The organism is Brucella sp. BE17, from assembly GCF_039545455.1.
Lineage (GTDB): Bacteria > Pseudomonadota > Alphaproteobacteria > Rhizobiales > Rhizobiaceae > Brucella.
In genome coordinates this window covers 1,356,042-1,413,712 of record NZ_CP154468.1, presented here as the reverse complement: position 1 = coordinate 1,413,712, position 57,671 = coordinate 1,356,042, and the positions used below count along the sequence as shown (strand labels likewise).

Here is a 57,671-nt window from a genome sequence, read left to right as displayed (position 1 = left end):
GCCGTATTGCCTCCCTGACCCGGCTTAGAGCTGTTGCATAATCACCGCGTCCATAAGCGGCATAGGCTTCGTTTGCCAGATTATAGGCCGGACCGGTCAAGGGAATCTCTGCCCCTGAATCAGATTGTTTTGAGGGTTGCGGCAGTGTTGAGGAATTGGGTCGGTCGCTGGGCCCTTCCTCAATCACTGGTGCCACTGGTGGCGTTTTCAACGAATCTGGTGTTGCAGCTGTTCCCTGGCCGCGTGAAAGCGCAGGGGAAGGCTCCTGCGCAAGGGCAGGCACGACATATACTGTTGATGTCGATAGCATAATTAAAAGGAGTGCTACATATTTCATGAAATTACATCGCTGAATTTGGCTTCAAAACAGGTTTGAACAACCGCAGCAACGCTTACCCCCTCACAAACACACAATTTCATAGGCGCACTCATCGAGACAATCGTAATCTCAATCCAACGCCATGAACTATGCTAGCTTATACAACTAATATTAGAATGTTGATTTTGTACGCTCTCTTACGTGGTTGTTTCTTAGCCAGAAGGCGTGAGATATGTCAATGCTATTTGATGCAGGTTGATTAGGGTCAGGACCTATTAAATAACTTGCACCTCTGCGGAGGCTTTGATTCATTTGGATCGAAAGGAGTTCCGCGATGAGTGAGTTACTGTTGTTTTCAGAGGTGCAGATGCGCGGCATCGAACCGTATTTTCCGCTGTCGCACGGCATTCCGCGCGTTGATGACCGTCTAATTTTGAGTGGCATCATCTTTGTTTTGCGCAATGGGCTGCGTTGGCGTGACGCACCGAGAGAATACGGTCCACACAAGACGATCTATAACCGTTTCATCCGGTGGAGTAGGCTGGGCGTGTTCAACCGCATTCTTGCCGAACTGACCGCCAAACGCGGTAAGCTCGAACAACTGATGATCGACGCCACCCACTTGAAAGCCCACCGTACCGCAGCCAGTCTGCTAAAAAAGGGGATGTTCCCAGACGTATTGGGCGGACCAAAGGCGGGCTGAACTCTAAGCTGCATGCCGTCTGCGATGATCACGGTCGACCACTCATCCTGCTTCTGAGCGAAGGGCAGATGAGCGATTATAAAGGAGCGGCAAAGATGCTTCCCGCGTTTCCCAAGGCCAAATCCTTGTTGGCTGACAAGGGGTATGACGCCGACTGGTTTCGAGACGCCTTGGCAGCCCGTAAGATTACCGCGTGCATTCCATCTCGGGCAAACCGCAAACTCGCCATCCCGTATGACCCGGTGCTCTATAAAAAGCGCCACAAAATCGAAAACATGTTCGGCAAGCTTAAGGACTGGAGGAGAATTCATACACGATACGACCCATGCGCCCACGCATTCTTCTCAAGCATATGCTTCGCTGCAGCCGTGATCTTCTGGCTTGGATTTAACGAGTCCTGACCCTAGTTTCCACCTGTCTAAAGTCACCTTCGAATTATGTTTTCTGGTGCTTCTCGAATTCTGCTGGGGAAGTATCCCGTCGATGGGCTTCCCCTTCAAAATTGTAGAACTTCTGTTAGATGGAACTGGCAGGAGACTTAGAATTGAAGAAGAGAGAATTTACAGAAGATTTTAAACGGGAAGCTGTTGTTAGTGACGTTGCCCGCAAGTTTTATTCAGTTTTGAGTTTGCTCCAGCGGTTTTGGGTTGCTGTATTTGGGGCGGTAGCGGCGGGTTGGGGGGCGGAGTCGTTCCGGCTGCGCAGCACCGCATCACGTCGCGGGTTGATTGTCTGAGCGAACTCGGCAGGCGTCATCCAGCCGAGTCCAGAGTGTGGTCGATGATCGTTGTAATCGCTGCGCCAGTTTAAAAGCGCTGATCGTGCATGGGTCAGTGACGAGAATAGCGTTTCATTCAGGAGCTCGTCTCGTAGCCGTCCATTGAAGCTTTCGATGAAGGCGTTCTGGATCGGTTTGCCAGGCGCTATATAGTGCCATTCCACTTTGGTCCGATCCGCCCAATGCAGGATTGCGTTACTGGTGAACTCACTGCCGTTGTCACTGACGATCATCTTCGGCTTGCCACGTCTTTCGATGATCCGGTCCAACTCACGGGCAACCCGCAAGCCGGAAAGGGACGTATCGGCGACAAGAGTCAGGCATTCTCTTGTGCAATCATCGACGACCGTAAGCACCCGGAACCTGCGGCTATCGGTGAGCTGATCTGACACGAAGTCCAGCGACCAGTGAACATTGGCAGCCGTCGGGATCAACATCGGCGCTCGGGTGCCTATCGCCCGCTTACGCCCGCCACGCTTGCGTACCGTCAGCTTCTCCTCCCGATAGAGCCGGAAGAGCCGCTTGTGGTTCACAAGGTGACCCTCACGCCTGAGCAGCACATGAAGACGTCTATATCCAAAGCGGCGACGTTCATGCGCCAGCTCCTTCATCCGCTCGCGAAGGTCATGGTCATCGCTGCGCCTGGTTTCGTAACGGATCGTCATACGGCAAAAGCCCATGGCTTTACACGCCCGCCGTTCGCTCATCTGGTGGTAATCCATCACATGAGCGACAGCTTTACGCCTTGCTGCGGGCGTCACCACTTCTTTCCCAAAAGGTCTTTCAAAGCGGCGTTGTCGAGCATCGCATCGGCCAGGAGCCGTTTCAGCTTCGTGTTTTCGTCTTCCAGCGTCTTCAACCGCTTTGCCTCGGACACGTCCATGCCGCCGAACTTGGCTTTCCATTTATAGATACTGGCATCGCTGACGCCGTGCTTGCGACAAAGCTCCGCGACAGGCGTGCCCGTCTCGTGCTTCTTCAGAATGCCGATGATCTGTTCGTCTGTAAAACGGTTGCGCTTCATTCTCTGGGCCTCTCAATGAGCCAGAGCTTACTTCAAAATGAATTATTTCAACGGGGCAAGGTCACTTGAATATATCAGAATACCAGCGGCTCATGTTCCCAAACTGGACCTCAGCCTGAACCGTAATGTTCGGAAAAGTTTTTCTGAAGTCTGCTGCGAGTCGCGAGTTCTGAATCGCTGTAGCTAGCCACCTGAATCTAAAGTTCGGCTCATTGTTTTCTGGCACAAGCGCTTGACCGACGCGAGGATTTGATCGGCAGATTTAACCCATTTATAGGGTGCAGGGCTTTTGTTATGAGCTTTGATAAAGGTGTTAATGTCGGCTTCTAGTTCTGCGGTTGAGCGGTGTGCACCACGCTGTAGCTGCTTTCGCGCCGCTTCTGCCAACCAACGTTCGACCTGATTAATCCAGGATGCCGGCGTCGGTGTAAAGTGAACATACCAGTGAGGTCGCCGGGCGAGCCATGCTGTGATCTTAGGTGTCTTGTGGGTTGCATAGTTATCCATCACCAGATGCACGTCTTGCCCGTCAGGCATTTCGGCGTCAATCCGTTTCAGAAAGTCCAGAAATTCAGCGGCTCGGTGACGCTTGTAGCAACGACCGATCACCGCGCCAGTGGCAACGTCGAGCGCGGCAAACAGAGAAGTTGTGCCATTGCGCACATAAGTATGCGTCCGCCGTTCAGGAATACCCGGTGCCATTGGCAGAACTGGCTGCTCACGATCTAATGCCTGGATTTTCGACTTCTCATCTACGCAGAGAACAATCGCCCGATCTGGTGGCGACATATAAAGCCCAAGAATATCCTGGACCTTGTCAACAAATAGCGGATCTGTAGACAGTTTGAATGTCTCAGATCGATGTGGTTGCAAGCCAAAGGCTCGCCAGATCCGCCGGATAGTCGTGTGCGAAAGCCCGCTATCGGCCGCCATCGAACGGATGGACCAGTGCGTGGCATCTCTGGGTATAGTGTTCAACGTGCGTTCAACAACCTGAGCAACCTGCGCGTCGGAAACCGTTCGCGGTCGACCTGCACGATACTCATCTGTCAGACCTTCAATGCCATCCTGAGCAAACCGGCGGCGCCACTTACCAACTGTATGTTCGTGAACACCCAGGCGTTCAGCAACGTCCTTGCTGTGCAGACCCTGAGCGCATAGTAAAATCATCTGGCAACGATCTGACAAGGAACGTGGCGCTTTATGTTTACGCACCCGTGATTCAAGAAAGTTTTTATCCGCCTCGCTCAGAATGACGAGGTCTGCGGGCCGACCAATCATGACAAAGCTCCTGTTTCCCTGAAAGAAGCTAAACAATATGAGGCTTACTTTAGTTCCGCAAGACTAGAGGGTAGATTCATAACGATCTGATCCAGATTCTTGCTGCAGCCAATTTGACGGCGGCGAGAAAGTTCCCGGCTCTTTGTCGTAACGAGTTGCGATGCCTCAGAACTGTTTGAGTTTGCTGAAGGAACGCTCGACGAGATTGCGCTGCCGGTAAACTCATTGGCTAAAAGGGAAGCTTCCCTTGCGATTATTCTTGGCCGGAATATTGGCCCATGCCTGCCTTTGCTTTGCAAATGCCCTGATAGCGTTGGTATCGTAGGCCTTGCACGCCAGCAGGATCGCACCCTTGGATATTGTCTGTAACAATGGTTCCGCCATGAGGCCATGATGGGCTTGCCCGGCGGTGAGTGCGAGACGGATCGGTCGGCCATCGGCATCGACAACGGCGTGGATTTTGGTGGTTAAGCCGCCACGGAAACGTCCCATGCAGCCATCGTCTTGATCCCCCTTTTTCCCGTCGCCGCATGTTGGTGAACACGGACACAGGAGTTGTCGATCATGACGATATCGCTAACGAAAGCTTTGGAAATCTCGTCCAGAACACGATCCCTGACACCTGCTTGGCGCCATCGCACGAACCGGTTGTAGCATGTGGTATAAGGACCATATCGATCCGGAAGGTCTGCCCAGGGGGAGCCTGTCCGAAACCGCCACAAGATGCCATTGACTACCCGCCGGTCGTCAACACGGGCACGCCGTGCGGCTTATTCGGCAACAACGGTTGAATAACACTCCACTCGAAATCGGTGAGATCAAACCGGCGACGGGTCATGAGAAGCCTCCAAATCAAGGCTTCAGTGAATCAAAATCAAACCCATTTGCAAAACCCGTTTATGAGTGCAGGACCTAATTTGGAAACACGCCGTTCAAACAATCGCAGGAATCGGAGGTTGCGCGCGCGCCGCAAACAAAAATACCTGCACTTGCATCAAAGGATTCTTAACGAAGGACTTTGTGCGCTCTGACACTCCGCTGTTCGCTCCAAAAGCGCGTCCAGAAGTGGCTTCTCCTTCAAGAAGTCTCGGTTCTTCTTGCCGGAAGCAAAGGTAAGCATGGCCGCAAGGTTGCCGCGCGGGATCTTATGGCTGCTTGTGCAGGAGCTGTTGATGATATGGTTCGAGCAGGCAACGCAATCAGCGCCTCGCCGTTCAGCTGGAGCTTCTTGTGATGTGCGCGCACCGTCTTCGTGACGTTCGAAACCCTCTCGGCAACCGCGCGTTGCCGCCCGGGGACGACCTAATAACCACATTGAACCTCCGCCGACATGACGCAAGATAACAATCGATTTAATCAACATCAAAACGCTATGTCAGAGCGTCAGCTTGCTTGCTTGAATTCAACTACCATGCCGATATCATTCCAAGGAAAAGCCAAGGTCCTCGGGCTCGGGCAGGTTGTGGGTTCTGCAGAATGCCGTTAGTGTATCGAACAACAGGCACGCGATCGTCGTGGGGCCGACGCCCCCAGGTGCGCGCGTGATCGCCCCTGCCACAAGAGAGGCAGACGTGAAATCTACATCCCCGACAAGACGCTTTTTTCCGTCGCGCTCAACCCGGTTGATGCCAACATAGTTCACGGTTACTCCGGGCTTTAACCAGTCGCCGGGAACCATTTCAGCCCGCCCGACGGCCATTACCAGAATGTCCGCACGTGTGCAGTGTTCCGAAAGATTGTCCGTGTAGCGATGGGCGATCGTGACTGTACAATCGTCTGCAAGTAGAAGCTGCGCCATGGGCTTCCATACAATATTGGAGCGGCGGACAACGAGTGCATTCTTACCCTTGAGCGAGCCGAAGCGGTCGCGCAGCAACATAATGCAACCGAGCGGGGTACAGGTTAGCATTGCCTTTTGCCCTGTTCCCAACATGTCCACATTCAAGATGTGAAAACCTCGACATCCTTTGCCGGGTCGATTGCATTGATCACCATTTCAGCATTCATGTGGCGGGGTAGCGGTAGTTGCACGAGAATGCCGTGAACAGTTTCATCCGAATTGAGACTTGCGATTAACTAAAGAAGCTCATCCCCGCCAGTGTCGGCTGCAAGCTTATGCCTGAACTTATACTATGCTGACTTCGACCGTTTGTTTGACCTTGTTGCGAACATAAACCTCAGAAGCCTGGTCTTCGCCGACCAGAATCGTCGCAAGGCCGGGAACGATGCCATACGAGGCGTTGATATCGGCGACTTTTTGTCGGACGAAATCTCGCAAGCGTTGGGCAAATGCCTTTCCGTCGATAATGGTCGCCACGATCAAAGCACCTTGGAGAGGAATTCTTTGGTCCGGACATCACTGGCGCGTGAGAAAAACTCCGACGGCGGCGCGTGCTCGACGATTACGCCCCTGTCGGTGAAGTAGACGTGATCCGCAGCCTCGCGTGCAAAGCCCATTTCATGCGTCACCAGAATACAGGTCATGCCATCTTCGGCAACCTTGCGAACAGCCGAAAGAACCTCCTTGACCATTTCCGGGTCAAGCGCCGCAGTGACCTCATCGAAAAGGATGACCTCCGGTTCCATGCAAAGTGCGCGCGCTATTGCCACACGTTGCTGTTGTCCGCCGGACAGTTCGCCCGGATAGGCGTCGGCCTTATCGGGCAAACGCATGTCGGCCAGCAGTTTGCGAGCGCGTTCCTCCACCCGCGGTCGCGGTTGTTTCAGGACCTGAATGGGCGCCATTGCCACGTTTTCCAGAACTGTCTTGTGCGGAAAGAGATTGTATTGTTGGAAGACCATTCCAACGCGGTGGCGAAGCTTGACCTGATCCAGTTTCGGATCACTGACACTGATTTCACCGACCTGGATGGTGCCCTTGTTAATCGGTGTGAGGCCGTTGATCGTTCGAAGAATGGTTGATTTTCCCGAACCCGAAGGTCCGATAATCGCCACCACTTCGCCCTTGCGAATGTCCATGTCGATGCCTTTGAGAACCTCGAAGGTTCCAAAGGACTTACGCACGCCACGCAGGCTGATGAGCGGTTTTGAGTCTGGAGAGATAGTCATGTCAGCACCTCATTTCGTGCGGAAGCGGCGTTCGAGCACCAACGACAGTCGATTGATCGGCCAGGTGTAGAGAAAGAACATCGTCAAAAGGGCGAGGTACATCGGGATGAGTACGCGAGAATCGCTTTGCGCTTGCACGGCGGCCTGCGTTCTCCCCAACGCTTCCTCGACGCCAACGATCATGGAGAGAGGAGTGGCCGTCAGCAGCAGTGCATAAAGGTTCATCCACGGCGGTATCATCCGTGTGATGCACTGGGGCAGGATGATGCGGAACAGGGTCGCGCGCCGGCTGTAGCCAAGCGCTTCTGCCGCTTCCCATTGCCCTCGTGGAACTGAGTTGATGGAACCGCGAACGATTTCCGAAAAGTTCGCCGCAACAGGAAAGGAAAATCCGATTGTCGCCCGCAACCAGCTCGGCAACTGGATAGTCCCCCCTCCAATATTGATCTGATAGGGCATCAGGAAAATGCAATAGAAGAGCAGGACAAGCCAGGGGGCGTTTCGAAATAGTTGTGTCGCTAATCTGGAGGGGCCGCCGATAAACATGGCAGGCGAAAGCTGTCCAAGTCCGAGAAACGTTCCGAAGAATGTACCGATCGAGACGGCCAGGATGCTCATCAAAATATTCAGACCGAAGCCTCTCAAGACGAAGGGCATCCAATCGAAAATTTGCGAAAGGAGTTGAAGCAGATTCATTGTCCGTCTCCCAAACCAAAACCCGGCAGACGCATAGCCGCTTCTACTCTGTTGATGATAAAGACGACCGCACCCGTGAGCAGGAGATAGATCACAAGCATGACATTCATCATTTCGATGGTGTTCAGGGAATCAGACCAGATCTGGTTTGAGACATAGAGCAGTTCCGCAACACCGACCGCATAGGCAATGGTGGTTGCTTTCGTGAGATCCACAAGGTTGTTAGCAAGCGACGCGAAGGAAAAGCGAAGAGCAAGAGGCGCTGTGACAGAGAAGAATGCCTGTCTCCGGCTATAACCAAGCGCGAGTGCTGCTTCTTCGTAGGATTTATGAACCGCACCCACGCCAGCGCGGAAAGTCTCTACATTGAATGCTCCGGAATAGAGCGAAAGCGATATGATCGCCCAACTGAAGCTGCCGATCAGTGGCTCTGGCAAACCAATTTCATTGCGACCGACTGGCATAATGCTCCCGATTGCAAAATAGAAAAAGTACATCTGTACGATGAGCGGTGTGTTGCGAAACAAAGCGACGTAACCACGGATGACCGCGGCTCCCGTTCCTCTGCTTAACGTCAGAATAGCCGCACCCGCTGCCCCAATAATGATGGAGAAAAATGCGCTGACCAGAATAAGTAAAAGTGTATTACCGAGACCTGTCACGAAACGATTGAAATCGAACGCATCGTAGAAAATGGTGAGATTGATCCCCGAGGCGGCTAGCTCGCGGAAGAAGGTCTGGATATCCGAAATCATAACCGATCCCCTTATTTGTCCGGCACATTGGTGCGCCGGACAGATGAACCTTCAAGGATCAGTTGATATGGTCTTTCAGAGCTTCATGCATCTTGACGAGAAATGCCGAATTCTTGATGCCGTTGTCGGCTTCCAGCTTCAGCAGCGTTCCATCACGATGCATTTCCGCAATCATGCCAGCAATAAAATAGCCAAAGGGCGCGGACCGGTCCGCCTGTCTCACAGCCATGCCCCAGGGTGTGTCGGCCTGGCTCGGCAGCGGCATCTGGTAGTCGGCCCATTTCGGGTTTGAAAGCCGAACATTGATCTGGTTATCATCTTCCAGAAGGCCGATGCAGCGCCCTTGCGTCATTGCAGATTCGGTCTCAGCTGTGCCGGCAAACGCGATGACATTAACGCCGAACTCTTCCTGCGCGGGCTTGTTATACCATGCGCCCTGCACTGCGCAGACGTTCTGGCCCTTGATCTGCTCCCATTCGGTGACTTTCACCGATTTCGGCAAAAACACTGTGTAGCCGGACGAGTAGTAGTTGGGGTGAACGAACGAGACGATCTTGCGGCGTTCGGTGGTGTCCGAGGCAGAAGCAATCATCAGGTCGATCTGACCCTGTGCAAGGAACTCAAAACGATTTGCGGAGGTCACCTTGACGAACTCGGCCTTCACACCAAGCGCGTCGGCAATCTTTTTGCCGATATCGACTTCCATGCCTTTGAAGCTGCCGTCGGAGGCGCGGTAAGACCACGGAACGTAATCGTCCTTCGTGCCGATCTTGAGAACGCCTGCAGCCTTAACGCGGCACAATGTATCGTTGCCGCATTCCACTGTTTGGGCGGACGCGGCGGTTCCGGCGATTGCGACGCCGATAGCAAGTGCAAATGCTTTCCAGTTCATCATTTTAGTTCCCCTGATGGTAACTTTGTTATGTTTGACACGTCTGACCCACGGCCGCTTCCTGTGCCCTTGCGAGAGAGAAGGACGGTGTCGGACAACTCTCACGAATATCTCTCATTGCTTCAATCGGAATCAGAAAGTAGTAATGGAATTACTGATAAAGATTAATTTAGATGAAAAACCATGCCATTTCCCGACCTGCACGCTCTCGAAATCGCCGCAACAGTCATTGAAGAAGGTAGCATGAGTGCTGCAGCCGCGCAGCTCGGGATGACGCAGTCGGCTGTGTCACAGGCCATGAAGCGTGCCGAGGCTCAGGTTGAAGTGACGTTGGTTCACAGGGACCGGAGACCACTTGTTCCCACCGAGGCTGGCCGGGTGCTCGTCGCCCACATCCGCGAGATCGCAATACGTGCCGAACGGGCTATCGAAGAGGTTCGAGCAACCGCACGGCGGCCAGAGCGACAGGATCTGCGGCTCGGCATGGTCGATACATTTGCGTCGGCTGTTGGTCCGGTTTTGATACGCGACCTGATGGAGGGGGCGATTGCGCTCAGGGTAACAGCCTTCTCTGGGCTTGTCCAAGCCCATGCGGACGCCCTCATGCGCCATGAGATCGATGCGGCAATAACATCGGATCCGATGGAAGAGCTCGATGATATGATGCGGTTTCCGCTGTTCCGTGAGCCATTTGTTCTCGTCGCACCGGTTGCATGGGGCGACACCTTGCAAGGAAAGGCGCTGCGGGAAATCCTCTTCGAGCACCGGCTTATTCGCTACAGTGCGCGCTCACACATGGGCATGCAAGTGGAGCGGCATCTGCGGCGGCTTCGAATAGAACACGCGCACGTTCTCTCCTTTGACACATCCGATTCGCTGCTTGCCATGGTTGCTGGTGGCGTTGGCGTTGCAATAACGACGCCGCTCTGCCTGGTGCAGGGCGCTATTCATCTGCCAGCACTTTCAGTTCTGCCTCTGCCGAGTCCCGGTTTTTCCCGCGAGCTGACCCTCATCACCCGGCGTGGTGAACTTGATACTTTGGGACCAAGAATTGGACAAGCCGCTCAGGATATGCTGCAAAATCATACTCTGCCGCAGATCGTCGGACAAATTCCCTGGCTTGAACATAGTGCACCGGACATGATCCTGCGACCGGCTCCATCCGACGGCAATCACAGTGACTGAAAGACCGCCTCAATATCCTTTTGACTATCCCCGCGTGCCAGGCACAAGGCGAGCAGGATCCTTGCCTTTTGAGGATTAAGGTCCTTTCCAGCAATGATACCAAGCGACCTATGATGTGCGCTGTTGACCACCTGTCCCGCGCCAGTCCTGGCCGATTGCACCACGGCGATACCTGAGGAAATCGCCTCGCCGAGCACGCGTGTTTCTTCAGGAGTGCCCATCCCTGGCCCAAATCCTGCGGATACGATACCTTTGGCACCGGCGGCGAGGAACGAGGTAATAGCGCACCCATCTGCCCCAACATAACTGTAGGCGATATCGACTCTAGGCATTTGGCGTAACAGGTTTCGTTCGAACCTGTTTGCGAACGGCGAAGCGGTGGGACCTGAAAAGCGAACATCAGGACCATCGACATATCCCAAGGGACCAAACCAGGGAGATTGAAAGGCATTTAATCGCAACGTGTGGGATTTGGTTACGCTTCGAGCGGAATGAATTTCGTCGTTGATCACGACAAAAACACCCGGAGCGTTCACGTGAGCGGCAACGCGAACTGCTGCCGCCAGATTGGCATTCGCATCCGAAGAGATGCCCGTCAGAGGGCGCATGGAACCGGTGACGACCACCGGAATTTGAATGTCCAAGACAAGCGATAGCAGCCAGGCCGTTTCCTCAAGGCTCGCAGTTCCATGCCCGATCACGATCCCTTTCAAGTCGGGATCACCGGCAAGATCATGGCAAAGGTCAGCAAGATCAGCCCAGTCACTGAACGTGATCGCAGTGCTGTCGATCCGACGAAAATTAACAGGCAGAATATCGGCAAGATGCCCCTGTAGCCCAAGGCGTTCTATCAGGGCATCGGCATCGATACGCTCTTGCGTAGCGTTGTAATCGAGAAGGTCGAACTGGTCAGTTCCGATCGAAGCGATCGTTCCACCTGTTCCCACAAAAGCAATTTTTGAAAGCATCTCGTTCTCCGCAGTGTTGATCGCTGGCATAGCGATCACCAACGGCAGCAGGCAACGACCAAACCAACACTATAAGCAGAAATAATGATATTCAGTGAGTTAAATTAAATCACGCTTATTGAGTTCAAATCCCCGCGCCGCTTTGTCATGCTCTGGTTATCAATAAACCGAGTTTGAGAAATCTCATGCCAAACACCAGAACAGATACGGACAGTCTCGGCCCGCGGGAACTCCCGGCAGGGGTGCTTTACGGTGTCGCCACGCTTCGCGCTAACGAGAATTTCGATATCTCCTTCCACAAGCTCGGTGACGCACCGGAACTTTTGAAGGCGCTGGCACGCATCAAGCGTGCTGCTGCAGCTGCCAATCGTGATATCGGCGTTCTCCCCGCAGATATCGCAAACGCCATCATTGCTGCCTCGATCGAAATTGAAAACGGCAACCACACGGACCAATTCATCGTGGATCTGCTCGAAGGTTCCGGCGGAACATCGATCAACATGAACGTCAACGAGGTGATCGCTAATCGCGCCCTTGAGTTGATTGGAGAGCAACCCGGAAACTATAGCCGAATCCATCCAAACGACCATGTCAACACTGGCCAGTCAACCAACGACGTGTTGCCAGCAGCGGTTAAACTTGCGGTCTACGACAAATCGCAGACACTGATTGATGCGCTGGAGCATCTCGCCATCTCGCTTGAAGATCGCGCGACCGCTTTTCAGGACGTTTTGCGGATCGGTCGCACATGCATGCAGGCTGCGCAGCCGATGCGTCTCGGTCAGGCCTTCGGTGGTTATGCCGGAGCACTCCGCCGGCTAATCGAAAAACTGATGTCTGCGCGTGACGAGATGCTCGTCTTGCCCCTCGGTGGGACTGCAATTGGAACAGGCCTTGGATCTGCCCCCGGTTACAGAGGTGCCGTTTATCAACACCTGAAAAAGATTGTCGGCGCGGATGTTCGACCCGGCAAAGACATGTTCGACGCCATGCAAAACGCTGACGCATTCGCGCGGGTGTCGTCCGAAATTCGCATTTGTGCGGAAGTTATCGGCAAGATTTCGTCCGACTTTATTATCCTTTCCTCCGGTCCGAACAGCGGAGTTGGCGAACTCCGGCTGCCGTCAGTTCAGCCCGGCTCGTCCATCATGCCGGGCAAGGTCAATCCCGTCCTGCCGATGATGATGCAGCAAGTAGCCTTTGCTGTCGTGGGAAACGATGCTGCCGTTTCCCTTGCCGCGTTGCAGGGTCAACTTGAAATCAATCATTTCGAACCCGTCATCGCCTCACGTCTGTTCGATTCGATCGAGCTTCTCGCTAAATCGACACGCATTTTTGCAGACAAGTGCATTTCCGGCATCGAGGCCGATCGCGAGCAGTCATTAAAAAACCTGATGCAGTCCTCGGCGCTTGCCACCGTCTTCGTTCCCAAGCTCGGATATACGGAAGTATCCAAACTCGTACAGGTGTCCGTCGCAGAGCGGCGCCCATTCATCGAATTAGCCATAGAACGCGGTCTCCTGACGCACGATGAAGTGCTGAAGGTGGTCCGCGAAAGTACCGATTACCGCGAGGAGATCGCATGAGCCATTATTCCGCCCTTTCCATTTTGCGCCAGGGTCTCACCGGTAACCGTCACTGGACCCGTGCATGGCGCGACCCGGCGCCGAAGCCATCCTATGATGTGGTCATCGTTGGTGGCGGCGGACATGGCTTGGCGACAGCCTATTACCTTGCCAAAGAACACGGCGTTCGCAACATTGCCGTTCTCGAAAAAGGCTGGCTCGGTGGTGGAAACACAGGCCGCAACACGACGATAGTGCGCTCCAACTACATGATGCCCGGCAACACGATGTTCTATGAGCGGTCCATGCAGCTCTGGGAAAACCTTAGCCAGGATTTGAACTTCAACGTGATGATCTCGCAGCGTGGTCAGTATAATCTCTGCCATTCACCCGCTCAGATGGATGCCGCCCGCCGCCGCGGCAACATCATGCGTGCCAATGGCATCGACGCGGAACTTTTCGACCGCGCCGAGGTGATGCGCCGCATTCCTTATCTCGATTATTCACCCCACGCGCGGTTCCCAATTCACGGTGCGATCTATCAATCGCGGGCGGGTACGGCGCGACACGATGCGGTGGCCTGGGGTTACGCACGCGGTGCCGACAGACATGGTGTCGACATCATCCAGCAATGCGAAGTAACGGGTTATATCTGGGACAAGGACAGGATCGTCGGCGTCGAGACGACGCGCGGGCCGATAAGGGCCAAGAAGGTGGCGCTGGCGGTTGCCGGTCATACCGGTCATCTCGCCGCTAAAGCCGGGCTTCGCCTGCCGATTGAAACCCATGCCCTGCAGGCCTTCGTGACGGAACCGCTCAAGCCGCTCGTTGACAGCGTCATCTCGTTCGGTGCGGCGCATTTCTATATCAGCCAATCCGACAAAGGCGGCCTGGTGCTTGGCGGCGACCTCGATGGCTTCAACTCCTATGCGCAGCGCGGCGGTTTGCCAATCGTCGAGCATACGTTGCAAAGCGCCAAGGCGCTGATGCCGTCGCTTTCGCGGCTGCGGCTGTTGCGCCACTGGGCCGGCGTCATGGACATGTCGATGGATGGCTCGCCCATCATCAGCAAGATGCCTGTCGAAGGGCTCTGGCTGAACGGCGGCTGGTGCTACGGCGGTTTCAAGGCAACTCCCGCCTCTGGCTACTGCTTCGCCTGGACGATCGCCAAGGGCGAACCGCATCCCGACAACGCCGAGTTCACGCTTGAACGCTTCGAGCGCGGCTATCAGATCGATGAAAAGGGCGTAGGCCCGCAACCGAACGCCCATTGAGGTTCCATCATGTTGAGAATTCTTTGCCCGGTTTGCGGGTTGCGAGACGAAACCGAATTCACTTATGGCGCGGACGCCAGCGTGCGTCGCCCGGCCATGGACGAAAGCGATCCGAAGGCCTGGATCGACTACGTATTCATGCGTGACAATCCGCGCGGCCCCCACAAGGAGTACTGGCATCACGTCACCGGATGCCGGCAGTGGATCGTAGTCGAGCGCGATACGCTGACCCATGAAATATCTGGAACCCGGCTCGCTCGTGAGGTGGCAGCATGACGGCACGCAGACTTTCAACGGGTGGACGTATTGATCGTACCCGTACTATTCGAATTCTGTTCGATGGCCGGTCCTTCCCGGCCTATCCCGGCGACACGTTGGCTTCTGCTCTGCTTGCCGGTGGGCAACAAATCTTTGCGCGCAGCTTCAAATATCACCGCCCACGCGGATTGATGACGGCAGGTGTCGAGGAGCCAAACGCTCTTGTCCATCTGCGCGACGGTGCACGGCACGAACCGAATGCCCAGACGACGATGGTGGAGGCTTTCGATGGCCTGACATCGACATCGCAGAACGCCTGGCCGAGTCTCGATTTCGACATCAGTTCCGTGAATGGCGCACTTTCGCGTTTCTTCGGCGCAGGCTTTTATTACAAGACGTTTATCGGGCCCTTCAAGGGAACGGGTTTCTGGATGGCCTGCGAAAAGATCATCCGCAAGGCAGCCGGCATGGGCCGGGCGACGACGCTTGATGATCCCGATCATTACGAGAAGATCAACGCGTTTTGCGACGTGCTGATCGTCGGCGCAGGTCCGGCGGGCATTGCGGCGGCACTTGCCGCTGGCCGCAAGGGTGAAAATGTCATTCTGGTCGAGCAGGATCATGCACTCGGCGGTGCTCTCCTCGGCGAACAGCTCGGGGCATCGTCCGATGACTGGCTTTCGCAGGCTGAAGCCGAGTTGCGCGTCCTTTCAAACGTCCGGATTCTCAGCCGCACCACAGCCTTCGGCGCTTATGACAGTGAAGTCTTTGGTCTGGTCGAGCGTTTTCAGGATCATCTCAAGGTGCCGGAGGCTGGCAAGCCGCGCCAACGTTATTGGCTGGTGCGCACAAAACGCGCCATTCTGGCAACGGGCGCGATCGAGCGGCCGATGGTGTTCGCCGGAAACGACAAGCCCGGTGTTATGCTTGCCTCGGCGGTGCGCAAATACCTCAACCGTTATGCCGTTCTGGCCGGTGACAATGTTGTGGTGGCAACCAACAACGATAGCGCCTACACGGCTGCGCTCGATCTGGCAAAAGCTGGCGCAAAGGTCACACTCTGCGATTTACGCTTGAACGTACCGGCCACGCTCTCCAACGAGGTCCGCAAGGCTGGTATCGAACTGAAGCTCGGCTATGCGGTGCTGAAGGCCGAGGGTGGCAAGGCCGTGAACGCGGCGCAAGTCGTTGCTGTCGATACGAATGGCCGGGCAACGGCGAAGGCAATGCGGATCGCCTGCGATCTCATCGCTGTGTCTGGTGGCTGGGCCCCGGCACTTCACCTCTGGAGCCAGCGCTTCGGCAAGCCGCAGTATCACGCCAATCTGGATGCCTTCCTGCCACCTGCGGAAAAGGGGGCGCTCGTATGTGTCGGCTCGTTGATCGGTGCTGCCTCGCTTCAGGACATTGTAACGCAAGGACATACCGTCGGCGGTGGTATCGGCGAGATACCGTCGCTTGTCGATCATGATGATTTCTGGGGGCGTGACCTCAAGCCTGTGACTGTCATCACCAAGGCGGATGGCAGCACTCCCGGCAAAGCTTTCGTCGACTTCCAGCATGACGTGAAACTCGCTGATATCGATCAGGCGCATTTGGAAGGCTATATCTCCGTTGAACACCTGAAACGCTATACCACCTCTGGTATGGCGGCGGATCAGGGAAAAACATCGAACCTCAACGCTCTTGCCCGTATGGCAAGTTTGCGCGGCATGGACATTCCGTCCGTCGGTACCACCACATTCCGACCTCCCTACACACCGGTGACGATTGGTGCCATTGTCGGCCATGAACATGGGCTCGATTTCCGTCCAACCCGTTTGTCCACCATTCACGACTGGCACACGGAAAACGGTGCGGAAATGATTGAGGCCGGTGCCTGGCTCAGACCTTGGTATTATCCAGTAAAAGGCGAGAGCTTGCGCGACGCCTATATCCGCGAGGCAGCCCATGTGCGCGAGCATGTCGGCATTGTCGATGTCTCGACGCTCGGCAAAATCGCCGTGCAGGGTCCGGATTCTGCCGAGTTCCTCAACCGCGTTTACGCCAACGGCTTCAAGACCTTGCCGGTCGGCCGGCTTCGCTATGGCGTGATGTTGCGCGAAGACGGTTTCGTTCTCGATGATGGCGCGACCGCGCGCCTGGGTGAAAATGATTACTTCATGTCGACGACCACAGCGAACGCCGCCAAGGTGTTGGCGCAGGCGGAACTGCTGCTCCAGACGGCCTGGCGCGATCTGAAGGTTCATGTCACGACGATCACCGACCAATGGGCGGCCATCGCTATAGCTGGCCCGAAATCCCGTAGCGTGTTGACGGACCTGACCGGATCCGACCTCAGCAAGGAAGCTTTGCCCAACAACCACTTTGTCCATATCACGATTGCCAACGTGCCGTGCCGCCTGCATCGCATGAGCTATTCGGGTGAACTCGCCTATGAAATCTACATTCCTGCGAAATCGGGCCGCAAGGTCTGGGAAGCACTGGTAAAGGCAGGGGCACCTTACAAGCTCAAGCCTTACGGCACGGAATCCATGGGCGCTTTGCGCATCGAGAAGGGCCACGTCGCCGGGGCGGAAATCGAGGGTCGCACGACCATGAAGGATCTCGGTCTGGAAGGCTTTGCGTCTAGCAAAAAGCCGTTCATCGGTTCAGTGCTCCGCAAGCGTCGTGTGCTGGAAGATCCGGCGCGCCCATCGCTCGTTGGTCTGGAAATCGTCGGCGAGGTTGGTGCGAAGGCCGGATCACTGCTGTTTTCTCAAAACGCACCCACAACGGGGCATGGTGAAGGCTGGGTTTCATCGACGACCTACTCGCCAGCACTTAAGAAAAACATCGCGCTCGCACTCCTGTCGCGAGGATCCGAGCGTATCGGCGAGGCAATCCAGGTGGTCGATTTCGTCGGAAACCAGACATTGCAGGCCAATGTCGTCTCGCATCATTTCTTCGATCCGGAAGGGCATCGCCAGAATGGCTAATAAACATATTTTGCCGCTGAGTGGCACAACCAGTGATGGCCTGGTGGTTTGCATCAACGAAGTCGAGTCTGGTTTCCTGACCCAGCTTGCCGGCTGGGGCAGCTTCCGCGAAGCGGCGGACGAGGCGCTTCGTGCTCGGGAGATCGCCTTTTCGGACGATTATCAAACACCAGCACGCAGCGGGAATACAACCGTTTGGTGGGTTGCTCCTGATCGTGTTCTCATCCGCTCGGAAAAGCCGCTTGGCATTGAAAGCTCGAGCGATCTCGTTGCTCTTAACCTTTCTGACGCCCGCATTGCCGTGACAGTTGAGGGATTGGGTGCTGCTGGGCTTTTGAGCCGCGTCGTCGCATTGGATTTTACGGAATGTGCGTTCCCCGTCGGAAGCTTCGTACAGACGAGCCTTCACCACGTCGGTGTCCTGATTGACCGGCACGGAAGCGACCGGTTTACAATCTTCATTCCCACGACATGGGCAAAATCGCTGATCGGTCTACTGGCCGATCATCTCTCGAATGCAGCCTAACTGGTTATCGAACTGTCAACTTTCCATTGGAGTACACCCGTGAATAATTTCGTCCTTACGGTTCAGTGTCAGTCCCGCCGCGGCATCGTCGCTGCCATCGCGGGCTTTCTCTCCGAGAGAGGTTGCAATATTACCGATTCCGCGCAATTTGATGATCCGCAGACTGAAAAGTTCTTCATGCGCGTCACTTTCCGTTCAGAGACCGGTGCCGATCTGACGAATTTGCAGGAAAGCTTCGAAACGGTGGCTGAGGGCTTGGGAATGGAATTTGCGTTCCACGATGCGGCCCACCGCACGAAAGTACTGCTCATGGTCTCCAACTTCGGTCATTGTCTGAACGATTTGCTTTATCGCTGGAAAATTGGCGCGTTGCCGATCGATATCGTCGGCGTAGTGTCAAACCACATGACCTACCAAAAACTGATCGTGAACCATGACATCCCTTTTCACCACATCAAGGTAACCAAAGAGAATAAGCCGGAAGCCGAGGCCCGGCTACTGACGGTCGCAGAGGAATCAGGTGCTGAGCTCGTTGTTCTGGCCCGCTACATGCAGATTCTGTCGGACCAGTTGTGCAAGAAAATGGCAGGACGCGTTATCAACATCCACCATTCCTTCCTGCCCTCTTTCAAAGGGGCCAACCCTTACAAACAGGCATTCGAGCGCGGCGTGAAGCTTATCGGTGCCACAGCGCACTATGTGACGGCGGACCTCGACGAAGGGCCAATTATCGAACAGGATACGGTCCGGATCACCCACGCGCAATCGCCCGATGATTATGTGAGCCTCGGGCGCGACGTTGAAGCACAAGTTCTCGCAAGAGCCATCCATGCCCATATTCACCAGCGCGTTTTCGTAAATGGAAACAAGACTGTCGTGTTCCCCGCCAGCCCAGGGTCTTACGCTTCGGAGAAAATGGGTTAAAATCGGAGCGCATCCTAAACATGACTTTCCAGCTCGGCAAAGGCTGCGTATCTCATGGGCTGGGAGCTTTACTGTGCAGCCGCATCATGGGCTGGCCCGTTATGATCTGTATTTTAAAGGCCCAGCACGAGATCATTTCGGCAAAAGCTAAGAAAGCAACACACGCAGACAAAGCGAAGAATGACCCGCTGGTCTCGACCATCAAAGCCTCTCTTAAGGGCCACTTATCGACGAGCTTGCTGGTTGAGATCAAGCCGTAACTTCAATGCAGGGGCAGTCCTTGCGTACCAAATCGCTGTTGATGATCTGCTGCAGGTGCCAGCCTGAGGATATACACGGTATTGGCCGAACTGCTTCCCCGATGGTCTGCGATATAGTCGACCTTTCCGGGTTTAAACTGCGCGGTGTCTCTTTCGGAGGACTGCGCGCGGGCGCTCGAAGCTATCGAGAATAGCGAGCAGATTAAGGTCGAACCGTTTCTGCCGTCTCCTATATTTTTTGGCTTCGACGTTCGTTTCAAAAAACCTGTCACGAACATGCACCTTGTACCGAACAGTTTTCAGATAGGTGAAGGGCTGTACCCTTCTGCGTCCTTCCAGCTTGTGGAGGTACGGAAGTAAAGGATAAGCAAATGGAAATAAAAGCCGGGTGCGACAGTACCCATCAATTTTGATGAACTGAATACCCCCTTAATCTCGGCAGTCGTTCGGTTCGACCAACAACAATCTGTAATTTTTTCGCTTTCTGCTGGCGTTGCTGAATTAGAGCGGCGCTGCGGTAGGTTGAAATAGCTGTTTCCCTATAACAAGCACACATGTGCGTTCCGCAGCTTTGTATCATCCGGCTGGGCAGGCTCGATAAATGTCACCTTGGCGCTCGGTAACCACATATGGTTGGGCTCCACGATAACATGACGACCTCTCGCTCGATCATGAAAGCTTATCTTTGAGTCTTTGAAGTTGCTCATTTAAACTTCCCGTTGTTAACCGGGGCACAGGAGGCCAGATCAGCAACCTTGGCGACCCAGCTTAAAGTAGGGGCTTTTTCTAATTATTTGGAAAATAGCGACAAATAGACATTTGTGCGAAATATTAGAAGGGGATAATAAAGCAAGTTACAGCGTTCGCTATAAAAGAATTTCATGTCTCGTAAGGTCGCAATTATGAAATTGCCATCAAAAAACGTCTTAAAAAGAACGATCACCGTAACTCTTATAGCGGCTGCTATTTCTATCTCTGTTTCAACAGGAATACGTTATCTGATCGGTGCGCAAGCTGATACAGTTACAATTATTGTCCGCATTATTTTGCCATTTGTTATCGCTATTCCACTCGCATTGGTCTGGTTTACTCGAATGGAGAAACTTGACACCGCTTATAGAAAATTAGTGCGCCATGCCAATGAACTTGCAAGGACAGCGAGCGTTGATCCTTTGACAGGTGTCCTAAACCGACGCAGTTTCATCGAGCAATTTAATGGAGCGATGCTGATCAACGTGAGGGGATGGTTTCTCATCGCGGATATTGACTATCTCAAGAAAATTAATGACCGATATGGTCACCTTACTGGTGACGACGCGGTGATTTCGGTCGCCAGTGCTTTACAAAATGAATTACCCGAAGACAGTCTTATTGCGCGAATTGGTGGAGACGAGTTTTGTGCCTTTGTTCCCAAAGGTGCGTCAAAGAACCTAGATCCGCTTGTGCAGCGGCTCAACATAGTCGCTGGCACTATCTTTTCCTCAAAAAGGAAGGATGTGCCTCACAAGCTTACAATGTCCGCTGGCTATACAATTTGTCGCCCGAAGCAGACCTTTGAAGAGCTGATGGCTGTTACAGACGAAAATCTTTATCGCAAAAAACGCGAAAGATTACCCCTCGTAGCTTGATGCGCTTGGTAAAATAAGGAGTACTAATTCATAACACGTTTCGGCGGACATCAGAAAGCCGATTAATTGAGGAACATCCTTAGCCAGTATCGCAGGGCCACTGTTCGCTGCGTAAGGGGGAGCTGGAGCCTTGGCGATTGAGCTGAGTTCTGACGCAAATCCGAAAATCGCCATCACTGCACGCTTAATTCCAAGTTCATCCTTCTAATAACTTTCCCAACTCGTCTACAGCAATGATCAAATCCTTTCCAAATAGCTTACCGCTCCGCCTATTCGAAGAACGTGGTCAGGTCACCGTGTAGCGTGGTGTAAATCTCGTCCCGTCCGGCCTCGGTGTCTGTGCGATCTTCTCGATCCTGTGCTCAAGTTCTGAGACGCATCCTGACTTTTTGCCCAACGCGGTTACGTGCTTCGGTGATGAGGTGCGCAACTCGCAAGCGAAATGGAAACGGCTTTACGTTTGAAATCGTCAATATGTGAGCAATAATAGTCTATTGAAGGAAGTGGAATCAAACTGTGATATGCCCCGTTCCTCGCGCAACAACCCTGGAGAGATGCATGGCCACCGGGCTTGAATAGCCTCAGTCAGAAAAGTAATGCAGAAAACTGATCCGTGGGTGTGAAGAATCGATCAGCTAAAATATTGAAAATAAACAGAAAAGAAGATGGCTGGGGAACCTGGATTCGAACCAAGACTAGCGGAGTCAGAGTCCGCTGTTCTACCCTTAAACTATTCCCCAGCAGAGGTTGCAAATGGTTCATATAAGAAGGATTTGCAAGACGGCAACTGTTTAAAGTTGCTCGCGTCGGCATCCATCTAGCGAACTCGAACCCTGAACGCAACCCCCCTTGGCAAGAAAAAATTATGGCGATCTTGATCATCTGCCATTCCATGATCAAGGATTGCAAGACGAGCCAGCAATGACCTAAAAAAAGCCCGGCCAGCGCAGACGCGGGCCGGGCAAGGGGCAGGCTGACCGAGAGGGGGCTCGGCATGAAGGTGGCGGCTGCCAGGTGTTGCTTTGATGGCCGGATCAGATGTCTGAAATGGCTCGTCCTAGAGGCATAAAACGTCAGCAGATGAGCCGGATGCTTGCGTCCGCCTTTGCGCACCGGCAAGCTTGCGCAAAAGCTGTGTCTGGTTTTCCGCGCCGCGATGATGGCGTGCCGTAAGAAGATGGCCGCGATGCAATCCCAGATCACTCAGCAGATAATCATCAAGCGCATCAAGACGCTCAATATGGCGGCGGTTGAGAAAGCGGTACCAGCAATTTATAGCCACATCAAAAGCCTCTCTTCCCAACCGCGACACCACCGATGGCTTGGAAAAGGTTGTTGGCGATGGAATGGTCAATGTCTCATCGATCACTGTCATACCGCTGCCCTTTCATAAGCGGGATAAAGCATTATTGTCGCAATCCTTATCCGGCAGACCGATTGATTATTCCAACGAATGTTTTTAATATAACCGTTCAATAATAATGATGGATATCGTCCATGAGCGCGCCTCTTGATCTTGACCAGCTACAGACCCTTATTGCGATAGCGGACAGGGGCAGTTTTACCCGGGCCGCAGATATGGTCTTCAAGACACAATCGGCGGTTTCCATGCAGATGCGTAGGCTCGAAGAACGCATTGGCAAGCCGCTGTTCGAACGCGACGGGCGGCTGAATCGCTTGACAGAGGATGGTGAGCGGTTGCTGCTCTATGCGCGGCGGATGCTGCAGCTGAACGGCGAAACCATCGCCGCATTTGATGATACGCAGCTCGAAGGGCACGTGCGTATCGGTACGCCCGATGATTATGCGGATCGTTTTCTGCCTGAAATCATGGCGCGTTTTGCGCGATCCAATCCGCGCGTGGAATTGTCTGTTGTTTGTGAGCCGACAGTCAATCTGGACGAGATGATCCGCCGAGGCACACTCGATATCGCGCTGGTCACCCAGTGTGACGAGAAACGCCGTTCCGAGGTGGTGCGCACCGAACCGCTGTTATGGGTCAGTTCAACCAATCATGGTGTACATGAGGAAGCGATGCTGCCTTTGGCCGTAGGGCGTCCCACCTGTATCTGGCGCCATGCTGCAATCGATGTGCTGGAAGGTGCGAAGCGCGACTATCGCATCATCATCACGAGCTGGTCGGCGACCGTCTTGGCAGCGGCTGTTCTTTCAGGACTTGCCGTTTCAGTTCTGCCCGAATGCGCCCTGCGGCCCGGTATGCGGATTTTGGGTCAATCGGAAGGCTTTGGTACGCTGCCGCAATTCGGTATCGGCATCATGCGCGGACATGCCAAGCAGAATGCGATTGTGGACGCATTGGCGCAGCATATCGTTGAAAGCCTCGATAATATGTCCACGCCGCAGCAGGCAGGCTTGACGGGTACTGTGTCTTCAGGGGAAATGTCTTCGTTTTCCTCTGTCCGTACAAGGCGGGTCCGCACCAACGAATTGCTGCCCGGATGGTAATGAAAAGCCTTATTTTTTTGATCGTCTTCTTGACCAGCCATCACGGCTGATGACCTATGATGGGATGAGCATGGGTTCCGATTCGAGACTTACCGGCGATTCCAATGTCGCCGAATATAGCGTTTCTGAGATTTCCGGCGCCCTGAAGCGTACGGTTGAGGATACGTTTGGTCATGTGCGGGTGCGTGGCGAGATTTCAGGCTATCGGGGCCCGCATTCTTCCGGTCACGCCTATTTTGCACTCAAAGATGACCGTGCACGACTTGAGGCGGTGATCTGGCGCGGCACGATGAGCCGGTTGCGCTTTCGTCCCGAGGAGGGCATGGAGGTGATTGCCACCGGCAAGCTCACCACCTATCCCGGGTCGTCCAAATATCAGATCGTCATTGAGCAGATGGAACCGGCCGGTGCGGGTGCGCTGATGGCGCTTCTGGAAGAGCGAAAGCGTCGCCTTGCAGCGGAAGGTCTGTTCGATCCGGCTGCAAAACAGCTTATACCTTTCATGCCCAAGGTGATCGGCGTGGTGACATCGCCGACGGGCGCTGTGATCCGCGATATCATCCATCGTATTGCCGATCGCTATCCGCTGCATGTCGTTGTCTGGCCGGTGCGCGTGCAGGGAGAAACCAGCGGCGCGGAAGTGGCTAATGCAGTCGATGGTTTCAATGCCCTTGCCGATGATGGTCCGATCCCCAAGCCGGATGTGCTGATCGTAGCACGCGGCGGCGGTAGTCTTGAGGACCTGTGGGGTTTTAATGACGAGATCGTGGTTCGGTCCGTCGCGGCTTCTCATATTCCGGTGATTTCGGCGGTCGGTCATGAAACGGACTGGACACTGATCGATCTTGCCGCCGATATTCGTGCACCCACGCCTACGGGAGCGGCCGAAATGGCGGTTCCGGTCAAGGGCGATCTTGTGGCGACGCTCGCAGGGCAGTCGGCAAGGCTTTCGGGTGCCATGTCGCGATTTATTGATCTCAAGCGGCAGTCGTACCGATCGGCAAGCCGTGCGCTGCCCTCCGTCGATCAACTACTGGCGTTGCCGCGCCGCCGTTTCGATGAGGCGGCATCGCGGCTTTCGCGTGGACTGTTGGTCAATACGCAGAAAAAGCGGGTGCATTTTGAAGGACATGCACGGCAATTGTCGCCGCGACTTTTGCAACGGCGCTTTGCCGAGTTTGAACGTAGCACCACGGTGCTGGGTGAGCGTCTTCCGCGTGCGCTTGCAGCATATTTGAAGGAGCGCCGTGCAGCGCTTGTCCATCGTGCGCTTCGGCTAACGCCTGAGCCATTATTGGCGCGCCGTAAGTTGGGCGCCAGATCGATTGTCGATCTTGACCGTAGACGTGATCAGGCGGTACGGCTCCTGATCGAACGCGCCCGACAGCGTGGGGTCGAACTGGAGCGGCTCATGCGCACGATGTCACATGAAAGCGTGCTGGAGCGCGGTTTTGCCATCGTCTTCGATGCGACAGGAAATCCGGTCAAGCAGGCAGCAGGAGTTGCTTTGGGTGACGCGCTCTCGCTGCGTTTCCGCGATGGTGATGTCAGTGTGGTGGCAAGCGAGGGTGTTAAAAGTGCTTCGCATAAAAAAGTGGCTCATCCCGGAAAAGGCGAAAAGGGTCCGGGGCAAGGCTCGCTATTTGAATGAGAAAGGCGCATTAAAGCGCCTTTCTTGTTTCGTACAACTTCAATAGGCATATTCAAGGAAGATAGGTTCGACTGAGCCGGCCCAGATGCTGTTATAGGCTTTGAGCATGCGTTCGGCATCGGTTATGCCAGCTGCAACGATTTCCTCGAGCGGAGCGAGGAAATGGGTTTCGTCAAACCCATCGCCACTGAGCTTGTTGCGGTTTTTGAGGCCGAGCCGGGAAATGTGCAGCGTCTCCCGGGCGATGTGTTCCAGAGGCTTGCCGCGGAAGAACGCTGCAAGCGCCTTGGCCGGGACTTCATTGCGCAGGGCCAAGACCTCTTCATAGGTCCAGTCCCTGGTGAGATGCTCAGCTGCATCGAGCGCCTCTTCATCATAGAGCAGTCCGACCCAGTAAGCGGGTAGGGCGCAGATGCGCCGCCACGGTCCGCCATCAGCTCCGCGCATTTCCAGAAACCGCTTCAGCCGCACTTCGGGAAAAAGTGTGGACAAATGATTGGTCCAATCACCCATATTGGGCACCGGATCGTTGACTTCGCCCTTCAGTGCACCATTCATGAACTGGCGGAAGGTGACATGGGTGCAGTCGTGATAGCGGCCATCGCGCAGGATGAAATACATCGGAACATCAAGCGCCCATTCGACATAGTCGGCAAAGCCAAAATTTTCCGCGAACACAAAAGGCAAAACGCCTGAACGCTGGTTATCGGTGTCGCGCCATATATTCGAGCGCCATGACAAAAGACCGTTCGGCTTGCCTTCTGTGAAAGGGGAGCTTGCGAAAAGTGCGGTTGCCACCGATTGCAGCTTCATGGAAACCTGCATCTTGCGGCGCATGTCGCGTTCGGAACTGAAATCGAGATTAACTTGTATGGTCGACGTGCGGTACATCATATCCAGACCCTCATGCCCGACCTTGGGCATGTAGTCGGTCATGATCTTGTAGCGTGATTTTGGCATGACCGGCGTTTCCCCCAACGTCCATTTTGGACTGCCGCCAAGTCCGAGAAATCGGATGCCGAGCGGTTCGGCGATCTCGCGCACTTGTGCTAGATGCGCGTTCATTTCGCGGCAGGTCTGGTGGATGGTCGACAAGGGAGCGCCCGAAAGTTCGAATTGCCCGCCGGGTTCAAGTGAAATTGCGCCTTGTCCGGTCGGTTCCACCAGCCCGATGATGTTGCCTTCATCGATGATTGGCTCCCAGCCGAGCCTGGCCTGCATGCCTTCGAGGATCGCCTTTATGCCGCGTGTTCCTTCATAGGGAACCTGGCTGTTGTTGGCTGAATAGAACGGGAATTTTTCATGTTCCGTGCCAATGCGCCAGTCGTCTTGCGGTTTGCAGCCGCCAGCCAGATAGGCTGCGAGTTCCTCGGTGCCTGTGAGTGCCGTTTCGTCAGTGGTATCGCGCGCCATGCAGTCTATCCCTAGAGCAGTTTTTATTTGCCAGAGTGATTGGACAAGTTCGTCAAATCAAGCAAGTCAATTTCTTTGAAAGTGAGATTGAAGACACATCATGGCACATTTCTCCAGTCGCCAAGAATGGCCTGCACAAGTGTCATGGCGGCAACGGCGGCGGTATCGGCGCGCAGAATGCGGGGGCCGAGCGGGATCGCGGTCACAAAGGGCAGGTTGCGCAAGGTTTGTCGCTCGCTTTCCGAAAACCCGCCCTCAGGCCCGATCAGCAGCGCCAGAGGCCCCGGCTTGATTGATTGCAGAATGATCAGCGGGTCGTCTGATTCATGGCCTTCGTCGCAGAAGATGAGATTGCGCGAGAGGTCCCATTGTTCAATGAAGCGATCAAAGCGCACGACTTCGCGGCACTCCGGGATCGAGAGAACCCCGCATTGTTCCGCGGCCTCGATGGCATTGGCCCTGATCTTGTCGCCGCCCAGTTTCGCGACCTGCGTATGCTGCGTGATGACAGGTTGTAAAACGCCCGCCCCCATTTCAGTGGCTTTTTGCACCATGTAGTCGAGACGCCCCTGTTTGAGCGGAGCAAAACAGTAGATGAGGTCACACGCTTGCGGTTGCGGGCGTGTTTGCTCGAGCGGTTCAAGAAAAACCCGTTTTTTGCCTTCGGGTTTGAGGCGCGCTTTCCATTCGCCATCGCTTCCGTTGAAGACGAGGATTTCGGCTCCCCCCTTCATGCGCAGAACATGGGTCAGATAATGCGCGCCCTGTGCAGGAACCTCGAGCGATATTCCAGCCCGAAGCTCGTCTTCAACGAAAAGTCTCTGCATTTTGTAATTCGCGCGCATTGCGCATCGATGGCAGAGGGCAGGGCCTGCGGTCAAGCGCTTTGTGTGTCAGGGCGGTGCCTTAGCATTTACACAAACAGGTGATGGCAAAATTTCCCGGTTGACGATAGATAGATTGTATCCATATAGATATGATCCTATCTAATTATTTGGAGCTGAACATGATGAAGCCAGCATGGGCCGAATTCGCTCCACTTCTTGCGCGTGCCGCCCGAGGGTGGCGCAAAGCCTTCGATGCGGCGATGGCAGAGCATGGTCTTTCGGATGCAAAAGCCATTCCGCTGATCACATTGCTGCGCCATGGTGACCGCATTCCACAGGGCGTACTTGCCGAAAGGGTGGGTATCGAGGGCGCAACTATTGTTCGCGTCGTGGATGATCTGGAGGCAGACGGATTTATCCGTCGCGTTCCCGATGAGGCCGACCGTCGCGTCAAGCTCATCGCACTGACGCAAGCAGGCCAGGCAGCCGCGGTTGAGGTGGAAAAATCTTCCGCCAGGCTCCGCGCGCAGTTTCTGGGCGATTTTGATCCTGTCGAGGTCGATGTCGCCATGAAGATCCTGCAAAAACTGAACGAAAAATTTCACGGTTGAACATTGCTCTTTCCGGCCGGTTTAAATGATATCAAATATCGCTGAAACAATGCCAAAGTTCTGGGATGTGGTTTTCTCTCTGAAAACCTTTGCCGCAGCCATGCTGGCATTGTGGATTGCCTTGATCGGCGATCTGCCCAATCCCTACTGGTCGGTTGCGGCAGTCTATATTGTCGCCCATCCCCTTTCCGGTGCCACGACATCCAAAGGGTTTTACCGGTTGATCGGGACGGCGATTGGCGGCGCGGTGACAATCCTGTTCGTGCCGCATCTCGTCAATTCGCCGGAAATTCTCACCCTTGCCATTGGCCTTTGGATGGGTGTGTGTCTGGCTATCAGCCTTCTCGACGGCACACCGCGCAGCTATCTGTTCATGCTGGCGGGCTATACCGTTTCTCTTGCCAGTTTCGCAGTCGTTTCAGCACCTCACACCACTTTCGATTATGCACTGGGTCGCGTCGAGGAAATCGCTGTCGGCATTATCTGTGCGGCGGTGATCAATCGCATCGTATTTCCGCGCCATAGTGGCCCCGTTCTGGTCGATCGTATTGACAAATGGCTGCACGATGGCGCGCGACTTGCCGTTGCGACCCTACGCGGCAAAGGGGCGAGCGATGTATGCATAGAGGATCGCCACCGCCTTGCAGCAGAGACGTTGGAACTGCGCAACCTCACCACCCATGTCGCCTATGACACGTCATCCTTCCGCGATGTTGGAGCGCTTCTTTATGCCCTGCAGCAACGCATGGTGGCGTTGCTGCCAATTGTATCGAGCCTGCACGACGTGCTGGTCGTCATGCAAGAAGAAGATGGCAAGACATCGCATCCATCGGTACAGAAGCTTCTGGACGCGACTTGCAACTGGTTGGAAAGTGGCGAAAACCTCTCGGAAACACAGCGTGCCGGACTCTTGCGCCTCATCGATGAAATCGAGGCGCACGGTAGCCAGGCGCAGACATGGTCGCAGCTCCTGCCCTTCAACCTAACTGCACGCATTCGCGATCTGGTGCAGATATGGAGCGATTGTATAACGCTGCGTCAGGATATCGCCTCGGGTGCGCAACGCAGCCATGCATTACGCTGGCGTCGTTACGATGCGCATATAGCCGGGCGACCCGCGCACCGCGATTACGGTATGGCCTTTCTGTCCGGTCTTTCGGCGTTTCTGGCGACCTGTATTGCGACCGCTTTCTGGATTGCCACGGGCTGGGCACAGGGAAGTGCTGCCGCCATGATGGCCGGCATCTTCTGTTGCATCTTCGCGACCATGGACGATCCTGTGCCCGTGATGCGCAAATTTGGCTGGCTCATGCTGACTGTCATCGCTGCCGCCTTTATCTTCGAATTCGCGCTGCTGCCTATGGTCGATGGTTTTGTGCCGCTGGCGCTGGTGCTGGGCCTTTTTCTGGTGCCCGCCGGTGTGTTTCTGACCATACCGTCGCAATTCCTGCTTGGTATGGTGTTGTGCATCAATCTGCCCAATATGCTGATGTTGCAAAGCCATGCGACCGCCGATCTGGTCAACTTTGCGAATATGAACCTTGCCACGGTCATCGGTATCGTCATGGCGGCTGTTGTGACATCCATCGTGCGTTCGGTGGGTGCGCAATGGAGTGCACGCCGACTGATCCACGCTGGCTGGCGCGATATCGTGCTCGCCACCAAGCGCGGTTCTGGACGCCACCGTCGCCAACGTATGAACCATCTGCTTTTGCGCATGATCGATCGCATCGGCATGATGACACCGCGTTTGGCGGCCATTCCTGCTGCGGAACTGGCCGAGGTCGATCTGCTGCGTGATCTGCGCAACGGCATGAATATCATCGACCTGCAACAATACCGCAACCGGCTTGCGATCGTGCCGCGTGACGCTGTAGATGCTGTACTGGACGGGGTCGGCGCACATTATCGTGCCCGCTCGGGACACGTCAAACACAGGGCTGCAAAGGGAAAGATTGACGGAAAATTACTCAGTGCAATCGACCGGGCGATTGAAACCATCATCGAGAACGGGTCGCCTGCCGCTTCACGGCGTCCGCGCCTTGCGCTGGTGGCGTTACGCTTCAACCTGTTTCCCCAAGCGCCGCCGTTTGACATGTCGCAGCCAGAGCCTCAGCGCCAGCCCAAAGTCATTGCAACAACCGCAAGCCGCTTGAAAGTCTGCCCCTCATGAGACCTGAACTCGACATTTACGGCATCTACGTCCCGACGTTGGCTCTGCTAGCGCTTTGCGCCTATTTCGCCAATGTGATGATGCAGCGGCTTTTGGGGCGCGCGCGCTTCTATCGTCTGGTGTGGCATCGCCCCTTGTTCGATACCGCCATGTATTTCTGCATTTTCGGCGCTGCCGCGACTTTTCTCTATGGAATTTATTAATGAAAAAACTCTTCGCACATTCGGGCCGGGTTTTCCTGACCTTGGTCATGGTCACGATGGCGGGTTTGCTCGGCTGGCATTTATGGGATTATTACATGAACGCGCCGTGGACCCGCGACGGCAAGATCCGCGCTGATGTCGTGCGCATCGCGCCTGACGTCTCCGGCCTCGTGAGCGCGGTGCTCGTCCATGACAATCAGGCAGTGAAAAAAGGCGATGTTATCTTTCGCATCGACCCCGCGCGCTATCAGCTTGCGCTGCAAACAGCGGAAGCGAAAATCGATAGCAGCCAAGCGGCGCTTGATATGGCTAACCGTGATCTGAAGCGCTACCGCCGGCTCAATGATGCCACCGTGACGAGACAAAAGCTCGAACAGGTGGAAACCACAGCGCAGCAGGCGGAAGCTGAGTGGCGTCAGGCCAAACTCGACCGTGATCTGGCGGCGCTCAACATGGAACGCGCATCAGTGACGGCACCGGTCAACGGCGTGATCACCAATTTTTCGCTGCAACCAGGCGACTATGTCACGGCAGGTGCCGCGGTTACTGCGCTGGTTGATACCGATTCATTTTATGTCGCTGGATATTTCGAGGAAAACAAACTGGAGCGCATTCACATCGGCGATCCGGTCGTCGTGGATGTGATGGGCAGCGCTTTGCAGATGAAGGGTGAAGTGGAGGGTATAGCAGGTGGTATCGAAGACCGTGAGCGCGCCGATACGTCCAATCTGCTTGCCAATGTTTCGCCCACCTTCAACTGGGTGCGGCTGGCGCAGCGCGTGCCGGTACGGGTGAAGCTGGCGGAAATCCCTGCCGATGTGCATCTCGTGGCGGGACGCACGGTGAGCGTTTCGGTTGTTGAATATATTAAGAAAAAATGAAGGAAAAGCCTGCCAGACTCATATGCGTTGCCGCTTTGCCACAGAGCTGCTGCAATGGGGACTTTTTTTCAAAAAACGCATGTTTTGGGTCGCCCGTTCAGTTGCCGGTAACTTTCAGGGCGTGTAACTGAACGCCGTCTGCGGTCGATGAATCGCAGTGACGCCATTCATCAGGCACCCGTCAAAAAGAGTTTTTTGAATATGACCGCCAAGCATGCTGCCCTTCTTACCGTCCTGATGATTTCGGCCATCGCCTTCATGGCAATCGGTATTTTTACGGTTGATGCGGGAAGTGCTTTTATCTCTTCCGACGGCTACGGTATTTCCAGCGCGCATTAAACGCTGCTCTATATCGCTTCGATAAAACGCTCTTGCGCATCGTTGATCATGTTGGCTGAAAGCCCCTGTTCTTCCAAGCGTAAGTGTCGGGATTGACCCAGCCGGGCTGGGTATCCATTGCGCGCTGCGGGGTCTGTCCGGGTGATGATCTTGTTAAGCAGTTCGGTCATGGCAGACGCAGGGCACGGATTGAGATACAGTCGCCGCCGCCGGTATGTCCAGACGCACAGCCGGGTTCGCCAAAAAGCATGGGCGGAGCTCCTAAAATCGACTGGCCAACTGGTTTCGTATTCCGTTGCACTTAGCGCTTTGTGTTGCGACAGGGTAAAGTAGATCAGGCCAATGACAAAGTCACAAAGCAGTTCGTGCGCGAAATAGACAAGGTTCGCTGACCAAAAGTGGGCGACCAAGGTGTCTTAAATTCCCTATATGCCGTTCTCTGACGCGATATTATGCTGCAATCGCGAAGAATTGCGTCATAAATGGTGAACTCGCGAAATTTATCATCGGTTCATCCGGTGGCTTGATATCCTAAACAAAAAATCGAAAATCGGGATCAACTACTAGTGCCAAATTCAATCAGAGACCTCGCCTTCGCCGATAATTTCATAACCGCAAAGCTTGTCGAAGAGGTCGTGGACTTCGACGTGGATGATGCGGTTGTGATCAATCTGGGTCCTTCCCCCATGGTGACCGGCATAGATCATCCCGGGATTGTACCAGCATGGAAGTCGACTTGGCTCAAAGGAGGCCGCATAAAGTCAGCCGAGCGGGCTGCCCTCATTAAGGTTGTTAAACCGACCAACTTGGGTGGCGCTCAGTTTCGTGGTTGGGACTGGCTTGGCAACCGTATACGAAGCTTCCCAAGAGATACGCCCCTCTTCATTTCAGCTCAGGACGAAATCGGTAAGGTCCGGGTCGATCCGCGCGTATTCACCAACGAAACGACCATTTCCACAGCGGAGCAGGACTTCACGCTCAAGCTCAATCTGTGGTGGTCGCCCGGCGATACGGACTGCTTCATCCACAATGAGCATCCATTCCTTGAAGTGCACACGCAGATCCATGGTTCAGGTCGCATGCAGAAGTTCGCAGAGCGCGATGAAACGACCTTGTACGAAGACGTTTTGATGCCGATCGGTTACTCACACGACCCATTCTGCCGCGTGAGCGGGCCGAACCAGTGGAGCTATCCTTGGCACCGCTACTATGCGGATACTGATTCAGTCTGGCTCGCCATCGAACTCCACCCGTAGTGCGGCGTAAATTCCATTAGGACATCTGGATCATATCTGAGCCATCACCCAGATATTGCAGGGCCTCGCGAGGTATCGCGGGGTCGTTCTTATCCATCACTGTGATCCCTTTGAGTTGCTCCCTTGTCAGCAATCCGGGGCCACGATAGTGAAGAGCGACTTTGGTCGAGTAAGGCTGACGAAATACGGTTGCAGCGATACCACTTGAGATGCCAAACATAAACTTCTTGGAGTTGCGTTTTACCTGAGCGTAAACGCCGAATGTTAATTCATTCGCTTGAATACCTTCAAAATCCGCCGTGAAAAGTCTGTCGGCAATCGGAAAGCAAAAGCCGTGATATTTGAAGACATATTCCATCTTTTTGGGATCATCAAAACTCGGAAATCGCTCAACATAATAGTGCTGGAGGAACTGATTAGACCGATAAATGCAAAAAGCGGACTTGAGAACGAAGCCCTTATAGATCGAAGAAAACTGATACCGATCATAGACACCAACGAGATCGCTGTCCGGCGCAGAATTCTCGACAAGCATGTTGGATACAAATCGTGAGAACTCTGGCAGTTGTCTGGCTGCCGACATTGCGTGGAAAAAGTTTCCGTCCACGAGGGTCTTGAACTCTTCCGGCTCCGAGAAAAGGATCGGAACACTCAGCCCGAAGAAATTGGCAATGATACGCATATTTGCGGCGGACGGCACATGCACACCGGATAGATACTTGTTGAATTGCTGCCGATTCACTTTGATCTTCCGGCACACCGCCGCCACGGACCCTTGCTGGTCACAAAGTGTTCTCAAGTTCGCGGCGAACGACGCAGTATCCTCAGTGAGATAATTCATTGACAAGCCAATCTGCTACTTGAAGCACTATGGCGCTACCTTTACGCCATCCTGCTGCAGCCTTCAAGGCTCTGCGAAGTTGATGAGAGTATCTTCAGTTTATATCCTGCCCAAAAATGAAGGAATTCGCCGTTGACAGGTAAACGCCAAGTCGGTTGGGCCATAATGGGTACCGAAACCATCGCCACCGAGCACATGGTTTCCGCCATCAGGCATATCGATCACGAGCCTCGTTGGGTGGTGAGTCGCAACCTTCAATACGCCCAGTCTTTCGCTGAGGATCTTGGTGTCCTTCACGCGAGTAATGATCTCACCGGCGTGTGGGCAGATCCAGATATTCGCTTCGTTTATGTCAGCGCTACCCGCGAGAGGCGTCCCCATTACATTAAATCTGCCGCAAAGGCAGGCAAACATATTCTCTGCGACGGACCTATATGCGATGACCGAGAACAGGCCGAACAACTTGTAAAGCTTTGCAATGACATGGGGGTCACGTTGGCTGTCCACCATGTTGCACGGGCCTCGAACGTCCTTCAAACGCTGAAGCGGCTCATTCGTGAAGGCGAAATTGGACAGTTGCAGACCATCTCGATCATAAGAGGTGGTCCTTTTATTCCGCCGCCCAATCGGCATGACTATATAACACACGCCGAAGGCGATATTTTCTTCGATGCCGCATTAGAAAGTATCGATCTCTCCCGCTTTCTCTCTGGCGCAGAAGCCACCAATGCAGTGGCTATTGTGAAGAAGAGCGAACACCTTCCTCTGCATTTAGCATTCGCATTGCAGATGAATGACGGGTCGATCGCTCAGATACATGAGAGTTTCTCGATTTCGGAGATTGAGAGCACCGTGCTAGTGGCCGGTAGCAAAGGTTCCTTGACAGCAACCGGCACACTCAGTGGCCGTGGGGCCGGTACGTTGACGCGCCGTGTAACTGGTCGGAACGAACTTATACCAATTCGCGAGCGCGATGTTCACATCGCTGCGATCCAGGACTTTGTTTCAGGTGTGCAGGGAAAGCCAAACTGGCTTTCAACCGGCGAAGACGGCATCGCCAACCTTCAGGCCGTCGAAGCAATTGTTAAGTCTGTGAATAGGGGCGTTCTCGTTGAAATCGCGCAGGCCTAGTTTGGTGGGTTTGAAGTTTCCATCATTTACATGACATTCCCGTCTAGGAACTTCAAAACTTTAAGCCACACTAGATAACGAGCATCAAAATTGGAAAAGGAAACTAGCGGCAATGAGTAACGCACAGAGGATCATCCTGCATTCGCTCGTATCGAAATACGGTACATTGGCGATGGATCTTGAGATCGCTCGCCGCACAGGGTTTGATGGTGTAGAAGCCTCCTCCAACAAGATCGAGGCATGCCTCGCTGCTGGGTTTTCCGAAAACAAGATTCGTGAAATGGTTGGTCACCTCGACATTCCCGGGGTCGGCTTTCTAATCGATGTGGAGCGCCAAGGCTCACGCAAACAGGAGCTCTTGGACGAAGCAGGCAGGCTGATCACAATGGCAACGACCGTGGGTTCGAAGGGTATCCAGGTGATAACGGGTCCTTTGAATGTCGACGCTGTAAAATCCTTGAAAACTCTGCCGGGCATTTATAGAGGCCTCATCGACCTTCCAGACGACGAACAGATCGAGTTGACTGTCAAGAACGTGCGCGACATAGCTGATCGCGCCGCCGAACATAACCTGACAGTCTACTTTGAGGCGCTTGCTTGGACGCCTCTCAATACAATCGACAAACAATTGAAGGTTATTGAGAAATCAGGACGCTCCAATGTAAAGCTGATCGTGGACTACTGGCATTGCTACGCCTCAGGTGATACCCCGGAGCGCATCGCAAAAATCGACAAAGACCTGATATATGGTGTCCACATCTGCGACTCGCTTAAATTCGATGGGGGCGTGCCGGACGAAGGCGTGCTGCGAAATGTTTCGACGGGTGAAGGCGTCCTCAACCTGCAAGAATGGACAGACGCCGTGAAGTCAACCGGTTTCGTTGGCTGGTGGAGTTGTGAATTATTCTCAAACAGAGATCATCAGGATAACACCTTCAAGGTCGCCGAGCGGCTTCAATCACTGATGACTGGCCTCGTCAACTGAAGCTGCCCGGGAGCAATCGTGTTAGAAACTAAGCGCAGCAGCAGCATTGGGAAGTTTGTCGCCTCAAAGCGAACGAGGTGCTACTTATTCTTTTTGTCCGCAGGCTTAGGAATTGGGGCTTGGGCAGCGAGCCTACCCTTGCTTTCGAGTAAACTTGGTATCGATAAAGGAGAGCTTGGACTGATCCTCCTTTGCTTCGCTGCTGGGGCCATTGTTTTGATGGTATCAATCGGCAGTTTCATCGATCGCGTGGGAAGTGACTTGCTCTCGCTTATCGGCTGCTTGGTGTTTGGCTCTTTCGTTGCCGTTGTGCCGTTCGCTCAACAGCCAATGCTGGTAGCGTTTCTGGTCTTGGTTGCCGGCGCTGGCTTTGGGACGCTAGACGTATCAATGAACACAACCGCCTCCGTCTTAGAACGCGAGAGTAAGCGACATCTGATGTCGTCGTTCCATGCACTTTTCAGTGTCGGCAACCTGATCGGGGCATTTCTGGTTGGACAGATTGCGTCATACGGTATCGGCGTGGAGGGCTGTCTCAGTGCCGCAGGCGTGTTTGTAATACTATCTGCTCTCGCGACAAGGATGTTTGGACGGGAAAAAGAGCGGCCGCAAGCTGTCTCTCAGCCTGTGCATGACAACGCCAACGCTTTCAGATTAACCCGTTCGCAGATCGTGTTAGTCTCAATGTTCGGGGCCATAGCTTTCTTGGCGATGCTCGCGGAAGGGGGCATGATGGACTGGACCGCCGTATATCTCGTCAACAATTTGGCGGCATCTGAAAGTGTGGGCGCATATGGTTTCGGAATCTTCGCCGGAGCAATGGCAATTGGCCGCTTCGGTGGGGATACAATAACCCGCCGCATAGGCCACCTTAGCCTAATGAGACTTGGCGCGATCGTGTCAGCTGTCGCGCTTGTGGTTATGCTAACGGTTCACAGCGTCAGTCTTACACTCATTTGTCTTGCTGTGATTGGCTTAGGGGTTTCTAATCTAGTCCCAGCGGTGTTCGCGGCCGGAGGCCATGTTGGGGGCAAAGCCGCTGGTAAGGCAATTTCGATGGTGACGACGATGGGTTACAGCGGCCTTCTGTTAGGCCCGGCCTGTCTTGGTTTCATCGCTCAACATTTCGGGCTTGCAATAAGCTTCGGTGTAATCACCTTCGCACTCGTTACGATCATCATCAGTGCCTTTGCATTGGCTCGTCGCATGCGACGCATAGGAATCGAACAATCGATTCAATATTAATTCGAAGGCATTTTAAGGCCCGTCGTTCGAGAATGGCCGACGCTTCCCTCCGACGATCATGTCGCTTACAGATCCCTGCGGCGTGCGCCTACCAAAAAAAGCACCGGATTGATCCGATGCCCAAATAAGACGTTGCGCTCCCGCCAGCTCAACTTACGCGTATGAAATCGGATGCTCTCTCGCCGATCATTATGCATACAGCATTTGGATTTCCGGAAATCAGCGTGGGCATAATCGACGCGTCGGCGACGCGGAGGTTGTCGATCCCACGGACTCTGAGCTGGGGATCGACAACCGCAAGCTCATCGACGCCCATCCGACACGTTCCGGACGGGTGCAGCGCGGCATGGGCATTTCTTTGGCAGAAAGCGCGCACATCCTCTTTAGAACTGATGGACGGTGCCGGAACGTAGCGCGAGGCTAAGTATTTCGTGATTGCTGGCTTCCCCATTATGTCCATGGCCATCATCGTTCCCTCGGCGATGGCGTTCAAGTCATATGGATCAGAAAAGTAGTTCGGCCGCACGCGTGGGTTCACGCTTGGGTCCCCGGTCTGGAGGGTCACATCTCCTCTCGACCAAGGCCGAATTTGGCCGAGATTCACGGTACAGCCGTTGCCACCTGGAACGGCGTCTATGCCTTCCTCGACCCCGGCCCCCACCACCATGAAATATTGAATGTCGGGAACCTGCTCATTTCGATTACCCCACCAGAACGCGCCGCCCTCGATAAGATTTGATGATGCTGGGCCTCCTTTGAACAGCGCGTAGTTTAGCCCTGCGGCGGCCTTCCAGTGGAGCTTTTTGTACTTATCATAGCTATGCGGCCCATTCAGCTGGTAGACCAGAGAAATCTCGACGTGATCCTGGAGGTTTTGACCAACACCTGGCAAATCTGCCTGGATCGCGATGCCGTGCCGCCTCAACTCGTCAGCTTTACCAATCCCTGAAAGCATCAAAAGCTTCGGAGTTCCGATTGCCCCTGCCGACACGATAACCTCGCGTTCTGCCCGTAGGATGAACTTTTTGCCATTGCGAACATATTCGACACCAACTGCCTTGCCGTCTTCAATGATAAGGCGGGTTACCGAGGTCCGTGTGACAACGCGAAGGTTCTGGCGATCTCGGGCTGGCTTCAAATATGCGACGGCCGCACTGCTCCGCTTACCGTTCTTGGCGGTTATTTGATAAAGGCCGCAACCGGCCTGATCACCCGAATTGAAGTCCGGGTTCAAAGGCATTCCAGCTTGTTGACACGCCTGTAGCCAGCTGCGGGTCAACGGATGAATGTAGTCAATGTCTGACACACCGAGCGGCCCTCCGACAGCGTGGACATCGTTGCAAAAACGGTTGTTGTCTTCAGCCCGCATGAAATACGGAAGGACATCCTCATAGCCCCATCCTTCTGCACCAAGCTGAACCCATTGATCGTAATCCGAGGGAACTCCTCGAATATAAATCATGGCGTTAACCGAGCTTCCGCCACCAAGAACGCGAGCCTGCACCATTGTTTGCGTGTCATTTCGAGCCAGTTCAGAACCGGCCTCCCATTCAAGGCGTTTGAGCAGACTACCTTGTGCTGTCTTATAATAGGCGCCAGGAATGTGGATATAAGGGTTATAATCGGTTGGTCCCTCTTCTAATAGAGCGACCTGAACGTCCGCGTCCTCAGACAAACGCGATGCTACAACGCATCCAGTGGATCCACCTCCGACGACGATGTAGTCGCAGCGCTTCTCCTCACCTGAGTATGGCTTGATGCCATAGCGTGCCGAACCGAATAGTTGCATCATCATCACTTGCCTTTAATCGATGCGCCCGCCTTGATGGCCAGGGCCGCAATACTAAGAGCAGGGTTAACCGCAGCGGAGGTTGGCAGTACGGACGCGTCGGTGATGTAGAGATTTGGAATGTCGTGGGCCCGGCAATTGAGGTCGACAACCGAGGTTGCTGGGTCGTCGCCAAGCCGAGCAGTACCACATTGGTGCGACGTGGTTTTCCGACCGAAGGTATGTGTAAAAATCACAGGAAAACCGGCTTTCCTCATCACCTGCTTGGTTTTCTTAATAAGAGCTTCGTGGGCTCTCATGTTTGAACGGACCCAATTGACGACAATCCTGCCGTCTTTGACCATCACACGGCTCTCGGGGCTTGGTAAATCTTCACTCGTCAGAAACCAGCCGTATGCGTGGCGAGCGATTAAACCGACGAGCCAGCCAGGCGCTGGTATAGGGAAATTGGCTTTCAGAATGTTTCCCGTGATATGACCCAAGAGTTGCACGCCGCCCAGAGGAGCGCCGTACTCGTTGTCCGCGTTATAAAAATCGTTGAATGCCAGTGTCTTTTGGTAAACGGAAGCGTTCCGCCTGTAATCGAGTACCAGCATCGCGGATGTGTTATGGTTCATGAAGTTCCGGCCAAGCTGATCGGAGTTATTGGCAAGGCCGGCAGGATGAGCGGCATTTGCCGAGCGCAGTAGCAAAGCCGCTGTCTGCACTGCACCTGCAGCGACGGCGCAGATCTCGGCAGAAATCCGTTGCTCTACGCCATCCTTTACGAAAACTACGCAAGTTACGCGATTTCCGTGTTCATCAGTCTCCAGTCTCTGAACGTTCGCACCGGTGATGATGCTTACATTCGGATGTTCAAGTGCCCGGGCAAGCGGTCCTATTTCCGCATCCACTTTGCCTTTGCCGGTGTTTGGAAAAGCATCCCAACCAGTTTGTGCTCTGCCAAGCCAAGCCTCGATATCAATAGCGAGAGGCAGGCTTGCGGGATGAATGCCAGCCTTTTTCAATCTGGAACGGACAGATGCTATCGGGGCTTCGTCGGGAACGGCGGGATAAGCATACGGTCGCCTGTGAGGCGGTTCGGTGGGGTCCTCTCCGAGTGCTCCGCGTACGTTGAAGACCTCTTCAGCCTTCTCATACCATGGCTCAAGATCGTCATAGGTGATTGGCCACCCTGGCGAGGACCCGTCCAGGTGGGGCCGGGCTAAGAAGTCTTCTTTCCGGTAGCGGTACATGACCGCACCGAAAAACTTTGAGTTCCCGCCTACATAGTAATAATTGTTGGCAAGAAAGCTTTCACCATCGGTGCCAAGCCATTCCTCGGTGGGCCGGTAGAAGCCGCGCTGGAAGATGGCAACATCGTCCCGGGCCTCCGGGCTATCTTTGAGGTAATCGCCGCGTTCTAGGATGACGATCCTTCTGCCGGTGTCCGCCAAACTGTATGCAAGCGAACTACCGCCGATGCCAGATCCGATGATTACAATGTCCGCTTCGTGTTGCACCGATGCTACCTTGATGTCTGTCACGCTGCCTTTGGCCTTTAAGCCTGAGTGGGGGTGGCTGCTTCCGCATAAGGGACATTTCGACCCCCGTAGCGGCGCACGCGAATATTCGCCTGTTCGGCATGGCCTGCGAAGCCTTCCATCATGCACAGACGCGAGCCGTATGCCCCAATGAGAGCGGATGCTTCATCCGTGTTGATACGCTGGTAAGTGCATGTCTTGATGAACTTTCCTACCCACAGGCCACCGGTATATCGCGCCGCCTTGTTGGTAGGCAGGGTGTGATTGGTTCCGATAACTTTATCACCGAATGCAACGTTCGTACGGGCTCCGAGAAACAGTGCGCCGTAGTTCTTCATATGGTTGAGGAAGTAATCCGGGTCGGATGTCATCACCTGGACGTGCTCCGATGCGATGCGATCCGCCTCGGCAACCATCTCATCCAAAGTATCGCAGAGGATAATCTCGCCGTAATCTTCCCATGCCTTCCGAGCAATCGCGGCGGTGGGAAGGATATTGAGGAGACGTTCAATCTCTTCCAGGGTCTCTTGGGACAGTTTAGCGGAGTTTGTGATAAGGACAGCCGGAGAGTTTATACCGTGTTCGGCCTGGCCCAGTAGGTCGGTGGCGACAATCTCGCCATCCACGCTATCATCCGCAATTACAAGGGTTTCGGTTGGGCCTGCGAAGAGGTCAATGCCGACGTGACCAAAAAGAAGCCTCTTGGCTTCTGCAACATATGCGTTACCCGGACCTGCGAGCATATCAACGGGTTCGATCGTTTCAGTACCATAGCCCATGGCCGCAATAGCCTGAACACCGCCTATGCAGTAGATTTCGTCAGCTCCTGCCAGGGCTTGGGCGGCAACGATCTTATTGGAGATTTGCCCATTGAAAGGGGGCGCGCAGGTAATCACTCGGTCGCATCCCGCTACCTTCGCCGTGAGAACCGTCATGTGAGCCGAGGCCAAGAGCGGATATTTCCCTCCCGGTACATAGCAGCCAACGTTTGCAATCGGAACGTTACGGTGCCCCAGAACGACGCCGGGAATAGTCTCGATCTCCAAATCCTTAAGAGCATCTTTCTGTGCTTGAGCAAAGTGCCGGATCTGGTCCTGTGCGAAGTCGAGATCTTCGCGCTCTAATTTGGTCAGCGAGTTCACCGCATTTTCGATCTCGGCTTTAGTCAAGCGGTATGACTCTCGGTCAAGCCTATCGAACTTGATCGAGAGCTCGCGAACGGCCGCATCGCCGCCATCCTTGACTTTCGCAAGAAGATCTTCGACGGCCTTCGTTACTCCGCTGCCCGAGGCACTATTCGCTGCGGCTTTGGCGGATTTGATGTGTCTGATCATGGCAATAACTCTTCGTCTGCGGAAGCTGCGCTTCTGCACTCAAAATTAATTCTAGAATTCAAGCAAGCGAGGCGCTTACCGCGCCCCGCTCTCGGCAAGTCTTACAGCTGTTGCTCCAGGGCTCGCATTTTTGCGTAACCTTCCTGTTCTTTTTCGTAGTATGCGGGCGACGGGAAGTCCCACCAGCCGGTGGCGAACGGGCCGGCTGCGTCACGCGATACGATCACCTCCACCAGAGCGGGGCCGCCGCATTCCAAAGCTGCCTTAAGGCTGCTTTCAAGGTCCTCATCTTTTTCTACTTTCCACGCCTCCAGGCCGAATGCCCGGGCAGAAGCTGTAATATCAGCGGAGTAAGGCTCGCCATTCCCCGAGTGATGATTGAATTCTGAAGCCACATGCCGGCCCATGAACTTACGCTGACCGCCACGGATCGACATGTAGCCCTGATTATTCAGCACAAGGAATACAACGTTGATGCCGTTCATGACTGCTGTTCCCATTTCTGGCAGCGACATCATGAAGTCGCCGTCGCCGACAATGGCGACGACCTGCTTGTCAGGGCATGCAAGCTTTGCGCCGAGTGCGGCGGGTACGGCCCAGCCCATCGGAGAGTACGAGCCGGAAGTGATGTGAGTACGCGGGAGGTAAACCGGGAAGCTCTGCTTGACGGATCCCTGCGTGTTACCAGAGCCGACGACCACTATACCATCGCGCTCAAGCACATTGCGAAGCGCTATCAACGGACGCTGCGAAGTGAACGGTGTTTCGCGGCTGTTCTCGCGAGGCTCTACCAGGGCGCGCCAGTCTGCCTTAGCCTTCTGAACATCTGACAAGAAGCCTTCACGGCGCGCGAGCATCTTTTGGGACTCTGCGTCAGAGAGCAAAGAGAGGATCGCCTCGAGCGTCACCTTCGCGTCAGCAACGATACCCACTTCGGTCTCGTAGTTCTTGCCAATCTCGCGTGGGTCAAGATCGATATGGATGAGCTTCGCATCCGGAATGGAGAATGATACGCCCTTCGCATATGAGGATGCAGACCAGTCCGTGAAGCGGCAACCCACCGAGACGACAACGTCGGCGGATGCAGTGACCTTGTTGCCACATGTCGTACCAGTCTGTCCGACTGCGCCGATGAACAGCTCGTGATCCTCAGATATCGCCCCTTTACCGTTCCAAGTGATCGAAACAGCTGCGCCAACTTTTTCAGCAAGGCGAGTCAGCTCATCCGATGCATTGGCGGTAATAGCGCCGCCACCAGCTACAATGACGGGGCGTTCAGCAGCGAGGAGAACTTTAACGGCAGCCTCGATGGCTCTTGGGTCAGGATATGCGATACCGATCGGTAGACGTTTTTCAAGAGGGTGGATCGTGACATCAGCGGCCTCGACCTGGACGTCCATAGGCACCTCAACGTGGACTGGGCCTGGGCGGCCGGTCATCATAGCGCTAAACGCGCGGTGCATGATGCTCGGCAGCACCTGAACTGAGTGTGCCTGCCATGCACGCTTAGTTACCTGTTCAGTGACACGCGGGAAAGCGTTGTCCTGATGGCGTTCCAATTCCTGCATCGTGCCGTGGCCATGCATGTAGGTCTGCGGAGAGCCCGAAACGTAGAACAACGAAGTGGAGTCGGTCAAAGCAGTTGCAAGGCCGATAATGGTGTTCGCAGCACCTGGACCCACAGAAGTAGAGCACGCCATCGGCTTACCGGAAGCGCGGAAGTACCCATCTGCTATATGAACAGCGCTCTGCTCATGCATTACCTGAATAAATGGAATTTGCGACCCTTCTTCCAGGAATGCGTCGAAGAGAGACCAGATACCGTGGCCAGGCACCCCAGCCACATATTCCACACCATAATCCTTCAAGGCCTTGGCGACGACCTGACCACCAGTAAGTTTCATCTGTTCAACCCTCGTTGCAGTGCTTAGGCTTTCTTGGATGACTGGATTTTACCAGCCTTCCGTCTGTGGGTACAATTTGCGCTGCAACCTGTTTCATTCACAAGTTCGCATTAAGTTAATGCTTGATGCAATGTGACGCAGTGAGGGGGACTATCTGCTTACTTTTCTGGTAACGTCGTTTCCTTCGATCCAAAAAGCAAACCGCAGCTGCATTGCAATCAGTGCTCCGCACGCCTCGACGGAAACAAGGTTAAGTGCCAACAGTGGTCTCTTGCCATTTTAGTATCGATTGTTGTTGGCCAGGGCGTGTTAATGCTTTTGAGCATTGCTTGAAAGCCGTGCCGCTATTCCAGAAACAACGTCTTCCACGATTTCCTGCAGTTCGGCTGGCGTTGCTCCATCCCGGGCTTGTATTGAAATACCCTGCATGACCGCTGCCACGTGGCGGGAGAGTCGAGTTACCTCGTCCGGTTTGGCAAATGGCTGAAGCGCTTGAGCAATCCGGTGGCGCATCGCATCACGCCTCTTCGCGGCATCGCTGGCCAGCATCGTATGATCGGGATGGCAGGCGGTCATGCCGCTCGATATCATACAGCCGCGTTCAAGTCCTGCATGGGTGACGGCTTTAATCGATGCTTCGAGTAACAGTCGTACCGCGTGAGCCAGAGAGGTCGCCGAGTTGAGCGCGACGTGATCGAACGTGCCTAGCGTCTTCTCATAGTGAGAAAGCGCCTCTTGGTAGAGTTCGGCCTTGCTGCCGAAAGCTGCGTAAAGACTAGGTGGCGCGATCCCGATCGCTTTGGTCAAATCACTGATTGACACTCCTTCGAACCCGCATCGCCAAAACAGGCGCATCGCCGTTTCGATTGCGGCCTCCCGATCAAAGCTCCAGGGGCGTCCACCGCGGGATTTTATATTTCTTTCCATAGTGAACACTAAACAACGCTTGACAGGAAGTGTCAAGTAGGTTGAATAGTGATCGATAAACAACATGGAGTCCCCTTATGATTTATACCAGACGCGCCATTCTGGCCGGGAGCGCTGCACTGACAGCGCTAGCCTTCAAGAGCAGATATGCGCCTTCAGCTTATGCTGCATCCTCCGATAACCTCATTCGTGAGGGTTCGACCGCCGCGCAGCGTCAGCCTTTCCAGGTTCGCTCGTCTGATGGGGTGATGCTGGCGGGCGAGAGCCAAGGTAGCGGTGATGCTCCTGAAATCCTGTTCATTCACGGATTGCGCCAGAGTCGATTGAGCTGGGAGAAGCAGTTTTCTGACCCTGCACTAGCGGGTTTCCGCTCAGTGAGCTTCGATTTGCGCGGTCATGGTGACTCAGACAAGCCAGCTGCACTCAATGCCTATTCCGATGCTGATCTATGGGCGGATGACGTTGCCGCCGTGATTGAGGGTGCGAAGCTTCGTCGACCGGTGTTGGTCGGTTGGTCACTGGGCGGTTTTGTGGTGGGGGCTTATCTCAGAAAATACGGTGGCTCCCAAATCTCCGGTGTCAATCTGATCGATGCCGTCACGAAGCTGTCCCCAGATCTTTTGACACAAGAGGCTGCGGCCTTTACCGCCACCACTACCTCCCACGATCTCGCAGAACGCACCGCGGCAACGGCAGATTTCCTTGCTGCGTGCTTTCATCAGCAGCCGACAGACGCTGAAATGAAGAGAATGCTTGTAATCAATGGTATGACAGCACGCGCCGTCAATGAAGGTTTCATCAAGACTGCAACCTCCGACTTCGAACCCGTTTTCCAGGAATACAAAGGTCCGATCCTTTTGACACACGGTGTCCACGACCGACTGGTGCGCGTTGCGATGTCGGAGCGGATCAAGGCGATCCATGCCAATAGCCGACTGTCCCTATTCTCGGATAGCGGGCACAGCCCCTTCTATGAGGAGCCCATTCGATATGGGCGGGAACTCGCTGAATTCGTGATAACCGCCAACAGTAAATGAGGTGATCAATATGGTCCTCTATGGGCGAGAGCATACTATTGGTCCGAACATGGATACGGGACTTGTCCGGTGTGAACCTGTGGAAGGTTCTGTATCATCTTTCTTTCCCGGCTTTCGCTCACTGGATATTGACGCCGGCGACGTTCGCTTCGCCGGTGTCATTGGTGGCTCGGGTCCGCCCCTGCTACTGCTGCACGGTTTTCCGCAAACCCACATCGCCTGGCGTAAGGTGGCTGTGTCGCTGTCTCAGCGACACACCTTGATCATCCCTGATTTGCCGGGGTACGGTGCCAGTGTGCCGAATTCGATGACGCCACGCTGGACCAAACGACGCGTAGGCGTTGCATTGGTCGCCCTCATGCGGAAGCTTGGGTACGAACGCTTTGCAGTTGCAGGCCACGACCGCGGCGCCCGTGCAGGTTACAGGCTCGTTCTTGATCATCCAGGCATTGTGACCTGCTTTGCATCCTTGACCGTTATCCCAACGCTGGATGCGATGCTTGCTATCGACTCTTGCTTTGCCCAAAAGAACTATCACTGGTTCTTTCTCGGGCAGGACGGAGATTTGCCCGAACGCTTACTTGCCGCCGCCCCGGATGAATTTCTAGAGCGTGTGCTCAAAGTCATGAATGCCGCGAGTGATGATGTGATAGAGCCGGCGGCAAGAGATGCGTACCACACTGCTTTCCGCAACCCGGCAGTGCGGCACGCAATGTGCGAAGACTATCGTGCAGCACTCCATGAGGATATGATGCTTGATCGGGCGGATCGGGAGGCGGGACGTAAAATGGATTGCCCGGTCCTCGTGCTTTGGCCAGCGGCTGAAGAGGGCGCAAGCGGGCCTGATCGGATTGAAATCTGGAGTGGCTGGGCCGACGAGGTTTCCGGTGGAGTGACGACCGGCGGCCATCTTCAACTTGAGGATCGCCCCGATGAAGTCATAGCTGCACTAAGCGCTTTTTTGCAATCTCAGTGAAGTCCTTTGTGTGGCTCCATATTCGTCAATTCGGCGCGTTGAGTGATGCTGCAAGGTGCTCCACTATCGCACGAACTTTGGCTGAAGGTCGCGGACCGGCCGGAAAAACAGCGTAAACTTCAGCCGGATCTAGGCTGTATGGTTCAAGAAGCTGCGTAAGCTGGCCGGTGCGCAGTTCTTCTCCTGCCATGACGCGGGTCGCTAAGGCGATTCCAAGCCCTGCCACCGCCGCAGACAGAACGCCCGGCGCAGAGTTAATGTGGAGTTTCGCCGAGACGTTAACGGAAGTGACGGTCTGGTTGTGCGTAAAGCGCCAGCTTTCGCGGCCAAACAAGCCGTGCTGAAGAATGCAATCGTGCCTGGCGAGTTCAGCCGGGGTGGCGGGTACCCCCTTTGCTGAAAGATACGCTGGTGCCGCAACGACAATCCGCTCAATGAGCGCGAGTTTGCGTGCGCCGAAGGTGGAGTCTTCCAGCTGTCCAACCCCTAATCGAATGGCAACATCGACCCCATCCGTGATGAGGTTCTGACGTGCATCGCTCATGATCATCTCGACGCGAAGGTTTGGATGATGGGGCAGGAAGGTTGTGAGCGCTGGGATGACCACGCGCGTGCCATAGAGCACCGGCATCGCGAGGCGGATCACTCCGTGCAGCGAGTCAGCGCACCTGGTGGCCTGCTCTGCCTCCTCCATCTCTGAGAGCAGATATTTCGAGCGCTCGAGATACAAGCTACCCGCTTCCGTTAGTGAAATACTGCGGGTTGTGCGCAACAGCAGTGTCGTCCCGAGCCGCGCTTCCAGCATGCCCACGATACGTGACACGGAAGGCTGCGAAAGCTTCAGTTCGCGTGCAGCACGCGAAAGACTTCCGCTCTCTGCTACGCGGACAAACACGGCCATTTCTTGCCAGCGATCACTCATTTGAAATCCAGATAAATGTTCTTCGAAATGTATGGATACACCATTCTTTTCAGATGAAATAGTCTTCTGTCCACGGCGGCTCCCCCGCGACACGGAGAATGACCATGAAACTTCAGGACAAGCTCGATGCGATGCGCGAGGATTTTGAACAAGGACGTTTTCCGTTGGTCCCAACCCCAGCTCAGCTCGATGTGATACACCGTGCAACACAGTCGCTGATCGACAGCGGGCAAGCCAATCACGCTCTTAAGGCGGGTGATATGGCACCCGAATTCTCGCTTGCGGACGCGGACGGTAAGAGCGTCAGTTCCTCTGCGCTGTTGGAACGGGGGCCGTTGATCGCAACCTTCTACCGGGGAATTTGGTGCCCCTATTGCAACTATGATCTTCAAGCGCTGGAGGAAACCCGGGACGAGATTGAAGCATACGGCGCGAGCCTCGTCGCGATCTCCCCTCAGACGACAGCGAATAGTCGCAAGTCACAGCGGGACAACAAACTCGGCTTTCCGATTCTGGGTGACCCAGGCGCTGCCGTTGCCGCTGAGTTTGGCCTGCGCTTTGCTTTGCCGGACGATCTGATCGAGGTGTACAAACAGTTCGGCAATGATCTGCCCAAAATCAACAACGATCCGGCCTGGGCGCTCCCAATGCCTGCGCGTTTTGTGATCGGGATGGATGGGGTGATTGCCTATGCCGAGGTTAATCCCGATTACACACGCCGCCCCGACCCATCCGAGCTATTGCCGGTGCTCGACCGCCTGCGTGCAGACGCTACGACCTGAATCGTCCGATATTCTCACATCAAAAACGATTTCCAGAGACGGAATACCACCAGGCCGGGGGAGCCTCCCCGCTGGAAGATCGATACTTGAATCAACGATGCCATCAAGACTGCCGGCATCAACTTATGAAATGTGCGCCGACGTCTCATGAGGGACCGGCATGGAGCCAGAAAGGGCAAATTCATGAAAATCGAATTGACCGGCCGCACGGCCATCGTGACGGGATCCACCGCAGGTATTGGCCGTGCGACAGCGGAGGGGCTGGCACGAGCCGGTGCCTCGGTTGTGATCAACGGACGCACCGATGCGCGCGTTGACGAAGCGGTGCAGCAGATGCGGGCTGTGTTTCCGCAGAGCACGATCACCGGCATCGTCGCGGATCTGTCGACTCCGGAGGGGGCCAGCGCCTTTGTTGCCAAGGCACCGGATACGGACATTCTGGTGAACAATGTCGGTACAGCTTTGATCCGCGACTACAAGGGTATCGCGGATATCACCGCAATCCCTGACGATGATTGGCTCGACCTGTTCCAGCTCAATGTGATGAGCGGTGTACGGCTGTCACGTCACTACTTGCCGCGCATGGCGGACAAGGGCTGGGGGCGCGTCGTTTTCGTGAGCAGTGAATCGGCGCTCAATACGCCCAAGGAGATGCTCGATTACGGGATGACCAAGACCGCGCAACTCGCTGTTTCACGTGGCTTGGCCGAAGCCGTCGCCGGGACGGGTGTTACCGTCAATGCCGTTCTTCCGGGACCGACCCGCTCTGAGATACTCGGGAACTTCATGGCAAAGCAGGCTGAGGAGCATGGCATCACGCAGGAAGAGGCCGAGCAGGGTTTTCTGCAGGCGCTACGCCCGACAACCCTGATTAAGCGCTTCACCACCACTGACGAGATTGCCAACATGATCGTTTACGCCTGCTCGGAACAGGCATCGGGGACGAGTGGTGCCGCATTGCGCGTAGATGGTGGCATCGTGCGCTTCGTGGCTTGACAGCCAATACTTGACCACGAGCACCGGCAGACGCCTGCCGGTGCGATGGCGAAAAAAGTTAATCCCCCGCTTCCTCGTCGTACTATTGGGCGTGTCGTCAGTATCAACTGGCATGCCGATTTTGGAGTTGAACTCCAGCAAGCCCGCATAACAAAGTGGGTAGGGGGGGGTGAGGTACTGCAAGATGGTGCCGCAAATGCCTTGCTGCCTGATCTTATCAGTAAGGTGCCGAATATTGTTCCGGTCTTTGCCGGTGCGCTCGGTTGGGCAGCGGCAGGTGACGGTGTGATCGTTTCGTTCCTTCCAAGTCTTATAGAAGAAGGAAAACACCAGAAGCGGTCTGACGATTTCGGTCTTACGCTCAGCAGCTTCCTGACGAAGTATGAAATTGATGGCGTCGAAGGTGGTAGTTTCAGGGATATCCCGGATAACGAATGGCCAGGCTATGAGGATGGTCCGACAATAGGCTCGTGATTTTTATCGAGGCCGCCAGGTCGCCGTTCGGCTCTGTCATCAAGATGATCGCCCAACGGCACTGGCGGCTTATGGATCAATTTTTACCGCCATCACTTAGCTCCTATCTACGAGAAGGTGAGCGTGCGGCTAACCTCATTATAACTTGTGCCAATGCGATGAAGATCTGCTTTCGCAGATAAATCGCCCACCATATTCGACGCGATAATACAAAAATCAAACGTTGAAGTTTCGCATTGAGTGCAAGCCCAGTGCGGCATTGGCTAGTATTATTGTGCTGTGCCGGATGCGGGAGGCTGCGATTCGGTGGTAGAAGGTGGCCTGCTATCATCATCCATAAATCCGCGGCCGGGGTTCATTTGTCCATAGAACTCGACTGCGCCCCAAACGAGCATCGCCAGGATGAGGCTCGCTATAAGGATCAACAGGATGCGCCGTCCTTTGAAACCCTGACGCGCCTCTTTCGGGTCAACCTCCTTCATGATTTTCCTCTCCTTTGCGCGGACATGATAAAAGCTCTTTAATCAATAATGCGGGTCGACAGACAGGATGCGGATATCTGCATAGCCGGTTGCCGACCCTTATTAAGCCCCATCATGCCGCCTGGGCGTGCTGATTTGCAGAATTGACGGCAAGTTTCGTCAGATCCTTGTCGGTCTGGCCTTCTTCCTGCAAGGTCTGGTCGAGCAAGTTTGCAACATCCTTGTAGCCAAGCGTTTCGGCCCAGCGCTTCAAGGTGCCGTAGCGGGTGATTTCATAATGTTCGACCGCTTGGGCTGAAGAGATCAGACCTGCATCGAGGGCAGCGGTTCCGGAAAATTCTTCGATGATTTCTTCACCTTCGGAAAGAATACCTTCTATGGCATCGCAGGTCTTGCCCTGTGCACGCTTGCCAAGAATTTCAAAACATTTCTGTAGCCGTTCAACATGCCCCTCCGTTTGTTCACGGTGCTTCTCGAAAGCCTGCGTTAGCTTTTCGTCGTTGGCGGCGCGCGCCATCTTCGGCAGTGCCTTCAATATTTTACGCTCTGCATAATAAATGTCCTTGAGCGTATCGTAAAAAAGATCGTCAAGGTTGCGTTGTTTGGTTCTGGCCATTTCAGGCTCCCTCCTGTGACTGGCAATTACCGCATACGAACAGATGATTCCATTCGCAGACATATCTCAAACAATCCCGTGCGCGATTTGTTTCCATGGTTGGGGATTTTTTTTGTTGTAAGCCTCGCGGCTGCGCTCTTTTGAGCTTCCATAGGTGGTGCGGTATGTGCCTGTGTTCATAGGTCGCAAAGTCAAGCTGTGCCGTAACGGGGAGTTTTATTGACTGGATCGGTAATTTTTGCCACATCATCGGCAAACATCGTTCAGGCTCTTGCGGCGTCAGTCGGACTGTGCATTCTGTGCAAGAGACCTTTGAAATTATCGCGTGGCGCGACAGGAAGGGTTTAGGGCTATGGCAGCCGATTTTCAGGATCTTCGTACGAAAATGGTCGATAACCAGATTCGTACCACGGATGTGACCGATCTGGAGGTCATTGATGCATTCCTGGCAGTTCCGCGCGAGGCCTTTGTGCCCGCGGTCCGCCAGAGCGTTGCTTACATGGATGAAGACCTGCTTCTGGAGAGCGATGGTTCGGGACGGCGCTACCTCATGGCACCTTCGCCTTTCGCAAAACTTGTTCAGCTTGCTCGGGTTGGCAGCGACGATGTCGTACTCGATATCGGCTGCGGCTCTGGGTATTCGTCAGCTATACTGGGCAAGCTTGCGGGTTCGGTCATCGGGCTTGAAAGCGATTCTGTTCTTTCAGCCTCAGCGACGGCGCGACTGGCCGAACTCGGCTATGACAATGTCGTGATCGTTTCCGGCGATATGGCTGCAGGCTATGCATCGGAAGCGCCCTATGATGTGATCCTGATTGAAGGTGGTGTCGATACCGTGCCTGACGCGCTTTTCCTGCAGTTGAAAGAGGGGGGGCGTCTCGTTGCCGTAGAAGGACGTGGAAACGCCGCAGTTGCGCGCCTTTACGTCAAAGAAAATGGGGTTGCATCTGGACGCATGGCGTTCAACACTGCGCTTCAACCCATACCGGGTTTCGAGCGTGTTCCCCAGTTCGAGTTTTAATTCGGCGTTGGTACAATTCTGCAACGACTAGGAATTTCTTTGTGAATGCTCTGGGCGGGGCGATGGAAATAATCGATTTTAAGGGTTATTAGAATCCCGAACTGATCGGTTCGATTAATGAATATGTTTGCTCCCAAATGAGGTACCCGGTGTTTAAAACATGCAAGAGACTGGCGGCTGTCGCAGCATTATTGTCCGGCACTGTTTTAACGGGCCAGGTCGCGTGGTCTGATACGTTGAATGGGGCGCTGGTCAACGCGTACAAGAACAATGCAACGCTGAATTCATCACGTGCCGGCGTGCGCATCGAAGACGAGAACGTGGCGATCGCCAAATCCGCTCGTCGTCCGCAGATAACAGGGTCTTATAATATTGGCCGCAGCCGGGGTGTGGGAAAGAGCTACACAACGGCCGGCACAGTCGGCGTCCAGCTGAACCAATTGCTGTTTGATGGTTTTCAGACCAAGAACAATGTGGCGGCTGCGCAAACGCAGGTGTTTGCCCAGCGGCAGAATCTGCTCAACGACGAAATGAATACACTTTATAGCGCAGTCGCTGCTTATATGGATGTGTTCCAGAAGCGCCGCATCGCCGTTCTGCGCGAAAAGAACCTTGCTGCGATGAACGAGCAGGTGCGTGCAGCGCGGGCGCGTCTGGATGTCGGCGAAGGTACTCGTACCGATGTCGCGCAGACCGAAGCAAATCGTTCAACAGCAATCGCCGAACTCAACGCAGCCCGTGCGGACGTTAAATCGGCGGAAGCGACCTATGTACGCGTTGTGGGCACGCAACCCGGAAAACTATCCACAGCGTCGGCAGCCAAACATCTGCCGAGCTCACCCAGTCAGGCGTTTTCGCTAGCCCAGACCGGTCATCCGGGTATTCTTGCGACGCAATATGCCGTCAATGCTGCTGGTTTTAACGTCAAGGCCAAAGAAGGCGCGCTGCTTCCGACTGTCGGCCTACAGGCAGACGCAGGCCACATTAATACCTATTCGCAGACGTCGAGATCAGGCATAAGCAATTCCGTTGATGGAACTACGGCTTCTGTCGGTCTTAATGTCAGTATTCCGATTTTTACCGGTGGGCGTAGTTCTGCGCAGATTCGCCAGTCCAAGGAGCAACTCGGGCAGGCACGCATCGAAGTCGATGTCATTCGTGATCAGGTCCGCGAGGCAATCAATTCGGCATGGTCGCAATATGAGGCAGCGCGCGCCACGGTGCGAGCCACTCGTGATGGTATCGCCGCCGCTCAGCTTGCACTCAACGGTGTGATCGAGGAGCGCAATGTCGGCCAGCGCACCACACTGGACGTGCTCAATGCACAAAATGATCTCGTCACATCGCAGATCGCGCTGGTTCAGGCGGAACACGACGAAGTGGTCGCAAGCTACGCGCTTCTGAACGCGACCGGTCGCATGACGGCCCAGCAGCTTGGTCTTCAGGTCGCGCAGTACAAGCCTGAAGAGCATTACGAGGCAGTCAAGGATAAATGGATCGGTTTGCGCACTCCCGACGGGCGCTGATTGCTCTGTTTCGTGTTTCAACGGCGCCTTCGGGCGCCGTTTTCGTTTGAAGGCGGGGCCGCCTTCGATCGGATATTGGTTAATAAATGGATAAAGCTGTGGGTTGCGTTGCTGGCATCTGGTGGGGGGATTCTCAAATTGACGAAGGTTCGCTACCCTTGAAGCATTGATTCTTTGTCTTTTGCCGGATGCCGCCTGAAAAGACGGATTCCGCCAGGGCTTTGAAATATTGCGCAATCAAGTCTGCGCGACACTCTATTTCAGATAGGGAAAATGGTCACTATGGCACAGGCATCCAGCGTAGCACGCGAGCCGTCGATGGAAGAAATTCTGGCTTCCATTCGCCGGATCATCGAAGACAGTGATGCTGGCAGCAGCCGTCCTGAACAGGAGAGCGGGTTGCGCGGAGCAGTTGCGGAATTTCGCCGCCCACTTCCCAGTGAGGAGGCGTCAACAATCGAACGCGACCCATCTGTAAAGGCTACCTCTGCACATCATGATTTTCCGAATAAGTCCGTTCTGCGCGGTCCTGTGAGCGAGTCTCCCACTTCGGCGTCCCAATCGCGGGAGCTGCTCGATGATGAAGACGATATTATTCTTGATGCGCAAAACGACGATCACCGTTTGACGACGGCTGCTCCATCAGAAGCTGAGGACAAAAATGTGGCGATTTCTGAAACGGAAATCGAGCAGTCGCTTGACACTGGGATCGCTGAGGCCATGGAGAGTTTTCTGGACACCGAACCCGAGAAACCCTCTGCACTGATGCCGCCCCGGACTGAGCCTGTCATCGAAGAGACGGAAGAGACCGGTTCGAGCAACGAAGTTTCGGAGGAGGAGATGGCATCGGTACCCCATATTCTGTCGCAAGCCGTCGAACGGCAGGTTTCGGAGGCTTTTGCGGATTTAAACCACGCTGTTCATTCGGCTCCGCGCCGTTCTTTCGACGATATCGCGACCGAATTGTTGCGACCGATGCTGCATGAGTGGTTGGACAATAATCTGCCGCCGCTCGTGGAACGGCTGGTGCGCGAGGAAATAGAGCGCGTGGTGCGTGGCAATCAATGTATTTGAATGCGGATCGGCTATAATCAAAACCCGCCTGCCGCAAGCAGGCGGGTTTTCACTTTTATTTCAAGTGATGTGGAGCGATAATCATTTTGAAAGTTGATTATGGCGTGATTTTTCAGCCGTTTGTTGTTATTGAGCGCCTAATCCTTTTAGTGCGTAAGAAATCCGGATAATTCCATGCTTGAGAAGACCTATGACGCTGCGGCTACAGAGCCGAAAATTGCTGAACGCTGGCAAGAGGCGGGCGCGTTTAAAGCGGGAGCGGGCGCAAAGCCGGGGGCCGATCCGTTTGCCGTCGTCATTCCGCCGCCCAATGTCACTGGATCGCTTCATATGGGGCATGCACTCAACAACACGATCCAGGACATCATGGTCCGCTTCGAACGCATGCGCGGCAAGAATGTTTTATGGCAGCCGGGTATGGACCATGCAGGCATCGCGACGCAAATGGTTGTCGAACGCCAGCTCTCCGAGCGTGGTGAGCCGAACCGTCATGCGATGGGACGTGAAAAATTCATCGAGCGCATCTGGCAATGGAAATCTGAATCCGGTGGCATGATCGCCAATCAGCTCAAGCGTCTTGGCGCTTCCTGCGACTGGTCACGTGAGCGCTTCACCATGGATGAAGGCCTGTCGCGTGCCGTTGTCGAAGTGTTTGTCACCTTGCACAAGCAGGGCCTGATTTATCGCGACAAACGTCTGGTCAACTGGGACCCCAAGCTTTTAACGGCAATCTCGGATATCGAGGTCGAATCGCGCGAGATCAAAGGCAATCTCTGGCACCTGCGCTATCCACTGGAAAACATTCCTTTCGATCCCGAAAATCCGGCTACCTTTATCGTGGTTGCGACCACGCGGCCTGAAACCATGCTCGGTGATAGTGGCGTGGCGGTCAATCCAGATGATGAGCGGTATCATGCATCGCTCGGCAATAATGTCGTTCTGCCGCTGGTCGGCCGCCGCATTCCGATTGTTGGTGATGATTATGCCGATCCTGAAGCGGGTTCAGGTGCTGTCAAGATCACGCCTGCGCATGATTTTAACGATTTTGAAGTCGGAAAGCGCAACGATCTGCGCGCCATCAACATTCTCACACCTTCGGCGCACATTACGCTCAAGGGGAATATCGACTTCCTTGAAGGGCTTGAACTGACACCGGAACTGACCGCCGTCATTCACGAATTCGACGGGCTTGATCGCTTTGCGGCCCGCAAGCGTTTGATTGAGCTGCTGGATGAACGCGGCTATCTCGAAAAGATCGAGGACCACACGCATATGGTTCCGCATGGCGATCGTGGTGGCGTGCCGATCGAGCCTTATCTTACTGACCAATGGTATGTGAATGCGGGCGAACTGGCCAAGCCAGCAATGGCGGCGGTTCGCGATGGCCGTACGCAGATTGTGCCGAAAAACTGGGAAAAGACTTATTTTGAGTGGATGGAAAACATCCAGCCATGGTGCGTCTCGCGCCAGCTCTGGTGGGGACACCAGATCCCGGCGTGGTATGGACCGGACGGTCATTTTTTCGTGGAAAAGAGCGAAGAAGAGGCAAAAGCTGCCGCACGCGCTCATTATGGCGAGGATGTTGCGCTGGAGCGTGACACAGATGTTCTCGACACTTGGTTCTCTTCCGGTCTGTGGCCGTTCTCGACGCTGGGCTGGCCCGACAAGACACCGGAGCTTGCCACTTATTATCCGACAAGCGTACTTGTAACGGGCTTTGATATTATCTTCTTCTGGGTTGCCCGGATGATGATGATGGGCCTGCATTTCATGGATGAAATCCCGTTCCATACCATTTATCTCCATGCTCTGGTGCGCGACAAGCACGGCGCGAAAATGTCCAAATCCAAGGGCAACGTGATTGATCCACTGGAACTGATGGATGAATATGGTGCGGATGCGCTGCGCTTTACGCTTGCCATCATGGCAGCGCAGGGCCGCGACGTGAAACTCGACCCAGCACGTATTGCAGGTTACCGTAATTTTGGCACCAAGCTTTGGAACGCCACCCGTTTTGCGCAGATGAACGGCGTAAAACTTGACCCGGATTTCCGCCCCGAAAATGCAAAACTTGCGGTCAATCGCTGGATTTTGACGGAACTTACCAAGGCGACCGAAGGGGTTACCGAAGGCATTGTCGGCTATCGCTTCAACGATGCGGCAAGCAGTGCCTACCGTTTCGTCTGGAACCAGTTCTGCGACTGGTATCTGGAACTGTTGAAGCCGATTTTTATGGGTGAGGACGAAGCGGCCAAGGCGGAAGCACAGGCAACGGCTGCCTATTGCCTTGATGAGATTTACAAGCTTCTGCATCCGTTCATGCCGTTTATGACTGAAGAGCTCTGGGAACTGACGGCGGGTGAGGGCAAAACACGCGACAGCGTTCTGGCCCTAGCGCAATGGCCAGAACTGTCTTTTGCCGATGATGAGGCTGCAGCCGACATCAACTGGCTGGTTGATCTCGTCACCGGCATTCGGTCAGTGCGCGCAGAAATGAACGTGCCAGCTGGTGCGGTAGCACCCGTGGTCGTTCTCGATGCAAATGATGCGACAAAAGAGCGTTTTGATCGTCATGACGCGGCTATCAAACGTCTTGCTCGTGTTGAAACGGTGTCTTTTGCGGTTGAGGCCCCCAAGGGGGCTGCGCAGATGCTGCTGGGTGAGGCGACGATATGCATTCCGCTTGGGAGCCTGATCGACCTCAAGGCGGAAGCGGCACGCCTTGCCAAAGAAGCGGGCAAAATTGCTGCCGATATTGATCGGATCGAGAAAAAACTCTCGAACGAAAAATTCGTGGCCAATGCCAAGGAAGAGGTTGTGGCGGCAGAGCGTGAGCGTCTGGTCGAGTTGCAGGAAGCAGCAGCGCGCGTTGCAACGGCGGAGGCCCGCATACGCGAAGCAGGTTGAATGCGTTCTACGCAAACTGAACATATCGAATCAGATGCCCGGCAGCGTGAACACGTTGCCGGGCATTTTGTTTTATGATCGCTGGATATTGGCCGTTGCCACTTATTTTAGATTGTTTTTAAGCTTTGTTGCTCTTTCGCCACAAAGCCGAAAAGCGGCTGAAAAAAGGCAAAATCACGCTTAAATTGAACGCCTTTTTCCAAAACACGTTTCAAAAAGAGGAACTGCGCATGAATTTTAGAGTTTTTTGATCATTTCGGTTTCTGGACGACGATC

50 protein-coding genes, 1 tRNA gene and 3 pseudogenes (1 of these 54 only partly in view) are annotated in these 57,671 nt (G+C 54.5%); 30 read left to right on the top strand and 24 right to left on the bottom strand.

Annotated features, from left to right (window positions below):
• A protein-coding gene (locus AAIB41_RS17880) for a tetratricopeptide repeat protein (protein ID WP_343315325.1) crosses the window boundary here: on the bottom strand, positions 1-100 show its 5' portion. It extends 2,027 nt beyond the left edge of the window; only the first 100 of its 2,127 coding nucleotides appear in the window; it begins with the start codon at positions 98-100; its stop codon lies off the left edge, out of view.
• Between the two features lie 553 nt (positions 101-653).
• On the opposite strand from AAIB41_RS17880, the gene AAIB41_RS17875 reads away from it, so the two are divergent.
• Positions 654-1,423, top strand: a protein-coding gene (locus AAIB41_RS17875) for an IS5 family transposase (protein WP_343314169.1) whose coding sequence is annotated in 2 segments (ribosomal slippage) — positions 654-987 and positions 987-1,423 — 771 coding nt in all. Because the reading frame shifts where the segments join, the coding sequence is not laid out codon by codon here.
• A 211-nt stretch (positions 1,424-1,634) separates the two neighbouring features.
• On the opposite strand, the gene AAIB41_RS17870 is transcribed toward AAIB41_RS17875, so the two are convergent.
• The 8 genes and pseudogenes from AAIB41_RS17870 to AAIB41_RS17835 all read right to left on the bottom strand — a co-directional run bounded on the left by AAIB41_RS17870 (position 1,635) and on the right by AAIB41_RS17835 (position 9,520).
• Positions 1,635-2,824, bottom strand: a protein-coding gene (locus AAIB41_RS17870) for an IS3 family transposase (RefSeq protein WP_343315035.1) whose coding sequence is annotated in 2 segments (ribosomal slippage) — positions 1,635-2,575 and positions 2,575-2,824 — 1,191 coding nt in all. Because the reading frame shifts where the segments join, the coding sequence is not laid out codon by codon here.
• A 183-nt stretch (positions 2,825-3,007) separates the two neighbouring features.
• Positions 3,008-4,105, bottom strand: a complete 1,098-nt coding sequence (locus tag AAIB41_RS17865; protein WP_343315324.1) for an IS630 family transposase — start codon at positions 4,103-4,105, stop codon at positions 3,008-3,010.
• 76 nt (positions 4,106-4,181) lie between these two features.
• Positions 4,182-4,943, bottom strand: a pseudogene (locus tag AAIB41_RS17860) (IS5 family transposase).
• A gap of 582 nt (positions 4,944-5,525) precedes the next feature.
• Positions 5,526-6,425, bottom strand: a pseudogene (gene folD, locus AAIB41_RS17855) (bifunctional methylenetetrahydrofolate dehydrogenase/methenyltetrahydrofolate cyclohydrolase FolD).
• The gene (locus AAIB41_RS17850; RefSeq protein WP_343315323.1) at positions 6,425-7,174 is read right to left on the bottom strand and encodes an amino acid ABC transporter ATP-binding protein; all 750 of its coding nucleotides are present in this window, start codon (positions 7,172-7,174) and stop codon (positions 6,425-6,427) included. The pseudogene folD and the gene AAIB41_RS17850 overlap by 1 nt, the downstream one beginning before the upstream one ends.
• 9 nt (positions 7,175-7,183) lie before the next feature.
• Entirely contained in the window at positions 7,184-7,870 is a 687-nt protein-coding gene (locus AAIB41_RS17845; protein WP_343315322.1) for an amino acid ABC transporter permease, read from the bottom strand.
• The gene (locus tag AAIB41_RS17840; protein ID WP_343315321.1) at positions 7,867-8,625 is read right to left on the bottom strand and encodes an amino acid ABC transporter permease; all 759 of its coding nucleotides are present in this window, start codon (positions 8,623-8,625) and stop codon (positions 7,867-7,869) included. Before AAIB41_RS17840 ends, AAIB41_RS17845 begins: the two co-directional genes overlap by 4 nt.
• 58 nt (positions 8,626-8,683) lie before the next feature.
• The gene (locus tag AAIB41_RS17835) at positions 8,684-9,520 is read right to left on the bottom strand and encodes a transporter substrate-binding domain-containing protein (RefSeq protein WP_343315320.1); all 837 of its coding nucleotides are present in this window, start codon (positions 9,518-9,520) and stop codon (positions 8,684-8,686) included.
• 180 nt (positions 9,521-9,700) lie between these two features.
• Between AAIB41_RS17835 and AAIB41_RS17830 the strand changes: the two genes are divergently transcribed.
• Positions 9,701-10,702: a LysR family transcriptional regulator gene (locus tag AAIB41_RS17830; protein ID WP_343315319.1), complete on the top strand. Its 1,002-nt coding sequence runs from the start codon at positions 9,701-9,703 to the stop codon at positions 10,700-10,702.
• Here the strand turns inward: AAIB41_RS17830 and AAIB41_RS17825 are convergent.
• On the bottom strand, positions 10,690-11,709 hold the full coding sequence (locus AAIB41_RS17825) for an asparaginase (protein ID WP_343316122.1): 1,020 nt from the start codon (positions 11,707-11,709) through the stop codon (positions 10,690-10,692). The two genes, AAIB41_RS17830 and AAIB41_RS17825, sit on opposite strands and share 13 nt — an antisense overlap.
• Positions 11,710-11,855: 146 nt before the next feature.
• On the opposite strand from AAIB41_RS17825, the gene AAIB41_RS17820 reads away from it, so the two are divergent.
• The 8 genes from AAIB41_RS17820 to AAIB41_RS17785 all read left to right on the top strand — a co-directional run bounded on the left by AAIB41_RS17820 (position 11,856) and on the right by AAIB41_RS17785 (position 21,083).
• The gene (locus AAIB41_RS17820; RefSeq protein WP_343315318.1) at positions 11,856-13,256 is read left to right on the top strand and encodes an aspartate ammonia-lyase; all 1,401 of its coding nucleotides are present in this window, start codon (positions 11,856-11,858) and stop codon (positions 13,254-13,256) included.
• Positions 13,253-14,509: a sarcosine oxidase subunit beta family protein gene (locus tag AAIB41_RS17815; protein ID WP_343315317.1), complete on the top strand. Its 1,257-nt coding sequence runs from the start codon at positions 13,253-13,255 to the stop codon at positions 14,507-14,509. Before AAIB41_RS17820 ends, AAIB41_RS17815 begins: the two co-directional genes overlap by 4 nt.
• 6 nt (positions 14,510-14,515) lie before the next feature.
• On the top strand, positions 14,516-14,785 hold the full coding sequence (locus tag AAIB41_RS17810; protein ID WP_343316121.1) for a sarcosine oxidase subunit delta: 270 nt from the start codon (positions 14,516-14,518) through the stop codon (positions 14,783-14,785).
• On the top strand, positions 14,782-17,745 hold the full coding sequence (locus AAIB41_RS17805; protein ID WP_343315316.1) for a sarcosine oxidase subunit alpha family protein: 2,964 nt from the start codon (positions 14,782-14,784) through the stop codon (positions 17,743-17,745). Before AAIB41_RS17810 ends, AAIB41_RS17805 begins: the two co-directional genes overlap by 4 nt.
• Positions 17,738-18,271, top strand: a complete 534-nt coding sequence (locus AAIB41_RS17800; RefSeq protein WP_343315315.1) for a hypothetical protein — start codon at positions 17,738-17,740, stop codon at positions 18,269-18,271. The genes AAIB41_RS17805 and AAIB41_RS17800 overlap by 8 nt, the downstream gene beginning before the upstream one ends.
• A 39-nt stretch (positions 18,272-18,310) precedes the next feature.
• On the top strand, positions 18,311-19,195 hold the full coding sequence (purU, locus tag AAIB41_RS17795; RefSeq protein ID WP_343315314.1) for a formyltetrahydrofolate deformylase: 885 nt from the start codon (positions 18,311-18,313) through the stop codon (positions 19,193-19,195).
• A gap of 20 nt (positions 19,196-19,215) precedes the next feature.
• The gene (locus tag AAIB41_RS17790) at positions 19,216-19,455 is read left to right on the top strand and encodes a hypothetical protein (RefSeq protein ID WP_343315313.1); all 240 of its coding nucleotides are present in this window, start codon (positions 19,216-19,218) and stop codon (positions 19,453-19,455) included.
• Positions 19,456-20,357: 902 nt separating this feature from the next.
• A complete protein-coding gene (locus AAIB41_RS17785; protein WP_343316120.1) occupies positions 20,358-21,083 on the top strand; it encodes a GGDEF domain-containing protein in 726 nt (241 codons plus the stop codon).
• Between the two features lie 666 nt (positions 21,084-21,749).
• On the opposite strand, the gene AAIB41_RS17780 is transcribed toward AAIB41_RS17785, so the two are convergent.
• Positions 21,750-21,823, bottom strand: a tRNA-Gln gene (locus AAIB41_RS17780).
• Between the two features lie 317 nt (positions 21,824-22,140).
• Positions 22,141-22,458 (bottom strand): hypothetical protein, encoded by a 318-nt coding sequence (locus AAIB41_RS17775; protein ID WP_343315312.1) that lies wholly within the window; start codon positions 22,456-22,458, stop codon positions 22,141-22,143.
• 122 nt (positions 22,459-22,580) lie between these two features.
• Here AAIB41_RS17775 and AAIB41_RS17770 point away from each other — a divergent pair, with 122 nt between their 5' ends.
• Together AAIB41_RS17770 and xseA are read left to right on the top strand one after the other, a co-directional pair.
• Positions 22,581-23,549 carry a LysR substrate-binding domain-containing protein gene (locus AAIB41_RS17770; protein WP_343315311.1) on the top strand — a complete coding sequence of 323 codons (969 nt, stop codon included), beginning with the start codon at positions 22,581-22,583 and terminating at the stop codon, positions 23,547-23,549.
• Positions 23,550-23,619: 70 nt separating this feature from the next.
• A pseudogene (gene xseA, locus AAIB41_RS17765) lies at positions 23,620-25,110 on the top strand (exodeoxyribonuclease VII large subunit); the annotation flags it as partial.
• A gap of 129 nt (positions 25,111-25,239) precedes the next feature.
• On the opposite strand, the gene AAIB41_RS17760 reads toward xseA, so the two are convergent.
• Complete coding sequence (locus tag AAIB41_RS17760) at positions 25,240-26,613, bottom strand: glutamate--cysteine ligase (protein ID WP_343315310.1); 1,374 nt, start codon at positions 26,611-26,613, stop codon at positions 25,240-25,242.
• A 98-nt stretch (positions 26,614-26,711) separates the two neighbouring features.
• Positions 26,712-27,458 (bottom strand): 16S rRNA (uracil(1498)-N(3))-methyltransferase, encoded by a 747-nt coding sequence (locus tag AAIB41_RS17755; RefSeq protein WP_343315309.1) that lies wholly within the window; start codon positions 27,456-27,458, stop codon positions 26,712-26,714.
• 164 nt (positions 27,459-27,622) lie between these two features.
• On the opposite strand from AAIB41_RS17755, the gene AAIB41_RS17750 reads away from it, so the two are divergent.
• From AAIB41_RS17750 to AAIB41_RS17730, 5 genes are all read left to right on the top strand, one after another.
• Positions 27,623-28,051 carry a MarR family transcriptional regulator gene (locus tag AAIB41_RS17750; RefSeq protein WP_343316119.1) on the top strand — a complete coding sequence of 143 codons (429 nt, stop codon included), beginning with the start codon at positions 27,623-27,625 and terminating at the stop codon, positions 28,049-28,051.
• 28 nt (positions 28,052-28,079) lie between these two features.
• A complete protein-coding gene (locus tag AAIB41_RS17745) occupies positions 28,080-30,224 on the top strand; it encodes an FUSC family protein (protein WP_343316118.1) in 2,145 nt (714 codons plus the stop codon).
• The gene (locus AAIB41_RS17740; protein WP_343315308.1) at positions 30,221-30,427 is read left to right on the top strand and encodes a DUF1656 domain-containing protein; all 207 of its coding nucleotides are present in this window, start codon (positions 30,221-30,223) and stop codon (positions 30,425-30,427) included. Before AAIB41_RS17745 ends, AAIB41_RS17740 begins: the two co-directional genes overlap by 4 nt.
• Entirely contained in the window at positions 30,427-31,308 is an 882-nt protein-coding gene (locus AAIB41_RS17735) for an HlyD family secretion protein (RefSeq protein WP_343315307.1), read from the top strand. Before AAIB41_RS17740 ends, AAIB41_RS17735 begins: the two co-directional genes overlap by 1 nt.
• 201 nt (positions 31,309-31,509) lie before the next feature.
• Positions 31,510-31,647, top strand: coding sequence for a hypothetical protein (locus tag AAIB41_RS17730; protein WP_343315306.1), 138 nt, complete (start codon positions 31,510-31,512; stop codon positions 31,645-31,647).
• An 8-nt stretch (positions 31,648-31,655) separates the two neighbouring features.
• Here the strand turns inward: AAIB41_RS17730 and AAIB41_RS17725 are convergent, their stop codons facing one another.
• A complete protein-coding gene (locus AAIB41_RS17725) occupies positions 31,656-31,817 on the bottom strand; it encodes a hypothetical protein (protein ID WP_343315305.1) in 162 nt (53 codons plus the stop codon).
• A 396-nt stretch (positions 31,818-32,213) separates the two neighbouring features.
• On the opposite strand from AAIB41_RS17725, the gene AAIB41_RS17720 reads away from it, so the two are divergent.
• Complete coding sequence (locus AAIB41_RS17720) at positions 32,214-32,903, top strand: hypothetical protein (RefSeq protein ID WP_343315304.1); 690 nt, start codon at positions 32,214-32,216, stop codon at positions 32,901-32,903.
• A gap of 16 nt (positions 32,904-32,919) precedes the next feature.
• On the opposite strand, the gene AAIB41_RS17715 is transcribed toward AAIB41_RS17720, so the two are convergent.
• Positions 32,920-33,744, bottom strand: coding sequence for a helix-turn-helix transcriptional regulator (locus AAIB41_RS17715; protein WP_343315303.1), 825 nt, complete (start codon positions 33,742-33,744; stop codon positions 32,920-32,922).
• 165 nt (positions 33,745-33,909) lie between these two features.
• On the opposite strand from AAIB41_RS17715, the gene AAIB41_RS17710 reads away from it, so the two are divergent.
• The 3 genes from AAIB41_RS17710 (at position 33,910) to AAIB41_RS17700 (ending at position 37,105) form a co-directional block, all read left to right on the top strand.
• A complete protein-coding gene (locus AAIB41_RS17710; RefSeq protein WP_343315302.1) occupies positions 33,910-34,875 on the top strand; it encodes a Gfo/Idh/MocA family oxidoreductase in 966 nt (321 codons plus the stop codon).
• Between the two features lie 172 nt (positions 34,876-35,047).
• Positions 35,048-35,860, top strand: coding sequence for a sugar phosphate isomerase/epimerase family protein (locus AAIB41_RS17705; RefSeq protein ID WP_343315301.1), 813 nt, complete (start codon positions 35,048-35,050; stop codon positions 35,858-35,860).
• A gap of 18 nt (positions 35,861-35,878) precedes the next feature.
• The gene (locus AAIB41_RS17700; RefSeq protein ID WP_343315300.1) at positions 35,879-37,105 is read left to right on the top strand and encodes an MFS transporter; all 1,227 of its coding nucleotides are present in this window, start codon (positions 35,879-35,881) and stop codon (positions 37,103-37,105) included.
• A gap of 148 nt (positions 37,106-37,253) precedes the next feature.
• Here the strand turns inward: AAIB41_RS17700 and AAIB41_RS17695 are convergent, their stop codons facing one another.
• The 5 genes from AAIB41_RS17695 to AAIB41_RS17675 all read right to left on the bottom strand — a co-directional run bounded on the left by AAIB41_RS17695 (position 37,254) and on the right by AAIB41_RS17675 (position 44,582).
• Entirely contained in the window at positions 37,254-38,900 is a 1,647-nt protein-coding gene (locus tag AAIB41_RS17695) for a GMC family oxidoreductase N-terminal domain-containing protein (protein WP_343315299.1), read from the bottom strand.
• Positions 38,900-40,396, bottom strand: coding sequence for a GMC family oxidoreductase (locus AAIB41_RS17690; RefSeq protein WP_343316117.1), 1,497 nt, complete (start codon positions 40,394-40,396; stop codon positions 38,900-38,902). Before AAIB41_RS17690 ends, AAIB41_RS17695 begins: the two co-directional genes overlap by 1 nt.
• A gap of 38 nt (positions 40,397-40,434) precedes the next feature.
• Positions 40,435-41,751 carry a histidinol dehydrogenase gene (gene hisD, locus AAIB41_RS17685; RefSeq protein ID WP_343315298.1) on the bottom strand — a complete coding sequence of 439 codons (1,317 nt, stop codon included), beginning with the start codon at positions 41,749-41,751 and terminating at the stop codon, positions 40,435-40,437.
• 101 nt (positions 41,752-41,852) lie between these two features.
• Entirely contained in the window at positions 41,853-43,655 is a 1,803-nt protein-coding gene (locus AAIB41_RS17680; RefSeq protein WP_343315297.1) for a thiamine pyrophosphate-binding protein, read from the bottom strand.
• A gap of 309 nt (positions 43,656-43,964) precedes the next feature.
• Complete coding sequence (locus tag AAIB41_RS17675) at positions 43,965-44,582, bottom strand: TetR/AcrR family transcriptional regulator (RefSeq protein WP_343316116.1); 618 nt, start codon at positions 44,580-44,582, stop codon at positions 43,965-43,967.
• Positions 44,583-44,659: 77 nt separating this feature from the next.
• Here AAIB41_RS17675 and AAIB41_RS17670 point away from each other — a divergent pair, with 77 nt between their 5' ends.
• Together AAIB41_RS17670 and AAIB41_RS17665 are read left to right on the top strand one after the other, a co-directional pair.
• Positions 44,660-45,619, top strand: coding sequence for an alpha/beta hydrolase (locus AAIB41_RS17670; protein WP_343315296.1), 960 nt, complete (start codon positions 44,660-44,662; stop codon positions 45,617-45,619).
• Between the two features lie 10 nt (positions 45,620-45,629).
• On the top strand, positions 45,630-46,595 hold the full coding sequence (locus AAIB41_RS17665) for an alpha/beta hydrolase (protein ID WP_343315295.1): 966 nt from the start codon (positions 45,630-45,632) through the stop codon (positions 46,593-46,595).
• Between the two features lie 25 nt (positions 46,596-46,620).
• Here the strand turns inward: AAIB41_RS17665 and AAIB41_RS17660 are convergent, their stop codons facing one another.
• On the bottom strand, positions 46,621-47,517 hold the full coding sequence (locus AAIB41_RS17660) for a LysR substrate-binding domain-containing protein (protein WP_343315294.1): 897 nt from the start codon (positions 47,515-47,517) through the stop codon (positions 46,621-46,623).
• A gap of 104 nt (positions 47,518-47,621) precedes the next feature.
• On the opposite strand from AAIB41_RS17660, the gene AAIB41_RS17655 reads away from it, so the two are divergent.
• From AAIB41_RS17655 to AAIB41_RS17645, 3 genes are all read left to right on the top strand, one after another.
• Positions 47,622-48,299: a peroxiredoxin-like family protein gene (locus AAIB41_RS17655; RefSeq protein WP_343315293.1), complete on the top strand. Its 678-nt coding sequence runs from the start codon at positions 47,622-47,624 to the stop codon at positions 48,297-48,299.
• Positions 48,300-48,482: 183 nt separating this feature from the next.
• Complete coding sequence (locus AAIB41_RS17650; protein ID WP_343315292.1) at positions 48,483-49,295, top strand: SDR family oxidoreductase; 813 nt, start codon at positions 48,483-48,485, stop codon at positions 49,293-49,295.
• A gap of 45 nt (positions 49,296-49,340) precedes the next feature.
• Positions 49,341-49,769 (top strand): hypothetical protein, encoded by a 429-nt coding sequence (locus AAIB41_RS17645; protein WP_343315291.1) that lies wholly within the window; start codon positions 49,341-49,343, stop codon positions 49,767-49,769.
• Positions 49,770-50,038: 269 nt separating this feature from the next.
• On the opposite strand, the gene AAIB41_RS17640 is transcribed toward AAIB41_RS17645, so the two are convergent.
• Together AAIB41_RS17640 and AAIB41_RS17635 are read right to left on the bottom strand one after the other, a co-directional pair.
• Positions 50,039-50,251 carry a hypothetical protein gene (locus AAIB41_RS17640; protein ID WP_343315290.1) on the bottom strand — a complete coding sequence of 71 codons (213 nt, stop codon included), beginning with the start codon at positions 50,249-50,251 and terminating at the stop codon, positions 50,039-50,041.
• A 112-nt stretch (positions 50,252-50,363) separates the two neighbouring features.
• A complete protein-coding gene (locus AAIB41_RS17635; RefSeq protein WP_343315289.1) occupies positions 50,364-50,867 on the bottom strand; it encodes a ferritin-like domain-containing protein in 504 nt (167 codons plus the stop codon).
• Positions 50,868-51,219: 352 nt separating this feature from the next.
• Here AAIB41_RS17635 and AAIB41_RS17630 point away from each other — a divergent pair, with 352 nt between their 5' ends.
• The 4 genes from AAIB41_RS17630 (at position 51,220) to AAIB41_RS17615 (ending at position 57,395) form a co-directional block, all read left to right on the top strand.
• Complete coding sequence (locus tag AAIB41_RS17630; protein ID WP_343315288.1) at positions 51,220-51,888, top strand: protein-L-isoaspartate O-methyltransferase; 669 nt, start codon at positions 51,220-51,222, stop codon at positions 51,886-51,888.
• 137 nt (positions 51,889-52,025) lie between these two features.
• The gene (locus AAIB41_RS17625) at positions 52,026-53,414 is read left to right on the top strand and encodes a TolC family outer membrane protein (RefSeq protein ID WP_343315287.1); all 1,389 of its coding nucleotides are present in this window, start codon (positions 52,026-52,028) and stop codon (positions 53,412-53,414) included.
• A gap of 282 nt (positions 53,415-53,696) precedes the next feature.
• The gene (locus tag AAIB41_RS17620) at positions 53,697-54,488 is read left to right on the top strand and encodes a PopZ family protein (RefSeq protein ID WP_343315286.1); all 792 of its coding nucleotides are present in this window, start codon (positions 53,697-53,699) and stop codon (positions 54,486-54,488) included.
• Between the two features lie 174 nt (positions 54,489-54,662).
• Positions 54,663-57,395, top strand: a complete 2,733-nt coding sequence (locus AAIB41_RS17615) for a valine--tRNA ligase (RefSeq protein WP_343315285.1) — start codon at positions 54,663-54,665, stop codon at positions 57,393-57,395.
• The last annotated feature ends 276 nt before the right edge of the window (positions 57,396-57,671 follow it).

What these genes read in the sequence shown, in the direction of transcription:
- AAIB41_RS17670 (WP_343315296.1), top strand. Translation starts at nt 44,660, where the DNA reads ATGATTTATACCAGACGCGCCATTCTGGCCGGGAGCGCTGCACTGACA.
- AAIB41_RS17705 (WP_343315301.1), top strand. Translation starts at nt 35,048, where the DNA reads ATGGATCTTGAGATCGCTCGCCGCACAGGGTTTGATGGTGTAGAAGCC.
- hisD (WP_343315298.1), bottom strand. Translation starts at nt 41,751, where the DNA reads ATGATCAGACACATCAAATCCGCCAAAGCCGCAGCGAATAGTGCCTCG.
- AAIB41_RS17845 (WP_343315322.1), bottom strand. Translation starts at nt 7,870, where the DNA reads ATGAATCTGCTTCAACTCCTTTCGCAAATTTTCGATTGGATGCCCTTC.
- AAIB41_RS17630 (WP_343315288.1), top strand. Translation starts at nt 51,220, where the DNA reads ATGGCAGCCGATTTTCAGGATCTTCGTACGAAAATGGTCGATAACCAG.
- AAIB41_RS17830 (WP_343315319.1), top strand. Translation starts at nt 9,701, where the DNA reads ATGCCATTTCCCGACCTGCACGCTCTCGAAATCGCCGCAACAGTCATT.
- AAIB41_RS17735 (WP_343315307.1), top strand. Translation starts at nt 30,427, where the DNA reads ATGAAAAAACTCTTCGCACATTCGGGCCGGGTTTTCCTGACCTTGGTC.
- AAIB41_RS17790 (WP_343315313.1), top strand. Translation starts at nt 19,216, where the DNA reads ATGACTTTCCAGCTCGGCAAAGGCTGCGTATCTCATGGGCTGGGAGCT.
- AAIB41_RS17635 (WP_343315289.1), bottom strand. Translation starts at nt 50,867, where the DNA reads ATGGCCAGAACCAAACAACGCAACCTTGACGATCTTTTTTACGATACG.
- AAIB41_RS17800 (WP_343315315.1), top strand. Translation starts at nt 17,738, where the DNA reads ATGGCTAATAAACATATTTTGCCGCTGAGTGGCACAACCAGTGATGGC.
- AAIB41_RS17785 (WP_343316120.1), top strand. Translation starts at nt 20,358, where the DNA reads ATGAAATTGCCATCAAAAAACGTCTTAAAAAGAACGATCACCGTAACT.
- AAIB41_RS17715 (WP_343315303.1), bottom strand. Translation starts at nt 33,744, where the DNA reads ATGAATTATCTCACTGAGGATACTGCGTCGTTCGCCGCGAACTTGAGA.
- AAIB41_RS17640 (WP_343315290.1), bottom strand. Translation starts at nt 50,251, where the DNA reads ATGAAGGAGGTTGACCCGAAAGAGGCGCGTCAGGGTTTCAAAGGACGG.
- AAIB41_RS17645 (WP_343315291.1), top strand. Translation starts at nt 49,341, where the DNA reads ATGGCGAAAAAAGTTAATCCCCCGCTTCCTCGTCGTACTATTGGGCGT.
- AAIB41_RS17740 (WP_343315308.1), top strand. Translation starts at nt 30,221, where the DNA reads ATGAGACCTGAACTCGACATTTACGGCATCTACGTCCCGACGTTGGCT.
- AAIB41_RS17775 (WP_343315312.1), bottom strand. Translation starts at nt 22,458, where the DNA reads ATGACAGTGATCGATGAGACATTGACCATTCCATCGCCAACAACCTTT.
- AAIB41_RS17650 (WP_343315292.1), top strand. Translation starts at nt 48,483, where the DNA reads ATGAAAATCGAATTGACCGGCCGCACGGCCATCGTGACGGGATCCACC.
- AAIB41_RS17755 (WP_343315309.1), bottom strand. Translation starts at nt 27,458, where the DNA reads ATGCGCGCGAATTACAAAATGCAGAGACTTTTCGTTGAAGACGAGCTT.
- AAIB41_RS17660 (WP_343315294.1), bottom strand. Translation starts at nt 47,517, where the DNA reads ATGAGTGATCGCTGGCAAGAAATGGCCGTGTTTGTCCGCGTAGCAGAG.
- AAIB41_RS17730 (WP_343315306.1), top strand. Translation starts at nt 31,510, where the DNA reads ATGACCGCCAAGCATGCTGCCCTTCTTACCGTCCTGATGATTTCGGCC.
- AAIB41_RS17770 (WP_343315311.1), top strand. Translation starts at nt 22,581, where the DNA reads ATGAGCGCGCCTCTTGATCTTGACCAGCTACAGACCCTTATTGCGATA.
- AAIB41_RS17615 (WP_343315285.1), top strand. Translation starts at nt 54,663, where the DNA reads ATGCTTGAGAAGACCTATGACGCTGCGGCTACAGAGCCGAAAATTGCT.
- AAIB41_RS17840 (WP_343315321.1), bottom strand. Translation starts at nt 8,625, where the DNA reads ATGATTTCGGATATCCAGACCTTCTTCCGCGAGCTAGCCGCCTCGGGG.
- AAIB41_RS17695 (WP_343315299.1), bottom strand. Translation starts at nt 38,900, where the DNA reads ATGATGATGCAACTATTCGGTTCGGCACGCTATGGCATCAAGCCATAC.
- AAIB41_RS17820 (WP_343315318.1), top strand. Translation starts at nt 11,856, where the DNA reads ATGCCAAACACCAGAACAGATACGGACAGTCTCGGCCCGCGGGAACTC.
- AAIB41_RS17865 (WP_343315324.1), bottom strand. Translation starts at nt 4,105, where the DNA reads ATGATTGGTCGGCCCGCAGACCTCGTCATTCTGAGCGAGGCGGATAAA.
- AAIB41_RS17815 (WP_343315317.1), top strand. Translation starts at nt 13,253, where the DNA reads ATGAGCCATTATTCCGCCCTTTCCATTTTGCGCCAGGGTCTCACCGGT.
- AAIB41_RS17625 (WP_343315287.1), top strand. Translation starts at nt 52,026, where the DNA reads ATGAGGTACCCGGTGTTTAAAACATGCAAGAGACTGGCGGCTGTCGCA.
- AAIB41_RS17805 (WP_343315316.1), top strand. Translation starts at nt 14,782, where the DNA reads ATGACGGCACGCAGACTTTCAACGGGTGGACGTATTGATCGTACCCGT.
- AAIB41_RS17675 (WP_343316116.1), bottom strand. Translation starts at nt 44,582, where the DNA reads ATGGAAAGAAATATAAAATCCCGCGGTGGACGCCCCTGGAGCTTTGAT.
- AAIB41_RS17835 (WP_343315320.1), bottom strand. Translation starts at nt 9,520, where the DNA reads ATGATGAACTGGAAAGCATTTGCACTTGCTATCGGCGTCGCAATCGCC.
- AAIB41_RS17655 (WP_343315293.1), top strand. Translation starts at nt 47,622, where the DNA reads ATGAAACTTCAGGACAAGCTCGATGCGATGCGCGAGGATTTTGAACAA.
- AAIB41_RS17725 (WP_343315305.1), bottom strand. Translation starts at nt 31,817, where the DNA reads ATGACCGAACTGCTTAACAAGATCATCACCCGGACAGACCCCGCAGCG.
- AAIB41_RS17710 (WP_343315302.1), top strand. Translation starts at nt 33,910, where the DNA reads ATGGGTACCGAAACCATCGCCACCGAGCACATGGTTTCCGCCATCAGG.
- AAIB41_RS17760 (WP_343315310.1), bottom strand. Translation starts at nt 26,613, where the DNA reads ATGGCGCGCGATACCACTGACGAAACGGCACTCACAGGCACCGAGGAA.
- AAIB41_RS17850 (WP_343315323.1), bottom strand. Translation starts at nt 7,174, where the DNA reads ATGACTATCTCTCCAGACTCAAAACCGCTCATCAGCCTGCGTGGCGTG.
- AAIB41_RS17665 (WP_343315295.1), top strand. Translation starts at nt 45,630, where the DNA reads ATGGTCCTCTATGGGCGAGAGCATACTATTGGTCCGAACATGGATACG.
- AAIB41_RS17680 (WP_343315297.1), bottom strand. Translation starts at nt 43,655, where the DNA reads ATGAAACTTACTGGTGGTCAGGTCGTCGCCAAGGCCTTGAAGGATTAT.
- AAIB41_RS17750 (WP_343316119.1), top strand. Translation starts at nt 27,623, where the DNA reads ATGAAGCCAGCATGGGCCGAATTCGCTCCACTTCTTGCGCGTGCCGCC.
- AAIB41_RS17620 (WP_343315286.1), top strand. Translation starts at nt 53,697, where the DNA reads ATGGCACAGGCATCCAGCGTAGCACGCGAGCCGTCGATGGAAGAAATT.